The 57,671-nt window shown below is 53.2% G+C and carries 45 protein-coding genes, 5 tRNA genes, 3 rRNA genes, 1 pseudogene and 1 riboswitch (2 of these 55 cut by a window edge); of the genes and pseudogenes, 10 read left to right on the top strand and 44 right to left on the bottom strand.

Annotated features, from left to right (window positions below; all coding sequences use genetic code 11):
- On the top strand, positions 1–103 hold the 3' portion of the coding sequence (purD, locus tag AC6I8L_RS01295; RefSeq protein WP_058962181.1) for a phosphoribosylamine--glycine ligase. 1,178 nt of this gene lie to the left of the window's left edge; only the last 103 of its 1,281 coding nucleotides appear in the window; its start codon lies off the left edge, out of view; it ends in the stop codon at positions 101–103.
- Positions 104–144: 41 nt separating this feature from the next.
- Here the strand turns inward: purD and AC6I8L_RS01290 are convergent, their stop codons facing one another.
- From AC6I8L_RS01290 to nudC, 6 genes are all read right to left on the bottom strand, one after another.
- Positions 145–810 carry a DUF1481 domain-containing protein gene (locus AC6I8L_RS01290; RefSeq protein ID WP_058962182.1) on the bottom strand — a complete coding sequence of 222 codons (666 nt, stop codon included), beginning with the start codon at positions 808–810 and terminating at the stop codon, positions 145–147.
- Positions 811–878: 68 nt separating this feature from the next.
- Entirely contained in the window at positions 879–1,151 is a 273-nt protein-coding gene (hupA, locus tag AC6I8L_RS01285; RefSeq protein ID WP_006121511.1) for a nucleoid-associated protein HU-alpha, read from the bottom strand.
- Positions 1,152–1,339: 188 nt separating this feature from the next.
- Positions 1,340–1,930 (bottom strand): YjaG family protein, encoded by a 591-nt coding sequence (locus AC6I8L_RS01280; RefSeq protein ID WP_034828920.1) that lies wholly within the window; start codon positions 1,928–1,930, stop codon positions 1,340–1,342.
- A gap of 62 nt (positions 1,931–1,992) precedes the next feature.
- Positions 1,993–2,661, bottom strand: coding sequence for a deoxyribonuclease V (gene nfi / locus AC6I8L_RS01275; RefSeq protein WP_058962183.1), 669 nt, complete (start codon positions 2,659–2,661; stop codon positions 1,993–1,995).
- A gap of 2 nt (positions 2,662–2,663) precedes the next feature.
- Positions 2,664–3,731: a uroporphyrinogen decarboxylase gene (gene hemE, locus AC6I8L_RS01270; protein ID WP_097119774.1), complete on the bottom strand. Its 1,068-nt coding sequence runs from the start codon at positions 3,729–3,731 to the stop codon at positions 2,664–2,666.
- A gap of 39 nt (positions 3,732–3,770) precedes the next feature.
- On the bottom strand, positions 3,771–4,544 hold the full coding sequence (nudC, locus tag AC6I8L_RS01265; protein ID WP_058962184.1) for an NAD(+) diphosphatase: 774 nt from the start codon (positions 4,542–4,544) through the stop codon (positions 3,771–3,773).
- Between the two features lie 88 nt (positions 4,545–4,632).
- Here nudC and AC6I8L_RS01260 point away from each other — a divergent pair, with 88 nt between their 5' ends.
- The 3 genes from AC6I8L_RS01260 (at position 4,633) to thiE (ending at position 8,156) form a co-directional block, all read left to right on the top strand.
- Positions 4,633–5,139, top strand: a complete 507-nt coding sequence (locus AC6I8L_RS01260; RefSeq protein WP_058962185.1) for an Rsd/AlgQ family anti-sigma factor — start codon at positions 4,633–4,635, stop codon at positions 5,137–5,139.
- Positions 5,140–5,395: 256 nt separating this feature from the next.
- A riboswitch (TPP riboswitch) is annotated at positions 5,396–5,496 on the top strand.
- Between the two features lie 90 nt (positions 5,497–5,586).
- Positions 5,587–7,512, top strand: a complete 1,926-nt coding sequence (gene thiC, locus AC6I8L_RS01255) for a phosphomethylpyrimidine synthase ThiC (protein WP_058962186.1) — start codon at positions 5,587–5,589, stop codon at positions 7,510–7,512.
- Positions 7,509–8,156, top strand: a complete 648-nt coding sequence (gene thiE / locus AC6I8L_RS01250) for a thiamine phosphate synthase (protein WP_058962187.1) — start codon at positions 7,509–7,511, stop codon at positions 8,154–8,156. Before thiC ends, thiE begins: the two co-directional genes overlap by 4 nt.
- A gap of 156 nt (positions 8,157–8,312) precedes the next feature.
- Here the strand turns inward: thiE and AC6I8L_RS01245 are convergent, their stop codons facing one another.
- Positions 8,313–9,767: an aminotransferase-like domain-containing protein gene (locus tag AC6I8L_RS01245; protein WP_058962188.1), complete on the bottom strand. Its 1,455-nt coding sequence runs from the start codon at positions 9,765–9,767 to the stop codon at positions 8,313–8,315.
- A gap of 174 nt (positions 9,768–9,941) precedes the next feature.
- On the opposite strand from AC6I8L_RS01245, the gene AC6I8L_RS01240 reads away from it, so the two are divergent.
- The gene (locus tag AC6I8L_RS01240) at positions 9,942–10,130 is read left to right on the top strand and encodes a DUF1127 domain-containing protein (RefSeq protein WP_058962189.1); all 189 of its coding nucleotides are present in this window, start codon (positions 9,942–9,944) and stop codon (positions 10,128–10,130) included.
- Between the two features lie 61 nt (positions 10,131–10,191).
- On the opposite strand, the gene rpoC is transcribed toward AC6I8L_RS01240, so the two are convergent.
- From rpoC to AC6I8L_RS01175, 13 genes are all read right to left on the bottom strand, one after another.
- Positions 10,192–14,415: a DNA-directed RNA polymerase subunit beta' gene (gene rpoC / locus AC6I8L_RS01235; protein WP_058962190.1), complete on the bottom strand. Its 4,224-nt coding sequence runs from the start codon at positions 14,413–14,415 to the stop codon at positions 10,192–10,194.
- 77 nt (positions 14,416–14,492) lie between these two features.
- Entirely contained in the window at positions 14,493–18,521 is a 4,029-nt protein-coding gene (rpoB, locus tag AC6I8L_RS01230) for a DNA-directed RNA polymerase subunit beta (RefSeq protein WP_034828907.1), read from the bottom strand.
- Positions 18,522–18,849: 328 nt separating this feature from the next.
- On the bottom strand, positions 18,850–19,212 hold the full coding sequence (gene rplL / locus AC6I8L_RS01225) for a 50S ribosomal protein L7/L12 (RefSeq protein ID WP_034828906.1): 363 nt from the start codon (positions 19,210–19,212) through the stop codon (positions 18,850–18,852).
- A 66-nt stretch (positions 19,213–19,278) separates the two neighbouring features.
- Positions 19,279–19,776: a 50S ribosomal protein L10 gene (rplJ, locus tag AC6I8L_RS01220; RefSeq protein WP_034828904.1), complete on the bottom strand. Its 498-nt coding sequence runs from the start codon at positions 19,774–19,776 to the stop codon at positions 19,279–19,281.
- 351 nt (positions 19,777–20,127) lie between these two features.
- Positions 20,128–20,832 (bottom strand): 50S ribosomal protein L1, encoded by a 705-nt coding sequence (gene rplA / locus AC6I8L_RS01215; RefSeq protein ID WP_058962191.1) that lies wholly within the window; start codon positions 20,830–20,832, stop codon positions 20,128–20,130.
- A gap of 3 nt (positions 20,833–20,835) precedes the next feature.
- Entirely contained in the window at positions 20,836–21,264 is a 429-nt protein-coding gene (gene rplK, locus AC6I8L_RS01210; RefSeq protein WP_034828899.1) for a 50S ribosomal protein L11, read from the bottom strand.
- Between the two features lie 147 nt (positions 21,265–21,411).
- On the bottom strand, positions 21,412–21,957 hold the full coding sequence (gene nusG / locus AC6I8L_RS01205) for a transcription termination/antitermination protein NusG (RefSeq protein ID WP_010616908.1): 546 nt from the start codon (positions 21,955–21,957) through the stop codon (positions 21,412–21,414).
- Position 21,958: 1 nt separating this feature from the next.
- Positions 21,959–22,342: a preprotein translocase subunit SecE gene (gene secE, locus AC6I8L_RS01200; RefSeq protein WP_039381824.1), complete on the bottom strand. Its 384-nt coding sequence runs from the start codon at positions 22,340–22,342 to the stop codon at positions 21,959–21,961.
- 227 nt (positions 22,343–22,569) lie between these two features.
- On the bottom strand, positions 22,570–23,754 hold the full coding sequence (gene tuf / locus AC6I8L_RS01195) for an elongation factor Tu (protein WP_058962192.1): 1,185 nt from the start codon (positions 23,752–23,754) through the stop codon (positions 22,570–22,572).
- A gap of 107 nt (positions 23,755–23,861) precedes the next feature.
- Positions 23,862–23,937: transfer RNA gene (locus tag AC6I8L_RS01190), tRNA-Thr, on the bottom strand.
- A gap of 5 nt (positions 23,938–23,942) precedes the next feature.
- Positions 23,943–24,017: transfer RNA gene (locus AC6I8L_RS01185), tRNA-Gly, on the bottom strand.
- Between the two features lie 190 nt (positions 24,018–24,207).
- Positions 24,208–24,292: transfer RNA gene (locus AC6I8L_RS01180), tRNA-Tyr, on the bottom strand.
- An 8-nt stretch (positions 24,293–24,300) separates the two neighbouring features.
- Positions 24,301–24,376, bottom strand: a tRNA-Thr gene (locus AC6I8L_RS01175).
- 645 nt (positions 24,377–25,021) lie between these two features.
- On the opposite strand from AC6I8L_RS01175, the gene coaA reads away from it, so the two are divergent.
- The gene (gene coaA, locus AC6I8L_RS01170) at positions 25,022–25,972 is read left to right on the top strand and encodes a type I pantothenate kinase (RefSeq protein WP_034828892.1); all 951 of its coding nucleotides are present in this window, start codon (positions 25,022–25,024) and stop codon (positions 25,970–25,972) included.
- Between the two features lie 60 nt (positions 25,973–26,032).
- On the opposite strand, the gene birA is transcribed toward coaA, so the two are convergent.
- The 10 genes from birA to pepQ form a co-directional block, all read right to left on the bottom strand.
- On the bottom strand, positions 26,033–26,995 hold the full coding sequence (gene birA, locus AC6I8L_RS01165) for a bifunctional biotin--[acetyl-CoA-carboxylase] ligase/biotin operon repressor BirA (RefSeq protein WP_034828891.1): 963 nt from the start codon (positions 26,993–26,995) through the stop codon (positions 26,033–26,035).
- The gene (gene murB / locus AC6I8L_RS01160) at positions 26,992–28,029 is read right to left on the bottom strand and encodes a UDP-N-acetylmuramate dehydrogenase (RefSeq protein WP_058962193.1); all 1,038 of its coding nucleotides are present in this window, start codon (positions 28,027–28,029) and stop codon (positions 26,992–26,994) included. The genes birA and murB overlap by 4 nt, the downstream gene beginning before the upstream one ends.
- 150 nt (positions 28,030–28,179) lie before the next feature.
- A 5S ribosomal RNA gene (rrf, locus tag AC6I8L_RS01155) occupies positions 28,180–28,295 on the bottom strand.
- Positions 28,296–28,521: 226 nt separating this feature from the next.
- Positions 28,522–31,426: ribosomal RNA gene (locus AC6I8L_RS01150) — 23S ribosomal RNA — on the bottom strand.
- 214 nt (positions 31,427–31,640) lie between these two features.
- Positions 31,641–31,715, bottom strand: a tRNA-Glu gene (locus AC6I8L_RS01145).
- An 89-nt stretch (positions 31,716–31,804) separates the two neighbouring features.
- Positions 31,805–33,344: ribosomal RNA gene (locus tag AC6I8L_RS01140) — 16S ribosomal RNA — on the bottom strand.
- The 16S, 23S and 5S rRNA genes sit together here with 1 tRNA gene alongside, the layout of an rRNA operon.
- A 408-nt stretch (positions 33,345–33,752) precedes the next feature.
- Positions 33,753–34,289, bottom strand: a complete 537-nt coding sequence (hemG, locus tag AC6I8L_RS01135) for a menaquinone-dependent protoporphyrinogen IX dehydrogenase (RefSeq protein WP_058960341.1) — start codon at positions 34,287–34,289, stop codon at positions 33,753–33,755.
- 18 nt (positions 34,290–34,307) lie between these two features.
- Positions 34,308–35,759, bottom strand: a complete 1,452-nt coding sequence (gene trkH / locus AC6I8L_RS01130) for a Trk system potassium transporter TrkH (protein ID WP_034827948.1) — start codon at positions 35,757–35,759, stop codon at positions 34,308–34,310.
- A 26-nt stretch (positions 35,760–35,785) separates the two neighbouring features.
- Positions 35,786–36,403: an IMPACT family protein gene (locus AC6I8L_RS01125; RefSeq protein WP_034827946.1), complete on the bottom strand. Its 618-nt coding sequence runs from the start codon at positions 36,401–36,403 to the stop codon at positions 35,786–35,788.
- Positions 36,403–37,734 carry a Xaa-Pro dipeptidase gene (gene pepQ, locus AC6I8L_RS01120; RefSeq protein WP_058960342.1) on the bottom strand — a complete coding sequence of 444 codons (1,332 nt, stop codon included), beginning with the start codon at positions 37,732–37,734 and terminating at the stop codon, positions 36,403–36,405. The genes AC6I8L_RS01125 and pepQ overlap by 1 nt, the downstream gene beginning before the upstream one ends.
- A gap of 186 nt (positions 37,735–37,920) precedes the next feature.
- Between pepQ and fadB the strand changes: the two genes are divergently transcribed.
- Both fadB and fadA read left to right on the top strand, forming a co-directional pair.
- Positions 37,921–40,104 carry a fatty acid oxidation complex subunit alpha FadB gene (gene fadB, locus AC6I8L_RS01115; RefSeq protein ID WP_058960343.1) on the top strand — a complete coding sequence of 728 codons (2,184 nt, stop codon included), beginning with the start codon at positions 37,921–37,923 and terminating at the stop codon, positions 40,102–40,104.
- 10 nt (positions 40,105–40,114) lie between these two features.
- Positions 40,115–41,278: an acetyl-CoA C-acyltransferase FadA gene (gene fadA / locus AC6I8L_RS01110; RefSeq protein ID WP_058960344.1), complete on the top strand. Its 1,164-nt coding sequence runs from the start codon at positions 40,115–40,117 to the stop codon at positions 41,276–41,278.
- Positions 41,279–41,323: 45 nt separating this feature from the next.
- Here fadA and fre read toward each other — a convergent pair whose 3' ends face one another.
- The 3 genes and pseudogenes from fre to pepE all read right to left on the bottom strand — a co-directional run bounded on the left by fre (position 41,324) and on the right by pepE (position 44,345).
- The gene (gene fre / locus AC6I8L_RS01105; RefSeq protein WP_058960345.1) at positions 41,324–42,025 is read right to left on the bottom strand and encodes an NAD(P)H-flavin reductase; all 702 of its coding nucleotides are present in this window, start codon (positions 42,023–42,025) and stop codon (positions 41,324–41,326) included.
- Between the two features lie 31 nt (positions 42,026–42,056).
- A complete protein-coding gene (gene ubiD / locus AC6I8L_RS01100) occupies positions 42,057–43,541 on the bottom strand; it encodes a 4-hydroxy-3-polyprenylbenzoate decarboxylase (RefSeq protein WP_058960346.1) in 1,485 nt (494 codons plus the stop codon).
- A 74-nt stretch (positions 43,542–43,615) separates the two neighbouring features.
- A pseudogene (pepE, locus tag AC6I8L_RS01095) lies at positions 43,616–44,345 on the bottom strand (dipeptidase PepE).
- 216 nt (positions 44,346–44,561) lie between these two features.
- Between pepE and rfaH the strand changes: the two are divergent.
- On the top strand, positions 44,562–45,050 hold the full coding sequence (rfaH, locus tag AC6I8L_RS01090) for a transcription/translation regulatory transformer protein RfaH (protein ID WP_038643771.1): 489 nt from the start codon (positions 44,562–44,564) through the stop codon (positions 45,048–45,050).
- On the opposite strand, the gene tatD is transcribed toward rfaH, so the two are convergent.
- From tatD to udp, 10 genes are all read right to left on the bottom strand, one after another.
- A complete protein-coding gene (gene tatD / locus AC6I8L_RS01085; protein WP_058960347.1) occupies positions 45,047–45,829 on the bottom strand; it encodes a 3'-5' ssDNA/RNA exonuclease TatD in 783 nt (260 codons plus the stop codon). The genes rfaH and tatD overlap by 4 nt on opposite strands.
- An 83-nt stretch (positions 45,830–45,912) precedes the next feature.
- Positions 45,913–46,680: a Sec-independent protein translocase subunit TatC gene (gene tatC / locus AC6I8L_RS01080; RefSeq protein WP_038643773.1), complete on the bottom strand. Its 768-nt coding sequence runs from the start codon at positions 46,678–46,680 to the stop codon at positions 45,913–45,915.
- A 2-nt stretch (positions 46,681–46,682) separates the two neighbouring features.
- Positions 46,683–47,300, bottom strand: a complete 618-nt coding sequence (tatB, locus tag AC6I8L_RS01075) for a Sec-independent protein translocase protein TatB (protein WP_058960348.1) — start codon at positions 47,298–47,300, stop codon at positions 46,683–46,685.
- 9 nt (positions 47,301–47,309) lie between these two features.
- Complete coding sequence (tatA, locus tag AC6I8L_RS01070; RefSeq protein WP_038643775.1) at positions 47,310–47,555, bottom strand: Sec-independent protein translocase subunit TatA; 246 nt, start codon at positions 47,553–47,555, stop codon at positions 47,310–47,312.
- Between the two features lie 110 nt (positions 47,556–47,665).
- The gene (gene ubiB, locus AC6I8L_RS01065) at positions 47,666–49,303 is read right to left on the bottom strand and encodes a ubiquinone biosynthesis regulatory protein kinase UbiB (RefSeq protein ID WP_058960349.1); all 1,638 of its coding nucleotides are present in this window, start codon (positions 49,301–49,303) and stop codon (positions 47,666–47,668) included.
- On the bottom strand, positions 49,300–49,905 hold the full coding sequence (gene ubiJ / locus AC6I8L_RS01060) for a ubiquinone biosynthesis protein UbiJ (RefSeq protein WP_058960350.1): 606 nt from the start codon (positions 49,903–49,905) through the stop codon (positions 49,300–49,302). Before ubiJ ends, ubiB begins: the two co-directional genes overlap by 4 nt.
- Positions 49,906–49,911: 6 nt before the next feature.
- The gene (gene ubiE / locus AC6I8L_RS01055) at positions 49,912–50,670 is read right to left on the bottom strand and encodes a bifunctional demethylmenaquinone methyltransferase/2-methoxy-6-polyprenyl-1,4-benzoquinol methylase UbiE (RefSeq protein WP_058960351.1); all 759 of its coding nucleotides are present in this window, start codon (positions 50,668–50,670) and stop codon (positions 49,912–49,914) included.
- 75 nt (positions 50,671–50,745) lie between these two features.
- Positions 50,746–52,257 (bottom strand): DNA recombination protein RmuC, encoded by a 1,512-nt coding sequence (rmuC, locus tag AC6I8L_RS01050; RefSeq protein WP_058960352.1) that lies wholly within the window; start codon positions 52,255–52,257, stop codon positions 50,746–50,748.
- Positions 52,258–52,342: 85 nt separating this feature from the next.
- Positions 52,343–53,611 (bottom strand): tetratricopeptide repeat protein, encoded by a 1,269-nt coding sequence (locus AC6I8L_RS01045; RefSeq protein ID WP_058960353.1) that lies wholly within the window; start codon positions 53,609–53,611, stop codon positions 52,343–52,345.
- Between the two features lie 87 nt (positions 53,612–53,698).
- Complete coding sequence (udp, locus tag AC6I8L_RS01040) at positions 53,699–54,460, bottom strand: uridine phosphorylase (protein WP_038643781.1); 762 nt, start codon at positions 54,458–54,460, stop codon at positions 53,699–53,701.
- A gap of 300 nt (positions 54,461–54,760) precedes the next feature.
- On the opposite strand from udp, the gene AC6I8L_RS01035 reads away from it, so the two are divergent.
- Positions 54,761–55,597, top strand: a complete 837-nt coding sequence (locus tag AC6I8L_RS01035) for a dienelactone hydrolase family protein (protein ID WP_058960354.1) — start codon at positions 54,761–54,763, stop codon at positions 55,595–55,597.
- A 38-nt stretch (positions 55,598–55,635) separates the two neighbouring features.
- Here AC6I8L_RS01035 and metE read toward each other — a convergent pair whose 3' ends face one another.
- Positions 55,636–57,671 carry the 3' portion of a 5-methyltetrahydropteroyltriglutamate--homocysteine S-methyltransferase gene (metE, locus tag AC6I8L_RS01030; RefSeq protein ID WP_058960355.1) on the bottom strand. The gene runs 235 nt beyond the window's last position, so 2,036 of the gene's 2,271 nt are visible here — the last part of the coding sequence; its start codon lies beyond the right edge, outside the window; its stop codon occupies positions 55,636–55,638.

Genomic DNA, 57,671 nt, shown 5'->3' with positions numbered 1-57,671 from the left:
GGCTGCCGCGCAGAAGAATGCCTATGCGCTGGCGAAACATATTTCCTGGGAAGGCAGCTTCTGCCGTAAAGATATTGGTTACCGCGCGATTAATCGCAAGTAATCATCAAGGGGCGCGCTCAGCGCCCCTTGTTTTTTCCCAACTCAGAAATCACTCTCTTTCGGCTGCCAGCTACACTCATCCTCTGGCGTCGCCCGCAACAACTGCACGCCTTCAGGTGCCTCCAACCATGACACCATCAACGACTGTGGCTGGTTTTGCTGCTGCTGAGATAGCGTGGCAATGATTCCGCTATCAAAGGGTGCATTCACCACTTTGCCATCACAATCGCGCACCTGCGTAGCGCCCAGCCAATGCCCCTGCTTCAGTAATACACGGCCACTCAGCAACGCATTACTTTGCTCCAGCATACGTTGCGCGTCGAAACGATAGAGCTCAACCGTATCACCACTTACCGCTTCACGACGGCCGGCCAGCTGACGCTGCATAAAATTAAGATTGCCCAGATGGTCAAAACGCAGCGTCACGTCATCGGGTTGCTCACCCGCCACAATGCGCTCAACGCTGATCAGGTGGTTCTGTTGCCAGTTGTAGTCAGTGGTTTCCATGGCATCGCCATTGAAAGGGGTATAAACAGTGCGAAGATGGACAGTCTGATGGTCACTGTTCTTGCGCCAGATGCGCACAGTGCCACGATCGGCCAGATAGCCACTTGCCGTAAAGGCAGGGAGATCAGAGGTGGAACTACAGCCCGCGAGCAGCGCACCGAGTAACAGGGCGCAGACGCGCTGAGTAATCGTGTTCAGCATGACAGGCCCCAATAACAAAAAGGGGCGTGTCGCCCCTCTTTTAAAGCTTAAACCGCGATGCGGAAAACTTACTTAACAGCGTCTTTCAGAGCTTTACCAGAGACGAACGCTGGCACGTTAGCTGCCGCGATTTTGATCTCTTTACCAGTCTGTGGGTTGCGACCGGTACGCTCAGCGCGGTGGTTCACTTTAAAAGTACCAAAACCAACCAGTTGTACAGCATCACCTTCTTTCAGAGACTCAGTGATCGCAGCCAGGGTAGATTCCAGCGCAGCTTTAGCCTGGGTTTTTGACAGGTCAGCTTTCTCTGCGATCACATCAATCAGTTGAGTCTTGTTCATAAGTTATCCTTAAAGTGTATTTATCGCTTGCTAAGCAACGAGTGCGAGGGAAAAGCCATATTCTGGCACTCTTCAACCTGCACGCAAAGATAGCCACAATTTTCAGCCCCCCAAATGTAGACCAGACAGGGGGCTGATGTGAAGCCTCCAGGCGCGGTAATTCAGGCCTGAAGTCACGTTTTATCGCCTTATTGCTGAAAAAGTATACCGATGTTACTGATTCCCGCTTCGCGCAGGTCAGAACGTAACCCCTTAATCAGCTCAAGGTCGCGTTCTTCGCAGTCTGCCAGCAGACGGAAAATCTCCCACTGCAGATCCCATTCATCAATCACCGCCTGATTTTCGCGCAGCTCTTCATCGGTCATTTCACGACCGGCCTGCGTCATTTCAAGGATAGCGACGGTGGTGATCGAGGTGCGACTGACTTCGATTGCGTGCTCCAGAGTTTCGCCGCTGAGTTGTGCATGCACAACTTCGCTCAACGCAACACAGGCATCGATCGCTGGGTGGACACCATAGATATCAAAATCATCGCCATTCGGAATCGCAGACTCCAGCTTCTCCAGTTGGCTATCGAAGTTAATTTTGGCGTCTTTAACCGTCAGGCTCTCCCAGACAAGGTCAAGGATGCGACGATAGAGTTGCGGATCGGCGAATTCAGTCTGCTGACAGAAGGCCCAATAATTGGGGAACATCCGCTCGCACAGACAGGCCATAAAGGTCATATGTTGCCAGCTTTCCAGCTTCGCCAGACGCAAATGGACGGGGTTCTGTAACATCAAACTTACTCTCAATAGGTTAGCTGGCGGCAGTGTACCGCAAAAGCCGCGCGCAAACAGCGTTAACGCGCATTTTGCCAACGCAGAAACGCAGGACGCCCTGAAGCAACCGCATCGGCCCAGCGTGTAGGCTCGGGCAAACGATAGCCCGCGGTACATTTCTCCACCCAATTCAGTGCGCTGTCCATACTGACACGATGCCCGGTTGAGACGAACAAAGGGTTGCAGCGCGCTTTACTGCGCCACACCCAGCCAATTTGTTCGCCTTTATCCATCAGTGGCTGGCGGCTCCCCGGTTCAGCATCCAATTCGGTAAAACGCCCGCAGAGCCGTTTTTTCGCCACGCCAATGGTTGGAACATCCACCAGCGAGCCAAAATGCGCAGCCACGCCTAGGCGACGGGGATGGGCAATACCATGACCATCAACAAATAAAAGATCGGGTTGGTGTGTGAGCTGCTGCCAGGCTGCAAGCAGTGCGGGGACTTCACGAAACGATAAGAAACCCGGGATGTAAGGCATGGTGGTCGCGATGCGTGCTATACGGTGCTCCACGAGTTGCAATGAGGGATATTCTAATACCACCAGTGCCGCACGCGTGACGGCACCTTCCTGCTCGAAACCGACGTCCGCACCGGCGATAAAACGAGGCGGCAGGACGTCGAAATCATCCTGCCGCACCACGTTAGCAGCACGTTGTAACTGTTCAGCCCGCAGCGCGGCTAAATCCATGCTTAGCCCTGATGGTATGGGCGTGACAGTCGATGCACGGCTTCCACGAAGGCACCGGCGTGCTCTGGCGGCACATCCTGATGAATGCCATGACCCAGGTTGAAGACATGCCCTTCTCCCGTGCCAAAGCCTTCAAGGATAGTGGCCACTTCCTGCTCGATACGTGCCGGAGGCGCATACAGCATGGAAGGATCCATGTTGCCCTGCAACGCAACTTTGTCACCCACGCGACGACGCGCATCGGCAATATCGGTGCTCCAGTCCAGTCCCAGCGCATCACATCCGGTCGCTGCGATAGCTTCCAGCCACTGACCACCACCTTTGGTGAACAGCGTAATCGGCACACGGCGACCTTCGTTCTCGTGCAGCACGCTATCGACGATTTTGTGCATATAGTAGAGTGAAAACTCACGGTAATCGCGGCCGGTCAGCACGCCGCCCCAGGTGTCGAAGACCATAATCGACTGTGCACCGGCTTTGATCTGGGCGTTCAGGTAATGGATGACACTGTCAGCCAGCTTATCCAGCAGCTTGTGCAGGGTTTGCGGCTCGGCATACATCATCTTTTTAATTTTGGTGAACGCTTTGCTGCTGCCGCCTTCAACCATGTAGGTTGCCAACGTCCACGGGCTGCCGGAGAAGCCGATCAAAGGCACTTCGCCTTTCAGGTTATGGCGAATGGTACGCACCGCATTCATCACATAACCCAGCTCATCTTCAGGATCCGGAATCGGCAGTTTGTCTACATCTGCACGGCAGGTAATAGGATTTGAGAAGCGCGGACCTTCGCCCGTTTCGAAATAGAGCCCCAGCCCCATCGCATCAGGAATCGTCAGGATATCGCTGAAGAGGATCGCGGCATCCAGCGCATAACGACGCAGCGGCTGCAGGGTGACTTCGCACGCCAGCTCCGCATTCTTACACAGCGACATAAAATCACCGGCTTCAGCACGCGTGGCTTTGTACTCCGGCAAATAACGCCCGGCTTGTCGCATCATCCATACAGGGGTGACATCCACCGGCTGACGTAACAGGGCACGCAGATAACGATCGTTCTTCAGTTCACTCATAATGGGCTCTCTCATGCTAAGGCCGCCAGTGTAGCATTTTCACGGCGCGCTGGCGCGACACAGGGCAACGGTATCTTCAATCAACCGCCGTGCCACCGTGCCCGGTGGCGGTAACAAGGGCAAATCGTCATAGCGATACCAGCCGGCATCCAGCAACTCTTTGCCATCATGCTGCAACTCACCGCCCTCATATTCGGCCATAAACGCCATCATTAATGAATGCGGGAACGGCCAGGGCTGCGAGGTGACGTAGCGGACATTTTTAACCCGGACGTTGCTCTCTTCCATCACTTCACGCGCGACGGCCTGCTCCAGCGTCTCCCCGACCTCAACAAAGCCAGCTAATACTGTGTAAATGCTGTTGCGATGACGCGCATGGTTGGCCAGCAGAATCTCCTCCCCCCGGCGAATCGCCACGATAATGCACGGCGCGATTTGCGGGTAATAGCGTTCGCGACAGTGGTGACACAGACAGGCAAACTCGCGCTTACTGAGGTGCATTTCGTGGCCGCAGTAGCCACACCAGCGGTGTGAGCGGTAGAATTCGGCGAGTTGAACTCCACGCCCAACCATCTGAAAAAGCCCAACATCTTCGTCGATAAGCTGGCGAACAGAGCCCATATTGTCAGGTCGTGATTCACGTATCAGCCAGACATTCTCCGCCTGCCATTCGCCAATCAAAATCGCGGTTTTTCCAGTCAGGCCAAAATCGCCGGATAAGCCATGCGGCAGTTCACCTTGCGGTAACCAAAGTTTTTGTTCATGGCTGACAATCCACCAGCCAGCGTCTACGCTTGAGATCTCACGTTGCATCTTATTCGTTGTCCTTAGCGTCAAATGGCACGCTGAAATCCTGATGTTAAGTGTGGAATGGATAACTATAACTCACCCGGAGCCCCATATGCTTACCCAGTTAGATGACCTGGCCAGGCGTGTAAGTGGCGGTAATGAACTTGTTGATGCGTGGCTGCGCGCGCGCCGACAGTTGCTTGTCAGCTATTACGCATTAATTGGCATCAAGCCAAACAAAGAGGCGCTCAGTGCCCTGGATGAACAGGCGCTGGATGCGTTTTGTCACGGCCTGGTAGATTACCTCTCAACCGGTCATTTCAGTATTTATGAACGCATTATCAGTGAGATGGAAGGCGATAGCCCACTCATTGCGGCAGCCCAACTCTATCCCGCTCTGGAAGCGAATACCGATCGCATGATGCAACTGTATGACAGCCATCTGCAGCAGGCCATCAACGACGATAACTGCGTAGAATTCCAGAAGGCGTTATCCGAAGTGGGTGAAGTGCTGGAGTCACGCTTCACGCTGGAAGATAAGCTGGTGCAACTCGCCTGGGATAACCAGCTGGCGCGCCCACCGGTCGCCAATGAAAGCAGCATGGCTCGCCCCGCTTAACTTCGGCCCCATGTAAAAAACTTGTTATTCCGAAAAAGCCCTCTTATGCTGAATGGGCTTTTTTATTGAGGCCTATTCACGTTTTTATGCGTCTCTTTAAAGCAATCTAGAGTCAAATTTTGCGATATAAGCGTAGCGTGCGCAGCCAGTTCACGCTCGGACAGCGCGCAGTGGCCGGAGCGTACACGTAGTACGTGACGGACACGAGCACTGCCCAAACGTGAAATGGCAAGCAAAGTAGCTTATATCGTAAAATTCAACCTTGTCGGAGTGCCCTAAGGGGCTGAGACCGTTTATTCGGGATCCGCGGAACCTGATCAGGTTAGTACCTGCGAAGGGAACAAGAGTAGACATTCACAGAGCGATGCGTGTTGGCGCCCGGCATCGTCCCTGTTACTCCTTCCGAACTCTGGACAAGCAACTTCCCCTTAATTCAGGAAATTTGCTATGTCTGTTGCTAAAACTTCTCGTCGTGAACAACGTGCACAAGCGCAGGAATTTATCGATTCGCTGCAAGGCACCGCTTTCCCCAATTCAAAACGTATCTGGATTACCGGCAGCCGAGCGGATATCCGTGTGCCGATGCGCGAAATCCAGCTTAGCCCTACACACATCGGGGGCACAAAAGAGAATCCACAGTATGAGCACAACGAACCAGTGCCGGTATATGACACGGCAGGTGCTTATGGCGACCCCGCGGCCACCATTGATGTGCATCGGGGATTAGACCGATTGCGTGAAAACTGGATCGCTGAACGCGATGACAGCGAAGCGATCCACCAGTTGAGTTCGCAATACACTCAGCAACGCTTAGCCGATGAAGGGCTGGATCACCTGCGCTTCGAGCAGTTACCGCAGCCGCGTCGTGCCAAAGCTGGCCGCTGCGTCACACAGCTGCATTACGCACGTCAGGGCATGATTACACCCGAGATGGAATTTATTGCGGTGCGAGAAAACATGGGCCGCGAACGTATTCGTGGTGAAGTGCTACTGCAACAGCACCCGGGCCACAGTTTTGGTGCCAATCTGCCGGAAAACATCACCGCCGAATTTGTGCGCCAGGAAGTTGCCAGCGGCCGCGCTATCATACCCTCCAATATTAATCACCCCGAATCCGAGCCGATGATCATTGGCCGTAACTTTCTGGTGAAGGTGAACGCCAATATAGGCAACTCAGCGGTGAGCTCATCGATCGAAGAGGAAGTGGAGAAACTGGTGTGGTCAACACGCTGGGGGGCGGATACCGTGATGGACCTCTCCACAGGCCGCTATATCCATGAAACGCGCGAGTGGATTTTGCGAAACAGCCCGGTGCCGATTGGTACTGTGCCCATTTATCAGTCACTGGAGAAAGTGAATGGCGTGGCGGAAGACCTTAACTGGGAGATTTTCCGCGATACCCTGCTCGAGCAAGCAGAACAGGGGGTGGATTACTTCACTATTCACGCTGGTGTGCTGCTGCGCTATGTGCCGATGACGGCTAATCGTCTGACCGGTATTGTCTCGCGTGGTGGTTCGATCATGGCGAAATGGTGCCTGTCACATCATCAAGAGAGTTTCCTCTATCTGCATTTCCGCGAGATCTGTGAAATCTGCGCCGCCTATGATGTCGCGCTCTCACTCGGTGATGGCCTGCGTCCGGGATCGATTCAGGACGCCAACGATGAAGCCCAGTTTGCCGAGTTGCATACCTTAGGTGAGTTGACCAAGATCGCCTGGGAATACGATGTGCAGGTAATGATTGAAGGTCCAGGCCATGTGCCAATGCAGATGATCCGCCGCAACATGACCGAACAGTTAGAGCACTGTCACGAAGCGCCGTTTTACACGCTTGGCCCACTGACCACCGATATCGCCCCCGGGTACGATCATTTTACCTCCGGCATTGGTGCCGCGATGATTGGTTGGTTTGGCTGCGCCATGCTGTGCTACGTCACACCGAAAGAGCACCTCGGTTTGCCGAATAAAGAAGATGTTAAGCAGGGGCTGATTACCTACAAGATCGCCGCGCATGCAGCCGATCTGGCTAAGGGCCATCCCGGCGCTCAGATCCGTGATAACGCCATGTCGAAAGCACGCTTTGAATTCCGTTGGGAGGATCAGTTCAATCTGGCGCTCGATCCGCATACGGCACGCGCTTATCACGATGAGACATTGCCGCAGGAATCGGGCAAAGTGGCTCACTTCTGCTCAATGTGCGGTCCAAAATTCTGTTCGATGAAAATTACCCAGGAAGTGCGCGAATATGCTGCTCGCCAGCAGGCAGAAGCCCAGCCCATTGAAATTGGCATGGCGCAGATGTCGGATGCCTTCCGCAGCCGTGGTGGCGAGCTTTATCACGCCGCCGATGCCCTTAAAGAGGAAAAAGTATGACCGATGCCTTTCCAGCCACGGCCCCGAAACTGGGGCTGTACCCTGTTGTTGATAGCGTAGAGTGGATTGCACGCTTACTGGAGGCTGGCGTTCGCACCATCCAGTTGCGCATCAAAGATTGCCAGGATCATGAAGTAGAAGACGCAGTGCGCGAGGCAATTGCGCTGGGCAAGCAGTATCGTGCACGCCTGTTTATCAACGATTACTGGCGATTAGCGATTAAATATAACGCCTATGGCGTGCATCTTGGTCAGGAAGATTTGGACGTGGCTAATCTGGACGCTATCCGCCAGGCAGGTTTGCGTCTTGGGTTATCGACTCATGATGATGCCGAGTTGGACCGCGCGCTGGCGCTGCGTCCTTCCTACATTGCACTGGGACACATTTACCCTACGCAAACCAAAGATATGCCTTCCGAACCACAGGGTGTTATAGAACTGAAACGCCACATGGCACGGTTGCAGGATATACCGACTGTGGCGATTGGCGGTATATCCCTTGCGCGCGTACCTGAAGTTTTGGCCACTGGCGTTGGAAGCGTTGCCGTGGTGAGCGCCATTACTCAGGCGGGAGACTGGCGTCAGGCGACACAGGAGCTGCTGGCACTGGTTGAAGCTGGAACCCAGCCTGCAGAAGCGCTGTAACGTCATGCAAACTTGGTGGATTGGCTGGAAGCTCACGCGCAGCCGGCTTTTTGCGGGCTGGCGTGAATTTCCGTTCAGGATAAAGTGTGCCTGCCCGCTGTCGCTGGCAGTGGGCCAGGGCTGGTCTACCTCTCTCTCCAGCCCTGCCTTTCTACTCTAATCAGTCAGGGAAGGAGCCTGTTCCGTTTCGATATGACAGGCGTGCATGGCCTGCTCCACCGCAGCGCCAAGCTGGGCGATGGCCTGTTCAGTTTGCTCATTGATGGGCAAACCATAATTGAGGCGCAAGCAGTTGCGATATTTTCCCGAGGCAGAAAACAGTGATCCGACAGCGACCTGAATGTTCAACGTGCGCAATTCGCCGTTTAGCCGAACCGCATCAAACGCTTCAGGTAATTCAATCCACATCAGGAAGCTGCCCTGCGGACGCGAGACACAGATTCCGCACGGGAAATAGTGGCGTACCCAGCAGCTAAAAGTCTCGTAGTTACGTTGATAAACCTGGCGCATCCGGCGTAAATGCGGCCCATAGTGACCAAGACGAATAAATTCGGCCACCGCATGTTGCGGCTGTGTGGCTGTTGAACCCGTGCCGATATATTTCATATGCAAGACGCGATCGCGATAGCGTCCAGGTGCCACCCAGCCAACACGTAACCCGGGAGCCAGCGTCTTAGAGAATGAACTACACAACAACACCCTGCCATCCATATCCAAAGATTTAATGGTAATGGGACGTGGATACTCCCATGCCAATTCACCGTAGACATCGTCTTCAATAATCGCGGCATCAAAGCGCTGTGCCAGTGCCAGCAACGCACGCTTGCGCGCCTCGGGCATGATAAATCCGAGTGGATTATTGCAATTTGGCACTACTACCACGGCTTTAATGGGCCACTGCTCGAATGCCAACTCCAGAGCTTCGAGGCTAATGCCCGTCACCGAATCGGTAGGGATTTCAATGGCACGGATACCAAGCCCGCGCAGAGTCTGCATCGTGCCATGAAATGTCGGAGATTCAACGGCGATAATATCACCCGGTTCACACACCGCACGGATCGACACGGACAGCGCTTCATGGCAGCCCGTGGTGATCACAATATCCTCTGCGGTGAGCTGACAACCGCTATCGATAGTTAAGCGTGCGACCTGCTCACGCAAGGCCGCAACGCCTAACAGACTGTCATAATTGAGCTGGTCAAGATCCTGCTTCTGCGCCATTCGGCTCTGAATTTTCCATAATGGCTTCAATGTCGGCTGGGTAAGGTCTGGCATGCCGCTACCTAATTGCAGCACGTTACCGCTGTTGCGGCTGCTTAATAATTCCAGCACCGATTCCCACTGGGTGATCTCGACGGGGCGTTGTACGGGGCGGGTTAACGCAGGAACAGGAGGCGTGGCTTTGCGCGTCGCAACGAAATAGCCAGAGCGCGGCTGCGGCACAATAAGCTGTTTCTCTTCTAGCAGGTGATACGCCTGCTGCACGGTACTGATGCTCACACCGTGTTCAATACTCAGTGTGCGCACTGAGGGTAAGCGCTCGCCGCTACGGTAGAGTCCCTGCTCAATCCTGTCCGAGAGCAAGCAAGCCAGATGTTGGTAACGCGTCATCGTATGATTCCCCTCGAGTTCACTGAATCTAAATCAGTACAGATCATCCCTTTTTTTACCATTCAGATCCTATCATGCGCAATCTGTATGTTAATAATAAGTGATTTTTGAATCTGTATTGAAATGCAAAAGAACTGGACAATACCTCACAGACAACTGATGAGGGCATTCATAATGGAATTCGATCAAAACCGCGCAGCAAAACCATTTGATGTAACGTTACTGGACATGGTTCGCGGTGCAGGGCGCGCCATCAAGAGATGGCACGCGCGCCGTGAGACACAAAAAATTCTGTCTCACTTAAGCGATGCACAACTGCGCGACATTGGCCTGACCCGCCACGATATCTGCCGTAAGGGCTGATTAAAGACGAAAAAAAACCCTGCCGAGGCAGGGTTTTTTATGGGTCAGCTTTCGCAGACGATTATTCGTCGTCGCTACCGCCAAGACCGGCGTTCAGCAGTTCAGCCAGGCTCGCAGAGGCTTCATCCGCAGTAACCTGCGGTGCAACCGGTGTTTCACCTACAGAACGGCGACGCATACGATCCTGATGGTAAGCATAACCGGTACCGGCTGGGATCAGACGACCCACGATCACGTTCTCTTTCAGGCCGCGCAGTTCATCACGCTTGCCTGCTACTGCTGCTTCGGTCAGGACACGCGTGGTCTCCTGGAACGATGCTGCAGAGATGAACGATTCGGTAGCCAGTGACGCTTTGGTGATACCCAGCAGATCGCGCATAAAGGTTGCGCCGATTTTGCCGTTCGCTTCGAGGTCGCGGTTAGCGATCTTGATGCGAGAGTATTCAGCCTGCTCACCTTCCAGGAACTCGGTGCTGCCCGCGCTGGCGATGGTTGCTTTACGCAGCATCTGACGCACGATGACTTCGATGTGTTTATCGTTAATCTTAACGCCTTGCAGACGGTAAACTTCCTGCACTTCGTTAGTGATGTAACGTGTAACCGCATGGACGCCACGCAGACGCAGGATGTCGTGTGGAGACTCTGGGCCGTCAGAAACAACGTCACCACGTTCTACACGCTCACCTTCGAATACGTTCAGCTGACGCCATTTCGGAATCATCTCTTCGTACGGATCGCTACCATCAACCGGTGTAATGACCAGACGACGCTTGCCTTTGGTCTCTTTACCGAACGAGATAATACCGCTGATCTCGGCCAGAATTGCTGGCTCTTTCGGACGACGCGCTTCGAACAGGTCAGCAACGCGTGGCAGACCACCGGTGATGTCCTTGGTACCGCCAGATTCCTGAGGTACACGCGACAGGGTGTCACCCGCGCTGATCTTAACGCCATCTTCCAGCTGAACAATCGCTTTGCCCGGCAGGAAGTACTGAGCTGGCATGTCGGTACCTGGAATCAGAACATCATTTCCGTTGGCATCAACAATTTTCAGCGCAGGACGCAGATCTTTACCGCCCGCAGTACGTTCCGCAGAATCCAGAACCACCAGCGATGACAGACCAGTCAGGTCATCAGTCTGACGAGTAATCGTCTGACCATCGATCATGTCAGTGAAGCGAATGAAACCGCCCACTTCGGTGATAACAGGCATGGTGTGCGGATCCCAGTTTGCTACGGTCTCGCCCGCTGCAACCTGCTCACCATCACCTTTAGCCATCATCGCACCGTAAGGAACTTTATAGCTCTCTTTGGTACGACCGAATTCATCGATCATTTTCAGCTCAACGTTACGAGAGACGATAACCAGTTTCCCGGAGGAGTTGGTTACAGACTTCGCGTTGGTCAGCTTGATGGTACCTTTGTTCTTCACCTGGATGCTGGATTCAGCAGCCGCACGAGATGCCGCACCACCGATGTGGAACGTACGCATCGTCAGCTGTGTACCCGGCTCACCGATGGACTGTGCTGCGATAACGCCGATGGCCTCACCTTTGTTGATGATGTGACCACGTGCCAGGTCGCGACCGTAGCAGTGTGCACACACACCAAAGTCGGTTTCACAACCAACAACAGAACGCACTTTGATCGCATCAACTGAGTTCAGTTCGATCACATCACACCAGTGCTCATCGATCAGCGTATTACGCGGGATCAGGATGTCAGCAGTACCTGGCTTCAGTACGTCTTCAGCAGTCACACGACCCAGTACACGCTCACGCAGTGGTTCTTTAACGTCGCCACCTTCGATGACCGGAGTCATCATGATGCCTTCGAAAGTACCACAGTCGTCTTCGGTAACCACCAGATCCTGTGCAACGTCTACCAGACGACGCGTCAGATAACCGGAGTTAGCGGTTTTCAGTGCGGTATCCGCAAGACCTTTACGCGCACCGTGCGTCGAGATGAAGTACTGGAGTACGTTCAGACCTTCGCGGAAGTTCGCGGTGATTGGCGTTTCGATGATTGAGCCATCTGGCTTAGCCATCAGACCACGCATACCGGCCAGCTGACGAATCTGTGCAGCAGAACCACGCGCACCGGAGTCGGCCATCATGTAGATGCTGTTGAACGAGACTTGCTGCTCTTCTTCGCCGTGACGGTTGATCACGGTTTCGGTTTGCAGGTTGTCCATCATCGCCTTGGAAACGCGTTCGTTTGCTGCGGCCCAGATATCGATGACTTTGTTGTAACGTTCGCCAGCAGTAACCAGACCAGACTGGAACTGTTCCTGAATCTCAGCAACTTCCGCTTCTGCTTCTGCCACGATTTCCGCTTTCTTAGCCGGGATCACCATGTCGTCGATACCTACAGAGGCACCTGAACGGGCTGCGTAAGCAAAGCCGGTATACATGGTCTGGTCAGCGAAGATAACGGTCGGCTTCAGGCCCAGGATGCGGTAACAGGTGTTCAGCATCTTAGAGATAGCTTTCTTACCCAGCGCCTGGTTGACGATGGAGTAAGGCAGACCTTTCGGCACGATCATCCACAGAATCGCACGACCAATGGTGGTGTCGATTAAGCTGGTTTTCGCGACGAACTCTTCTTGTTCGTTTTTGCTGTACTCGGTGATACGCACTTTAACGCGAGCATGCAACTCGGCCAGGCCAGCGCGATAAACACGCTCAGCTTCTTTCGGGCCAGTCAGCACCATGCCTTCGCCGCGCGCATTCACTTTGTCACGGGTCATGTAGTACAGACCCAGTACAACGTCCTGAGAAGGAACGATGATTGGCTCGCCGTTCGCAGGTGACAGGATGTTGTTGGTAGACATCATAAGCGCACGTGCTTCCAGCTGAGCTTCCAGCGTCAGCGGTACGTGAACTGCCATCTGGTCACCATCGAAGTCGGCGTTATATGCCGCACAAACCAGCGGGTGCAGCTGGATTGCTTTACCTTCGATCAGAACAGGTTCGAATGCCTGGATACCCAAACGGTGCAGGGTTGGTGCACGGTTCAGCAGTACTGGGTGTTCGCGGATAACTTCGTCCAGGATATCCCAAACGACAGCTTCTTCACGCTCAACCATCTTCTTAGCAGCTTTGATGGTGGTCGCGAGGCCACGCAGCTCCAGCTTGCCGTAGATGAACGGTTTGAACAGCTCCAGTGCCATTTTCTTCGGCAGACCACACTGATGCAGACGCAGGTATGGACCTACGGTGATTACAGAACGGCCAGAGTAGTCAACACGTTTACCCAACAGGTTCTGACGGAAACGACCCTGCTTACCTTTGATCATGTCGGCCAAAGATTTCAGAGGACGTTTGTTAGAGCCAGTGATGGCACGACCGCGACGGCCGTTATCCAGCAAGGCATCTACCGCTTCCTGCAGCATACGTTTTTCGTTACGTACGATGATATCTGGCGCAGCCAGATCCAGCAGACGCTTCAGACGGTTGTTACGGTTGATAACGCGACGATACAGATCGTTCAGATCCGACGTAGCGAAACGACCACCATCCAGCGGTACCAGCGGACGCAGATCTGGCGGCAGAACCGGCAGAACGGTCAGGATCATCCACTCTGGCTTGTTACCAGACTGTACGAACGCTTCCAGCAGCTTGATACGCTTGGTCAGCTTTTTACGTTTGGTCTCGGAGTTGGTTTCGTTCAGCTCTTCACGCAGCTGCTCGCACTCTTGCTCCAGATCCATATTTTTCAGCAGCGCCTGGATAGCTTCCGCACCCATCTTCGCGTCGAATTCGTCACCGAACTCTTCCAGCGCATCAAGGTACTGCTCTTCGGTCAGAATCTGACGTTTTTCCAGGTTGGTCATACCGCCTTCGATCACAACATAAGATTCGAAGTACAGTACGCGCTCGATATCACGCAGAGGCATATCCAGCAGTAAGCCGATACGCGAAGGCAGTGATTTCAGGAACCAAATGTGCGCAGTTGGTGAAGCCAGTTCAATGTGGCCCATGCGCTCACGACGAACCTTGGTCTGTGTAACTTCAACGCCACACTTCTCACAGATCACGCCACGATGTTTTAAACGCTTGTACTTACCGCACAGGCATTCGTAATCTTTTACCGGCCCAAAGATACGGGCGCAGAAAAGACCGTCACGCTCCGGCTTGAAGGTACGGTAGTTAATGGTTTCTGGCTTTTTAACTTCACCAAAAGACCATGAACGGATCATGTCTGGCGAAGCCAGAGCGATCTTGATCGCATCAAACTCTTCGGTCTTAGTTTGCGCTTTCAGAAACTTAAGTAAGTCTTTCACGGATTAGCTCCCGTCGGAGTGGAACTCTCAGGGACGCACACCGAAGTGCGCGTCCCGTAACCAGTACTTACGAGTGCTTACTCGTCTTCCAGCTCGATGTTGATACCCAGCGAGCGGATCTCTTTCAACAGTACGTTGAAGGATTCCGGCATGCCCGGTTCCATCTGATGGTTGCCATCGACGATGTTTTTATACATCTTCGTACGGCCATTCACGTCATCAGACTTAACGGTCAGCATTTCCTGCAGGGTATAAGCAGCACCGTATGCTTCCAGTGCCCACACTTCCATCTCACCGAAGCGCTGACCACCGAACTGCGCTTTACCACCCAGCGGCTGCTGAGTAACAAGGCTGTACGAGCCAGTTGAACGGGCGTGCATCTTGTCGTCGACCAGGTGGTTCAGTTTCAGCATGTACATGTAACCTACGGTTACCTGACGCTCAAACTGCTCACCGGTACGGCCGTCGAACAGAGTGATCTGACCGGAAGAAGGCAGGCCGCCGAGCTGCAGCAGCTCTTTGATCTCGCTCTCTTTCGCACCATCAAACACTGGCGTTGCGATTGGCATACCTTTTTTCAGGTTCTCAGCCAGACGCAGAACTTCGTCGTCAGTGAAGGTGTTCAGATCGACTTTCTGACGCACATCGGTGCCCAGATCGTAAGCACGCTGGATGAACTCACGCAGTTTGGCGACTTCTTCCTGCTTCTTCAGCATCGCATTGATTTTCTCACCAATGCCTTTAGCCGCCATACCCAGGTGGGTTTCCAGGATCTGACCGATGTTCATACGTGACGGTACGCCCAGCGGGTTCAGTACGATATCGACCGGCGTGCCGTTCTCATCGTAAGGCATATCTTCGATCGGGTTGATCTTAGAGATAACACCTTTGTTACCGTGACGACCTGCCATCTTGTCACCAGGCTGGATCTGACGTTTAACCGCCAGGTACACTTTCACGATTTTCAGCACGCCTGGTGCCAGGTCATCGCCCTGAGTGATTTTGCGGCGTTTAGCTTCGAGTTTCTTCTCAAACTCGTGCTTCAGCTCGTCATACTGCTCAGCCAGCTGCTCGAGAGAGTTTTGCTTCTCTTCATCAGTCAGGCCCAGTTCCAACCAGCGCTCACGTGGCAGTTTGTCCAGCTTCTCAGCTTCAACACCACCCGAGATCAGTACAGCCTGAATACGGCTGAACAAGCCCGCTTCGAGGATCTGCAGTTCTTCCGACAGGTCTTTCTTAGCCTGCTTCAGCTGCATCTCTTCGATTTCCAGCGCACGTTTGTCTTTTTCTACGCCATCGCGAGTAAAGACTTGAACGTCGATAACCGTACCGGAAACACCGTTAGGAACACGCAGAGAAGAGTCTTTAACGTCAGACGCTTTCTCACCGAAGATCGCACGCAGCAGTTTCTCTTCTGGCGTCAGCTGGGTTTCGCCTTTTGGCGTCACTTTACCGACCAGAATGTCACCACCGGTCACTTCCGCACCGATATACACGATACCGGATTCATCCAGTTTGGAGAGTGCAGCTTCACCCACGTTCGGGATGTCAGCGGTGATCTCTTCTGGCCCCAGCTTAGTGTCACGAGACACACACGCCAGTTCCTGGATGTGGATAGTGGTGAAACGGTCTTCCTGGACAACACGCTCAGAAACGAGGATGGAGTCTTCGAAGTTGTAACCGTTCCATGGCATGAACGCCACGCGCATGTTCTGACCCAGCGCCAGTTCACCGAGATCGGTAGACGGGCCATCTGCCAGCACGTCGCCACGTTCGATTGGCTCACCCAGGGACACACATGGCATCTGGTTGATGCAGGTGTTCTGGTTAGAACGGGTGTACTTGGTCAGGTTGTAGATGTCGATACCCGCTTCGCCCGGATACATCTCATCTTCGTTAACTTTGATAACGATACGAGAAGCATCAACGTACTGAACGGAACCGCCACGTTTCGCTACGGCAGTTACACCGGAGTCAACCGCTACTGCGCGTTCCATACCCGTACCGACCAGCGGCTTATCAGCGCGCAGAGTTGGTACTGCCTGACGTTGCATGTTCGCACCCATCAAGGCGCGGTTAGCATCATCGTGCTCCAGGAATGGAATCAGTGACGCACCGACTGAAACGACCTGTTGGGTCGAAACGTCCATGTAGTCAACTTGATCACGACTGAACAGGCTTGATTCACCTTTGCTACGGCAAGTGACGAGATCGTCAACAAAGCTACCGTCTTCAGCAAGGTTGGTGTTCGCCTGAGCGATAACGTAGTTACCCTCTTCGATTGCAGAGAGGTAATGAATTTCATCACTCACTTTGCCATCTACCACGCGACGATACGGAGTCTCAAGGAAGCCGTATTCGTTAGTCTGCGCATAAACAGAAAGGGAGTTGATCAGACCGATGTTCGGACCTTCTGGCGTTTCGATTGGGCATACACGACCGTAGTGGGTTGGGTGTACGTCACGCACTTCGAAGCCTGCACGCTCACGCGTCAGACCGCCTGGGCCCAGGGCAGAGATACGACGCTTATGCGTGATCTCAGACAACGGGTTGTTCTGATCCATAAACTGGGACAGCTGGCTTGAACCGAAGAACTCTTTCACCGCCGCCGAAATAGGCTTGGCGTTGATCATGTCCTGAGGCATCAGGGTATCGAGGTCGCCCAGAGACAGACGCTCTTTAACAGCACGCTCAACACGCACCAGACCCACACGGAACTGGTTCTCAGCCATCTCACCGACTGAACGGATACGACGGTTGCCGAGGTGGTCGATATCATCGACTTCGCCAATACCGTTACGGATGCCGATCAGTTTCTTCATCACTTCGATGATGTCGTCTTTGCTCAGGATACCTGAACCTTCGATTTCATCACGCAGCAGTGAACGGTTGAACTTCATACGGCCAACTGCAGACAGATCGTAACGATCTTCTGAGAAGAACAGGTTCTCGAACAGGTTCTCTGCAGCTTCGCGCGTTGGCGGCTCACCAGGACGCATCATACGGTAGATCTCAACCAGCGCGCTCAGGCGATCGTTGGTTGGGTCAACACGCAGGGTCTCTGAAATGTATGGGCCGTGATCCAGGTCGTTGGTGAACAGCGTTTCAATGCGTTTGTGGCCTGACTGGCTCAGTTTAGCCAGCAGATCCAGTGAAAGTTCCATGTTCGCAGGAACGATCAGTTCACCGGTGTTCAGATCGACGTAGTCTTTAGCGACCACTTTGCCAGCGATATATTCGACTGGCACTTCAATGTGCTGAATACCGTCTTTTTCCAGCTGACGAATATGACGCGCAGTGATGCGACGACCTTTCTCAACGTAGACCGTGCCATTGGCTTCGATATCGAAGCTGGCGGTTTCACCACGCAGGCGCTCAGGCACCAGTTCCATCTGCAGTTTGTTATCGCGGATTTCATACACCACTTTATCAAAGAACAGATCGAGGATTTGTTCAGTGGTGTAGTGCAGCGCGCGCAGAATGATACTGGCCGGCAGCTTACGGCGACGGTCAATACGGACGAAGAGGTTGTCTTTCGGGTCGAATTCGAAGTCGAGCCATGAACCGCGGTAAGGGATGATACGTGCGTTATACAGCACTTTACCAGACGAGTGCGTCTTACCCTTATCGCTGTCAAAGAACACGCCAGGACTACGATGCAGCTGAGAAACAATAACACGCTCGGTACCGTTGATAACAAAGGTACCGTTGTCGGTCATGAGTGGAATTTCACCCATGTACACTTCTTGTTCTTTGATGTCTTTTACGGTGCCTTCCGGCGCTTCACGCTCGTAGATCACCAGACGCAGTTTCACGCGCAGCGGTGCCGAATAGGTCACGCCACGGATCTGACATTCAGTTACGTCAAAGACCGGCTCGCCCAAACGGTAGCTGACATACTGCAACTCAGAGTTGCCGCTGTAGCTTGAGATTGGGAATACGGAGCGGAAGGCAGCTTCCAGACCGTATTGGCCTTCTGGATCTTGCTCGATAAACTTCTGGAACGAGTCAAGCTGGATAGAAAGGAGATAAGGTATGTCCAGAACTTGTGGACGTTTACCAAAATCCTTACGAATACGTTTTTTCTCGGTATAGGAGTAAACCATAGGGTTCCTCAGCTAGCTGACATGTCGAACCACGCTGTCCGTCCTGAAGGGACAGTTCATGCAACACTATTTTGTTTTTCATGCGATGCGGTGCACCCCATGCAATACATCTTTCTATCACTCTTAAATCATTTCATCGCCGTTGTGCAGGCAGGGAACCCTCACAGGAAAGCGATATATTAAGTCGTCGATAGAAAAAGATATTGAAGAGAAACAATGGACAAACAGTGCGAAACGCCATCGTTCCCCTGTAGCGCAAAAAGGCTGGTGACCAAAAAGTCACCAGCCATCAGCCTGATGTTACTCAGGCTGCAACCCGAAGGTTTTCTTACTTAACTTCAACTTCAGCGCCAGCTTCTTTCAGCAGTGCTTCCAGAGCAGCTGCGTCATCTTTGCTGATGCCTTCTTTGATAACACCGGTAGCTTCAACCAGGTCTTTAGCTTCTTTCAGGCCCAGACCAGTTGCAGTACGAACTGCTTTGATTACGGCAACTTTGTTAGCGCCAGCAGCTTTCAGAATTACGTCGAATTCAGTTTTCTCTTCAGCAGCTTCAGCTGGGCCAGCAGCAACAGCTACAGCAGCAGCAGCAGAAACGCCGAATTTTTCTTCCATAGCAGAAACCAGCTCAACTACTTCCATTACGGACATAGCTGCTACTGCTTCCAGAATTTGATCTTTGGTGATAGACATATCGATTGTTCCTAAAAAACAGAAAAAGTTTATACGTTAGCAAGTACGAAGGAAAAGAAGATGGCCTTAAGCCGCTTCTTTTGCATCGCGTACAGCAGCCAGAGTGCGAACCAGTTTGCCAGCAGCGGCTTCTTTCATGGTCGACATCAGACGTGCCAGTGCTTCTTCGTAAGTCGGCAGAGTTGCCAGACGGTCAATATTGGCCGCCGTGATCAGCTCACCTTCAAAGGCTGCAGCTTTGACCTCAAATTTTGCATTCGCTTTCGCGAACTCTTTGAACAGACGAGCAGCAGCGCCCGGGTGTTCCAAAGAGTATGCAATCAGGGTCGGACCAACAAACGTGTCTTTCAGGATCTCAAACTGAGTTCCTTCAACGACGCGGCGCAGCAAGGTGTTGCGAACAACACGCATGTAAACGCCAGCTTCACGACCTGCTTTACGCAGTTCGGTCATTTTATCAACGGTAACGCCACGGGAATCCGCAACAACCGCTGAAAGCGCGCCTTTGGCTACTTCGCTAACTTCAGCAACAATCGCTTGTTTGCCTTGAAGATTTAATGCCATTAGCTTTTGCTCCTGGATTTGACCGGGAAAGATTTCCCGGAACTCACTTCACTCAGCTACCCGAAGGCACTGAGCGCTATTACACGGTGAGCAGAATCCAGCGAAGAAAAAATTCTTTTTGGTTCTGTCACCGTCTACGCAGGGTATTAAGCAAGCTATCCGAAGATAATCCCGCTCCTGCGGTCTTGGACGGAGGCCAGGATAAGGCCTGGCTCCAACCTAAGCCATTGATGAATTAGGCAATTACGCTTTGTTAATCAGTGGCTTTGAATCTGGGTTCTGAATTGAATGACCAATCAGAACAACGGGCGTAAGATTCTAGATGAATTTTTCGCCCGTTTCAAGCAGCAATTAGTTTGCTGCTGCGCTCAGACCAGCCTGGTCAACGGCAACGCCGGCGCCCATGGTGGTAGAGATGCTAACTTTCTTGATGTACACGCCTTTAGCCTGTGAAGGTTTCGCTTTTTTCAGCGCAACCAGCAGAGATTCCAGGTTTTCTTTCAGTTTGTCAGCGTCGAAGTCCACTTTACCGATGGTAGTGTGGATGATGCCGTTTTTGTCGTTGCGATAACGAACCTGACCTGCTTTAGCGTTTTTCACTGCTTCAGCAACGTTAGGGGTTACAGTACCCACTTTCGGGTTTGGCATCAGGCCGCGTGGACCCAGAACCTGGCCCAACTGGCCAACAACGCGCATTGCATCTGGAGATGCGATAACAACGTCAAAGTTCATTTCGCCTTTTTTGATCTGGTCAGCCAGATCTTCCATACCTACCAGCTCAGCGCCAGCTGCTTTAGCAGCTTCTGCGTTTGCGCCTTGGCTAAATACAGCAACACGTACTGAACGACCAGTACCGTGTGGCAGAACAGTCGCGCCGCGAACGTTCTGATCTGATTTACGTGCATCGATGCCGAGGTTAACAGCAACGTCAACGCTTTCAACGAACTTAGCAGTTGCCAGTTCTTTCAGCAGAGCAATAGCTTCAGCGATGTCGTACTGCTTGGTCGCGTCAACTTTGTCACGGATTACGCTCATGCGCTTGGTCAGCTTAGCCATTTCTTAATCCTCTACTACCAGGCCCATGGAACGTGCAGTACCTTCGATAGAGCGAGTCATCGCTTCTACGTCAGCACCAGTCATGTCCGCAGCTTTAGTTTCTGCGATTTCACGTACCTGAGCACGAGAAACTTTACCGACTTTGTCTTTGTTCGGCTTACCAGAACCAGACTTGATGCCTGCTGCTTTTTTCAGCAGTACAGCAGCCGGAGGGGTTTTGGTAACGAAGGTGAAAGAACGGTCGCTGTATACAGTGATAACAACTGGAGTAGGCAGGCCTTTCTCCAGAGATTCTGTTTTGGCGTTGAACGCTTTACAGAATTCCATGATGTTAACACCCTGCTGACCCAGTGCTGGACCAACAGGTGGACTTGGGTTCGCCATACCAGCTGCAACCTGCAGCTTGACGTAGGCTTGTACTTTCTTAGCCATGATAATTCCTCAAATGGGTTATAGCGCCTGAACACAGGCTCCCCGTGATTACGATTCACACGCTGTCACCAGCGCATAAAAACAAAAGGCGCGAAATTATAGGTAAATTTCGCGCCTTCTGCAAGAGCTAAAAAGTGAACAAAAGGGTTAACCTTTCTCCACCTGAGCAAAGTCGAGTTCGACTGGTGTTGCACGGCCAAAGATGGAAACAGAGACCTTCAAGCGGCTCTTTTCGTAATCCACCTCTTCGACCACACCGTTGAAGTCGGCAAATGGACCGTCGTTGACGCGCACCATCTCGCCTGGCTCGAACAGCGTTTTTGGACGCGGCTTATCACCCACCTGCTGCAGGCGGTTCATAATCGCATCGACTTCTTTATCACTAATCGGCGCAGGACGGTCAGAAGTACCGCCAATGAAGCCCATGACACGTGGTACGCTACGCACTAAGTGCCAGCTGGCGTCATTCATCACCATCTGGACCAGCACATAGCCAGGGAAGAACTTACGTTCGCTTTTACGGCGCTGGCCACCACGGATTTCAACGACTTCTTCAGTCGGCACCATGACTTCACCAAACAGCTCTTCCATGTTGTGCAGTTTGATATGCTCTTGCAGCGACTTCGCTACGCGGGCTTCAAAACCGGAGAACGCCTGAACGACGTACCAGCGTTTTTTTGGAGCTTCAGACATCTCAGAACCTCAGGCCAGTGATAAACGATACCAGACGGACCAGAATTCCATCCAGCCCCCACAAAATCAGTGACATCACGGCAGTGACCGCGGCAACGATTAACGTGGTGTGCAATGTTTCCTGGCGAGTCGGCCAAATGACCTTACGCATTTCGGTTCTTGCTTCACGAGCAAAAGCCACAGTCGCTTTGCCTTTGATAGTCAGCAACGCTATGCCACCTGCCGCAGCAATCAGTACTACGACAGCCAGCGCGCGCAGAGGCAGCGTAATGTCGCGATAGAGATAGTTGCCAACGATAGCGACTAACAGCAACGCGATGACAGCAACCCACTTTATCGCTTCCAGGCCGCGCCCGCTCCCTTGAGCTTCGGTATTCGCACTCATAAACCAACCTGCCACAATAATTCAGAAACAATTCTGCCCCGCAGAGCGAGGCATCCAAACCGAATGAGCTTTTGGGCGTAACTCGGTATCCGACGCCGTAAACCAGAGCCTGTCTCAGCAATGATTATGATCGAAAATCACTGATGAGCCAGGTTCTATGTAACAGCGTGCAAAAAGGGCATCAAATGATGCCCTTTCCATATGCATTGCGTCAAATGTTATCGCAATTAAGCGATAATTTCAGCAACAACACCCGCACCAACAGTACGGCCGCCTTCACGGATTGCGAAACGCAGACCCTGATCCATAGCGATTGGCTTGATCAAGGTAACGGTCATTTTTACGTTATCGCCTGGCATTACCATCTCAACACCTTCTGGCAGTTGAACGTCACCGGTCACGTCAGTAGTACGGAAGTAGAACTGAGGACGGTAGCCTTTGAAGAACGGAGTATGACGGCCGCCTTCATCTTTAGACAGTACGTAAACTTCTGAAGTGAACTGGGTATGTGGCTTGATGGTGCCCGGCTTAGCCAGAACCTGACCACGCTCGATATCTTCACGCTTAATACCGCGCAGCAGAATACCACAGTTCTCGCCTGCCTGACCCTGGTCCAGCAGTTTGCGGAACATTTCAACGCCGGTACAGGTAGACTTAACGGTGTCTTTCAGACCAACAACTTCAACTTCGTCGCCTACTTTCACGATACCGCGCTCAACACGACCGGTAACAACAGTACCACGGCCAGAGATTGAGAATACGTCTTCAATTGGCAGCAGGAACGGCAGGTCGATTGCACGTACTGGTTCTGGGATGTAGTTATCCAGGTGACCAGCCAGTTCAATGATCTTCTCTTCCCACTCAGCAACACCGTTCAGTGCCTGAAGAGCAGAACCGCGTACGATTGGAGTATCGTCGCCTGGGAAGTCGTATGCTGACAGCAGATCGCGAACTTCCATCTCTACCAGTTCCAGCAGCTCTTCGTCATCAACCATGTCGCACTTGTTCAGGAACACAATGATGTAAGGAACGCCAACCTGACGACCCAGCAGGATGTGCTCACGGGTCTGTGGCATTGGGCCATCAGTCGCAGCAACAACCAGGATCGCACCGTCCATCTGCGCAGCACCGGTGATCATGTTTTTCACATAGTCGGCGTGGCCTGGGCAGTCAACGTGCGCATAGTGGCGAGTCGGGGTTTCATATTCAACGTGAGAAGTGTTGATGGTGATACCACGTGCTTTCTCTTCTGGCGCCTTATCGATCTCATCGAATTTGCTTGCTTTACCGCCGTAGGTTTTAGCCAGAACGGTGGTGATCGCTGCAGTCAGAGTGGTTTTACCATGGTCAACGTGACCGATGGTGCCGACGTTTACGTGCAGTTTGTTACGCTGAAATTGCTCTTTAGCCATCGCTAGTCCCTCTAAGACACGGATATATCGAAGATATCATCATATCAACCAGGCAGGGCCTGACTGTTTGGTTTACAGAGAGAGAATCAGGAGAGAGATAAAGGAAGTGGTGCTGATACCCAGAGTCGAACTGGGGACCTCACCCTTACCAAGGGTGCGCTCTACCAACTGAGCCATATCAGCACATCTGGAGCGGGCAGCGGGAATCGAACCCGCATCATCAGCTTGGAAGGCTGAGGTAATAGCCATTATACGATGCCCGCGTCCTGGAACTCGGCTACCTGTTCTTTCTGTAGCTTATGAATAATAAAAGAAGACCTTCTATTATTCGAGCCTGCCAGAGTTTCTGGCTGACTTTGATTACGAAAATCCGCAATCTGAATTCGAAGGTGAGAGAGATGAACTCACCCGCCAGATAAAGATTTTATCTGACGCTCAACCAAGTGGTTGAGATGGTGGTGGGAGAAGGATTCGAACCTTCGAAGTCTGTGACGGCAGATTTACAGTCTGCTCCCTTTGGCCGCTCGGGAATCCCACCTACTTGATTGGTGCCGGCTACCGGAATCGAACTGGTGACCTACTGATTACAAGTCAGTTGCTCTACCAACTGAGCTAAGCCGGCATCAAGTGGAGCGCATTATGGGAAGACCGAGCCCAGGATGCAACAAAAAAATTGCCAAAACTGTTCTATCGCTTACTATTTGTGCAAAACATCGCAAACCGCTCATCATTTGCAGTATTTTCGTCCAAATGCAGTGTGTTTTTACGCCGCTGCACTAAGTGATTTACAGATGCTTATCGTGGTTTGGTCGTCGCACGCCAGAAGCACAACGCCATTTTTCATTTAAAAGTGCGTAACTTTTTTTATTGGTTCGGGTTTGATTGAACATTTTTTCAACTAACACAATGCAAGACGGGATTGTTCGTTAAGGGATGCCACTGTCGGCGTGTTAAAGAGGGAGGCATTATTGATTGTCTGAAGACGGCTCAACGTTGTCAGCGAGGGAAAATCTGAAAAGATTTTACGCGGCGCTACAGCAAAATCGATTGTAATAAGCGACTAAGCAATAATAAAAATGCGGGCACGCTTACGAAAGCGTGCTCAGGTTTATCAATTTGCTTCTTTTTAAAGTGACACTGGTGTTACCCTCCAGCCCATTGTTCTCGTTACTTACCCCCTATGACGTGCAACTGAGCTCGACGCATCATTGTATGCCAGACGCTACAAGATGTTGATGAGCCGGGATTTGCGGTCAGATGCATACTTATGAGTAAAAAAACGACACCACTCACTACACCCTATTTGCAGTTTGACCGTCAGCAATGGGCCGCCCTGCGCGACTCAGTGCCAATGACGCTCGCTGAAGGCGAAATTGAACGACTACGCGGTATCAATGAAGATCTCTCCTTAGAAGAGGTTGCTGAAATCTATTTGCCGCTCTCACGTCTGCTTAACTTCTATATCAGTTCTAATCTGCGCCGTCAGGCCGTGCTGGAGCAGTTCCTTGGCACTAATGGGCAAAAGATTCCCTATATCATCAGTATTGCCGGCAGTGTTGCTGTAGGTAAAAGTACAACTGCGCGTGTGTTGCAGGCGCTGCTTAGTCGCTGGCCAGAACATCGTAAAGTCGAGCTGATTACAACTGACGGCTTTTTACACCCCAATGCAGTGTTGAAAGAACGGGGGCTAATGAAGAAGAAAGGCTTCCCGCAATCTTACGATATGCATCGTCTGGTGAATTTTGTATCCGATTTGAAATCAGGTGCTAGTCAGGTCACTGCGCCAGTTTATTCACACCTTATTTATGATGTGATCCCGGATGGCGATAAGGTGGTACAACAGCCTGATATTTTGATTTTGGAAGGCTTAAATGTGCTTCAAAGCGGGATGGATTATCCCCACGATCCGCATCATGTATTTGTTTCTGATTTTGTCGACTTCTCAATTTATGTCGATGCACCTGAAGCATTATTAGAACGTTGGTATGTTAATCGTTTCTTAAAATTCCGCGAAGGCGCCTTCAGCGATCCAGATTCTTATTTCCACCATTATTCTCAGCTACCCAAAGATGAGGCGGAAAATATTGCTCGCGGGTTATGGAAAGAGATTAACTGGCTGAATCTCAATGAAAATATTCTTCCAACCCGAGAGCGCGCCAGCCTGATTATGACCAAATCTGCAGATCATGCCGTGCAAAGTGTTCGCTTGAGAAAATAATTTTTGATATTTAAACGCCCTTCTTTCCGAGGGCGTTTGATTTTTTTAGGTCAATTCAAATTAATTACCAGGACGCAGCGAAATCTCACCACCAACCCAGGATTTCACTTCACCTTCTTGCTCCAGTAATAAACCACCCTGCTTATCAATACCACGTGCAATACCATGGACTTCTCTGTCGCCAATCAGCAACTTAACCGGGCGATTGATAAAGTTGTCCAGTGCATCCCAGCGCTCTACAAACGGTGCCAATCCATCTCGCTCGAAAATCGGCAGTGCTTCACGCAGACGGTTAATGATTTTTGCAGCCAGCTCATTGCGATTAATTTCTACACCGGCTTCCTGCAAATTAATCCATCCCTGATTAATTTCAGAGGCTCCTTCTGAGCGCATAACCAGATTGACGCCTGCACCCATGACAATTTGCGCCGCATCGCCTGTTTTGCCGGTTAATTCAACCAGAATCCCAGCCAATTTACGATCGTTCAGGTAAAGATCATTGGGCCATTTGACACGCACATCAGGTGCACCCAGTGACTGAATCACCTCGGCCATCACGATACCAATCACCAGGCTGAGTCCCATTGCTGCAGCGGGACCTTGCTCAAGTCGCCAGTACATCGACAGATAGAGATTAGAACCAAAAGGAGAAAACCACTTTCTGCCACGGCGGCCACGGCCAGCTTGCTGATATTCTGCAATACAGGCATGACCAGAAGGCAACTGATCCATCCTATCCAGCAGATACTGGTTGGTAGAATCAATCACAGGGATGACATCTAAATCTGGTTGATGCAGATGCGAAAGAATATCGGCTTCATTCAGCAATTGAATGGGGGCAGGCAAGCTATATCCTTTTCCTGTGACGGTATAGACATCCAGACCCCAGCTCTTCAGGGTTTGGATATGCTTATTAATGGCTGCACGGCTCATACCCAATGCTTCACCCAACTGCTCCCCTGAATGGAATTCTCCATCAGCCAGCAGCGCGACCAATTTCAGCGGAACACTATTATCTTTCATGAAATGACCTCAACGGCGTTACGTTCGCCTTGAGCACCAATGAAGCGAACCTCTGGCTCGAGCCAAACATTGAATTTTTCACCCACGTGGTTTCGCACCTCGTGCGCTAAAGCAACGATATCCTTTGGCGTTGCCTGGTTTTCATTGATTAACACCAGTGCCTGGTGACGGTGTACCGCAGCGCCACCTACCTGATATCCCTTTAGATGACATTGATCGATCAACCAACCTGCCGCTAATTTCACGTCACCATTTGCCTGCGGATAATGCGGCATCCCCGGCCATGCTTTTAATAACTCATTAGCCAACTTGAGTGTGATAAGCGGGTTTTTGAAAAAACTGCCTACATTTCCCGTTACGCGCGGGTCGGGCAATTTGCTCTGGCGCATTTGGCAGACGGCATTGAACACATCCCATGCGCATACAGTGGCCGGGTTCAGTTTCGCTAAATCGCCGTAATTCAGTACCGGCTTCCATTGCTTTGCCAAACGAAGTCCGACAGCAACTATAACGTGATTATCCTTCATCTCGTGCTTAAAGATACTGTCACGATAACCAAACTGACACGCTTCTCGATCCAGGCGACTGATTTTTTGTGTGGGTAGATGCAGCACATCGACGTAGTGGCAAATATCCTTAAATTCAATACCATAAGCGCCAATATTCTGGATAGGCGCTGAACCAGCCTTGCCGGGAATTAACGCAAGATTTTCCAGGCCGGTAATACCTTTCTTTAAAGTATGCTCAACCAGCTCGTGCCAGTTCTCACCTGCACCGATATGCAAATGCCATGATTCATCCTCTTCCTCAAGTGAAATACCTTTGATGGCGTTAATAATCACGCCACCATCAAAGTCTTCCAGGAATAGCACATTGCTGCCCTCACCTAATACGATGAAAGGTTGATTCGCCTGTTGAGTTGCTTGCCATGCGCTCATGATGGCTTCGGATGTGTCTGCGATATACAGCGCTTGTGCACTGACTTCGAGACCCAGTGTGTTGAAAACTTTTAGAGAAGTGTGGGGGCTGGACATTTCACGGCCTTTACTGATTTATCTGGCCGTAGTTTACCCGATCAGTTAGTCACGGGTGGGATGTTTTCGTGGCTTTTAGCCCTGATTTCGCCAATTTGCAGACGTAAAAAAACCCTGAACGTGCGTTCAGGGTTTCTTCACTTATTTAATGCCTGGCAGTTCCCTACTCTCGCATGGGGAGACCCCACACTACCATCGGCGCTACGGCGTTTCACTTCTGAGTTCGGCATGGGGTCAGGTGGGACCACCGCGCTACAGCCGCCAGGCAAATTCCTGTGCTCTGTCCTGTGTCTTTTGTGCTGATGCTGCGTTGCTCTTCCTCGCGTAACTCAGTCACATACATCAGTATGCTCCTTCGTTCCGTCTCGGTCGGCGCCTTGCCTCAGCGCAAAATCCTTCGGACTTAACTCCGCAGGACATCGCTAAATCTTTTATCCGGATGAACAAAGCTGAAAATCTACTCGCGTCTCTCAAAAACGCCTCTGGCGTTGTAAGGTTAAGCCTCACGGGTCATTAGTACCGGTTAGCTCAATGCATCGCTGCACTTACACATCCGGCCTATCAACGTCGTCGTCTTCAACGTCCCTTCAGGACTCTCAGAGAGTCAGGGAGAACTCATCTCGGGGCAAGTTTCGTGCTTAGATGCTTTCAGCACTTATCTTTTCCGCACTTAGCTACCGGGCAATGCCATTGGCATGACAACCCGAACACCAGTGGTGCGTTCACTCCGGTCCTCTCGTACTAGGAGCAACCCCCCTCAATTCTCCAGCGCCCACGGCAGATAGGGACCGAACTGTCTCACGACGTTCTAAACCCAGCTCGCGTACCACTTTAAACGGCGAACAGCCGTACCCTTGGGACCTACTTCAGCCCCAGGATGTGATGAGCCGACATCGAGGTGCCAAACACCGCCGTCGATATGAACTCTTGGGCGGTATCAGCCTGTTATCCCCGGAGTACCTTTTATCCGTTGAGCGATGGCCCTTCCATTCAGAACCACCGGATCACTATGACCTGCTTTCGCACCTGCTCGAGCCGTCACTCTCGCAGTCAAGCTGGCTTATGCCATTGCACTAACCTCCTGATGTCCGACCAGGATTAGCCAACCTTCGTGCTCCTCCGTTACTCTTTGGGAGGAGACCGCCCCAGTCAAACTACCCACCAGACACTGTCCGCAACCCGGATTACGGGTCTACGTTAGAACATCAAACATTAAAGGGTGGTATTTCAAGGTTGGCTCCACGCAGACTGGCGTCCACGCTTCAAAGCCTCCCACCTATCCTACACATCAAGGCTCAATGTTCAGTGTCAAGCTATAGTAAAGGTTCACGGGGTCTTTCCGTCTTGCCGCGGGTACACTGCATCTTCACAGCGATTTCAATTTCACTGAGTCTCGGGTGGAGACAGCCTGGCCATCATTACGCCATTCGTGCAGGTCGGAACTTACCCGACAAGGAATTTCGCTACCTTAGGACCGTTATAGTTACGGCCGCCGTTTACCGGGGCTTCGATCAAGAGCTTCTCCTTACGGATAACCCCATCAATTAACCTTCCGGCACCGGGCAGGCGTCACACCGTATACGTCCACTTTCGTGTTTGCACAGTGCTGTGTTTTTAATAAACAGTTGCAGCCAGCTGGTATCTTCGACTGCCTTCAGCTCCGTCCGCGAGGGACTTCACCTGATGACAGCGTGCCTTCTCCCGAAGTTACGGCACCATTTTGCCTAGTTCCTTCACCCGAGTTCTCTCAAGCGCCTTGGTATTCTCTACCTGACCACCTGTGTCGGTTTGGGGTACGATTTCGTGTTACCTGGAGCTTAGAGGCTTTTCCTGGAAGCAGGGCATCAGTTACTTCACCACCGTAGTGGCTCGTCATCACACCTCAGCGTTAAAAAGAGTCCGGATTTACCTAAACTCTCCGCCTACATGCTTAAACCGGGACAACCGTCGCCCGGATAACCTAGCCTTCTCCGTCCCCCCTTCGCAGTAACACCAAGTGCAGGAATATTAACCTGCTTCCCATCGACTACGCTTTTCAGCCTCGCCTTAGGGGTCGACTCACCCTGCTCCGATTAACGTTGAACAGGAACCCTTGGTCTTCCGGCGAGCGGGCTTTTCACCCGCTTTATCGTTACTTATGTCAGCATTCGCACTTCTGATACCTCCAGCAAACCTCACAGTTCACCTTCAACGGCTTACAGAACGCTCCCCTACCCAACAACACATAGTGTCGCTGCCGCAGCTTCGGTGCATGGTTTAGCCCCGTTACATCTTCCGCGCAGGCCGACTCGACCAGTGAGCTATTACGCTTTCTTTAAATGATGGCTGCTTCTAAGCCAACATCCTGGCTGTCTGTGCCTTCCCACATCGTTTCCCACTTAACCATGACTTTGGGACCTTAGCTGGCGGTCTGGGTTGTTTCCCTCTTCACGACGGACGTTAGCACCCGCCGTGTGTCTCCCGTGATAACATTCTTCGGTATTCGCAGTTTGCATCGGGTTGGTAAGCCGGGATGGCCCCCTAGCCGAAACAGTGCTCTACCCCCGAAGATGAGTTCACGAGGCGCTACCTAAATAGCTTTCGGGGAGAACCAGCTATCTCCCGGTTTGATTGGCCTTTCACCCCCAGCCACAAGTCATCCGCTAATTTTTCAACATTAGTCGGTTCGGTCCTCCAGTTAGTGTTACCCAACCTTCAACCTGCCCATGGCTAGATCACCGGGTTTCGGGTCTATACCCTGCAACTTAACGCCCAGTTAAGACTCGGTTTCCCTGCGGCTCCCCTATACGGTTAACCTTGCTACAGAATATAAGTCGCTGACCCATTATACAAAAGGTACGCAGTCACCAAACAAGTTGGCTCCCACTGCTTGTACGTACACGGTTTCAGGTTCTGTTTCACTCCCCTCGCCGGGGTTCTTTTCGCCTTTCCCTCACGGTACTGGTTCACTATCGGTCAGTCAGGAGTATTTAGCCTTGGAGGATGGTCCCCCCATATTCAGACAGGATACCACGTGTCCCGCCCTACTCTTCGAACTCACAGTAAATGCACTTTTGTGTACGGGAGTATCACCCTGTACCCTGCGACTTTCCAGACGCTTCCACTAATGCACAAACTGATTCAGGTTCTGGGCTGCTCCCCGTTCGCTCGCCGCTACTGGGGGAATCTCGGTTGATTTCTTTTCCTCTGGGTACTTAGATGTTTCAGTTCCCCAGGTTCGCCTCGCAACACTATGTATTCATGTTGCGATGATGCACAGAGTGCACCGGGTTTCCCCATTCGGACATCGTCGGCTGTAGCGGTTCATATCACCTTACCGACGCTTTACGCAGATTAGCACGTCCTTCATCGCCTCTGACTGCCAGGGCATCCACCGTGTACGCTTAGTCGCTTAACCTCACAACCCACAGGCGTTTTACAACGCTGCAGACTGCAAGCATTTGAGAGACTCGAACACATCGTTTATTCATTCTTATTACGGAGAATGAACACGACGTGTCGTTTCAATTTTCAGCTTGTTCCGGATTGTTAAAGAGCAATATCTCAAACTCGACGTTACCGTCAGTTTTGAGATATTTCGTGGAGACACCTTTCACCTGTCACCAAGCAAGTGGCGTCCCCTAGGGGATTCGAACCCCTGTTGCCGCCGTGAAAGGGCGGAGTCCTAACCGCTAGACGAAGGGGACACATACATGTCACGACTTCGCAGCCGTCTTGCTCATTACTTTTCTATCAGACAATCTGTGTGAGCACTTCGAAGGAAGGTATCTTCAGGTAAGGAGGTGATCCAACCGCAGGTTCCCCTACGGTTACCTTGTTACGACTTCACCCCAGTCATGAATCACAAAGTGGTAAGCGCCCTCCCGAAGGTTAAGCTACCTACTTCTTTTGCAACCCACTCCCATGGTGTGACGGGCGGTGTGTACAAGGCCCGGGAACGTATTCACCGTAGCATTCTGATCTACGATTACTAGCGATTCCGACTTCATGGAGTCGAGTTGCAGACTCCAATCCGGACTACGACGCACTTTATGAGGTCCGCTTGCTCTCGCGAGGTCGCTTCTCTTTGTATGCGCCATTGTAGCACGTGTGTAGCCCTACTCGTAAGGGCCATGATGACTTGACGTCATCCCCACCTTCCTCCAGTTTATCACTGGCAGTCTCCTTTGAGTTCCCGGCCGGACCGCTGGCAACAAAGGATAAGGGTTGCGCTCGTTGCGGGACTTAACCCAACATTTCACAACACGAGCTGACGACAGCCATGCAGCACCTGTCTCAGAGTTCCCGAAGGCACCAAAGCATCTCTGCTAAGTTCTCTGGATGTCAAGAGTAGGTAAGGTTCTTCGCGTTGCATCGAATTAAACCACATGCTCCACCGCTTGTGCGGGCCCCCGTCAATTCATTTGAGTTTTAACCTTGCGGCCGTACTCCCCAGGCGGTCGACTTAACGCGTTAGCTCCGGAAGCCACGCCTCAAGGGCACAACCTCCAAGTCGACATCGTTTACGGCGTGGACTACCAGGGTATCTAATCCTGTTTGCTCCCCACGCTTTCGCACCTGAGCGTCAGTCTTTGTCCAGGGGGCCGCCTTCGCCACCGGTATTCCTCCAGATCTCTACGCATTTCACCGCTACACCTGGAATTCTACCCCCCTCTACAAGACTCTAGCCTGCCAGTTTCGAATGCAGTTCCCAGGTTAAGCCCGGGGATTTCACATCCGACTTGACAGACCGCCTGCGTGCGCTTTACGCCCAGTAATTCCGATTAACGCTTGCACCCTCCGTATTACCGCGGCTGCTGGCACGGAGTTAGCCGGTGCTTCTTCTGCGGGTAACGTCAATCGATGAAGCTATTAACTCCATCGCCTTCCTCCCCGCTGAAAGTACTTTACAACCCGAAGGCCTTCTTCATACACGCGGCATGGCTGCATCAGGCTTGCGCCCATTGTGCAATATTCCCCACTGCTGCCTCCCGTAGGAGTCTGGACCGTGTCTCAGTTCCAGTGTGGCTGGTCATCCTCTCAGACCAGCTAGGGATCGTCGCCTAGGTGAGCCATTACCCCACCTACTAGCTAATCCCATCTGGGCACATCCGATGGTGTGAGGCCCGAAGGTCCCCCACTTTGGTCCGAAGACGTTATGCGGTATTAGCTACCGTTTCCAGTAGTTATCCCCCTCCATCGGGCAGTTTCCCAGACATTACTCACCCGTCCGCCACTCGTCACCCGAGAGCAAGCTCTCTGTGCTACCGTTCGACTTGCATGTGTTAGGCCTGCCGCCAGCGTTCAATCTGAGCCATGATCAAACTCTTCAATTTAAAGTTTGATTTGCTGCAACAAGTGCAGCGATGCTCATCTGTAAAACGTCATAATGAATTTCATTATGTGTTCACTCGTGAGACTTGATATTTTTTACGTCCGGAGACGTTGATATCAATCCTGCGAGTGCCCACACAGATTGTCTGATAAATTGTTAAAGAGCGGTGCAATGAGCGCCTTAAGCTGCTGTTGCGAGGTGGCGTATATTACGCTTTCCTCCTTCAGAGTCAAACGCTTTTTTCAGTGTTTTTCTCCGGCGGGATGAATTTCTTCACTCCCTGCTGAGCCGTCTGCGTTGCCGCTTTGCCGTCTCAGTGGTGGCGCATTATAGGGAGTTATTCGGAGCTGACAAGGGTTTATTGCAAAAAAATGATCGTTCGACCTAAATTTAGCCACAACGCTTTATTTCACAACGATTTGCCTGGTAACTGCACAAAATCCTGGGCAAAAACCGCCACTTTATTCCAATCGGTGTATTCCACTTCTTTAGAGGTATCGGTCTCACCGCCCGTCATACGCATAATCAGTTGAATCATGACACGGTCAAACCAGCGATAGTGGGGATAACGCAACGCGCCGGCAAACACCGCACAGTAATCTGGCTGCCAGGGTGACTGCTCCAGGAACTTATGCGTATAGGCGTTGGTTGCTGGCGTGCACTTATCCGCTTTACGTGCCGTAAGATTGACGCTGAAGAAGCCACTGACGCGCTGATGCAGCTCAGTCTTATGCTGAGTAACAAACTTCATTAATGCCGGATGGAAATGTCCGTAACGGATTGAAGCGCCAATCAGCACGCGATCATACTGCGACCACTCAACCTGCTGTACTTCCAGTAAATCAATCACGTCACACAGCTGCTGCGGCGCTAGCGTCTGTGCAATACGCGCCGCGATCTCACGGGTTTGCCCATCACGGCTGGAATATAGAATCAATGCTTTCATTAGATAATCCTGTTTCTCTTATTCACGCCAGAAGGTCGGGGTGAACAGGACCAGCAGTGTGAACACCTCAAGGCGTCCAAACAGCATGGTTAAAATCAAAATCCACTTAGCGACGTCATTCATAGACGTGAAGTTATCCGCTACAACACCTAAGCCTGGGCCGAGGTTATTCAGCGTCGCGGCAACCGCAGCGAAAGCGGAGAAGTCATCGACGCCCGTCGCGATAATCGCCAGCATGCTGAGTAAGAACACCAGCGCATAAGCAGAGAAGAATCCCCATACCGCTTCAAGGATACGCTCCGGCAGTGCGCGATTACCCAACTTGATGGTGTAGACCGCGTTCGGATGCACCAAACGCTTAAGCTCACGCGACCCCTGCTTAAACAGCAGCAGAATACGAATCACCTTCAAGCCACCGCCAGTCGATCCCGCCATACCGCCGATAAAAGCCGAACAGAGCAACAGTACAGGCAGGAATAATGGCCAGCGCGCAATACTATCGGTGGTAAAGCCAGCAGTCGTTGCCATCGACACCACCTGGAAAAAGGCCTGGTTCAATGTTTGCCAGCCGCTGGCATAGACGTTGTGGAACCACAGCACTACCGTACAGATCAGCACTAACGTCAGCTGTACGCCAATAAACATGCGAAATTCGGGATCGCGCCAGTAAACTTTGAGGCTGCGGCCGCTCAATAAAGAGAAGTGCAAGCCATAGTTACAGCCCGAGATCAGCAGGAACACCGCCACGATGGTATTGATGGTAGGACTGTTGAAGTAGCCGATACTCGCATCATGTGTAGAAAAGCCACCAATCGCGATGGTCGAGAAGCTGTGACCGATGGCATCAAACACCGGCATGCCCGCCAGCCACAGCGCCACCGCACAGGCCACGGTAAGTAAGACATAGATTAGCCACAGCGTTTTAGCCGTTTCCGCAATACGCGGACGCATCTTGTTATCTTTTAACGGGCCCGGCATCTCAGCACGATAAAGCTGCATGCCACCCACGCCCAGAATCGGCAAGATGGCCACCGCCAATACAATGATCCCCATACCGCCCAGCCATTGCAGCATCTGACGATAGAACAAAATCGCTTTCGGTAAGGTATCAAGGCCCACCAACGTAGTGGCGCCCGTGGTGGTCAGCCCAGAGAAGGATTCGAAGAAAGCATCGGTAACCGAAAGGTGCGGCTGTTCAGCAAAAATGAAAGGCATCGCACCCACACTACCCAGCACCGTCCAGAACAGCACGACGATCAGAAACCCTTCGCGCGGTTTAAGTTCGGTTTTCTTTTTGCGATTAGGCCACCACAGCAGCGAACCAATCACAATCGCCATCATAAAGGTCTGGCTAAACGCGCGTCCGGCGCCATCGCGATAAATTAAGGCCACCAGCCCCGGTAGGATCATCGTCACCGAGAATAAAATTACCAACAGTCCCACGATGCGGGTAATGGCGCGAAAATGCATTCAGCTGTTCCTTTAAACAGATGCTTTTAGTTGTCCAGCGGGATGAGCGTCAGCGCGCCCCGGCTGTAATCAGAAAGGTTTTGCCGAAAGCCATCAATTTGCGGATGCGGCAACGCCAGACGTAGCGCGATACGATCCTGATAATGGCTCTCTTCAATGATGCCGTCAAAGCGTTGCAACAGACGCTCGATATCACTCAACTGGGCATAATCACATTGCAAGGTAAAAGATTGCATCGGCACTTTACGCGCTCGCATCAGTTGCTTCAGCCCCTGCTGCACGCCGCCGCCATACGCTTTCACTAATCCACCGGTACCCAGCATGATGCCGCCATAATAGCGCACTACCACTGCGGTAATTTCACCGACGCCGCTACCCATTAGCTGTGCCAGCATCGGTTTTCCCGCCGTGCCAGAAGGCTCACCATCATCGGAGAAACCCAGCTGCTGCGAATCATCCGGCGCACCGGCAACCCACGCCCAGCAGTGATGGCGCGCCGCAGGATGTTCCAACTTCACCTGCTGGACAAAAGCACGCGCCGCCTCAACGCCAACGGTATGCGCCAGATAAGTCATAAAGCGGCTTTTCTTAATGGTTTCCTCACTGAGGCTCACAGCCTCAGCGGGAATATCGTACGCATCCATCAGGCCAGATGCAGATCGCGCGTCATGTTTTCAACGCGATTGGCATGGATCACCACATTGTCTTCGATACGAATACCCCCGTACGGTTTCAATGCGTCGATCGCCTGCCAGTCAAAGTACTGGCTGTATTTACCGCCACGCAGTTTTGCCAGTAGTGAATCGATAATGTAGAAGCCTGGCTCGATGGTCAGCACCATGCCCGGCTCGAGCACGCGGGTACAACGCAGATAAGGATACTGTGATGGTGCCGCCAGGTGCGCGCCATTGTCATCCTGCATAAAGCCTGCGACGTCATGCACCTGCAAGCCCAGCGGATGGCCCAAACCGTGCGGCATAAACGGACCGGTCAGGTCTTCCGCCACCAGCGTCTCTTCGGTCAGACCTTTCACCAAATCGAACTTCAACAATAGACGGGCAATACGCTGATGCATTTGCAAATGGTAATCGGTGTAACGCACGCCCGCTTTCAACGTCGCAATCAGCGCCAGCTCTTCTTTATTCATCGCCTCTACCATTTCGGCATAACGCGATTTGCTTTGGGCTGCATAGCTGCGCGTCAGGTCGGCGGCGTAACCAAGGTATTCCGCACCCGCATCAATCAGGAAACTGTGGCGCTTCGTCGGTGGCTGATGGTCGAGCCTGGTGTAGTGCAGCACCGCAGCATGTTCGTTAAGCGCGATAATATTGCCGTAGGGCACATCCGTATCACGATGGCCAGTCGCCGTCAGATACGCCTGGTTGATATCGAACTCACTCATACCTGAGAAGAAGGCTTCTTTTGCCGCACGATGTCCTGCTACCGCCAGCTTCTGCGCTTCGCGCATACAGGCCAGTTCGTAATCCGTTTTGATACTGCGATGGTAATGAAGGAAGTCGATCACGCCTTTTGGATTCACGCGATCGCTATTGATGCCGAGTTGTGTGGCGCGGGAGGGCACAGGTCCGATATAAGCCACATTGTCGCGCTGAGCCGGCAGCAGTTGCCCAATCTCATCGGCATCTTTCAGGCCCACCACCTCAACATCCTGAGTCCAGAAGCTGTTGGGCAATGGCTCGACGTTATGCCAGTAATCCACAGGCGAGTAGAACCACAACTTTGGCTTATTAACGCCATCGATCCATAACCAGCAGTTAGGCACTTGCGTGACAGGAACCCAAGCCTTGAATTGCGGATTCACCTTAAACGGGTAGTCGTGATCGTCGAGAAAAACGGTTAACAGCTCGCCAGAGTGAATCAACATCGCATCAAGTTTAAAGCGTGCCAGCACCTGTTGCGCTCGCTGTTGCAGCGTATTGATATGCGCGTGATACAGGGTTTTCAGTGAATCCATGGACTTGTCTCCGATATCGCGAAATTGGCCGCAGTGTAGCACAGCCTCAAGTCTGTTGCCGTGCTGCACTCGCTGTGATCGGCGTATCAAATAAGCAAAGACTCGTTTGCAAAAAATTAACATGCCGCCCACACTCCAACTCATCTGGTATGACCAGATCACCTTTCGCGGTTTCAGGAGACGGACATGCTCTACCAAGGCGATACCCTTTCAGTTCACTGGCTTGATGACGGCATTGCCGAGCTGATTTTCGATGCCCCCGGTTCAGTGAACAAACTCGACACCAAAACAGTTGCCTCATTGGGCGATGCACTCAGCGTGCTGGAGCAACAGCCCGAGTTGCGTGGCCTGCTGCTCACCTCGGCCAAACCGGCATTCATTGTCGGTGCCGATATCACCGAATTCCTGTCGCTATTTGATGCGCCAGAAGAGAAGCTGAGCCAATGGCTGGCGTTTGCCAACAGCATCTTCAATCGCCTGGAAGATTTGCCGGTGCCGACTGTCGCTGCGATTGACGGCTACGCGCTGGGCGGCGGCTGCGAGTGTGTGCTGGCGACAGATTTCCGCGTCGCGACACCTGCTGCACGCATCGGCTTACCGGAAACCAAACTGGGCATCATGCCGGGGTTTGGCGGCAGCGTGCGCTTGCCACGTTTACTCGGCGCTGATAGCGCACTGGAAATCATTGCCGCAGGAAAAGATGTTGATGGCACCAGCGCCCTGCAACTCGGCCTGGTCGATGCGGTCGTGAGCAGCGAAAATCTACGCGCTGCAGCACTCACAATGTTGCAGGATGCCGTTGCGCAAGGCAGCTGGCAGGCGCGTCGGGCACCTAAGCTGGCCCCACTGAAATTAAGCCCGATTGAAGCGGCGATGAGCTTCACCATTGCCAAAAGCATGGTGATGCAAACAGCAGGCAAGCATTATCCCGCGCCTATCACCGCGGTGAAAACCATTGAAGCGGCAGCCGGTTTACGTCGTGACGATGCATTGAAACTGGAAACCGCTGCATTCGTGCCGCTGGCACAAAGCGATGTGGCGCGCGCGCTGGTCGGTATCTTCCTGAACGATCAGTATGTCAAAGGCCTGGCGAAGAAACACAGCAGTGCAGCCGGTGCACCGCAGCAAGCGGCCGTGCTGGGCGCAGGTATTATGGGGGGTGGGATTGCTTATCAGTCGGCATGGAAAGGCGTGCCGGTGAAAATGAAAGATATCAATCCGCAGGCGTTAACACTGGGGATGACAGAAGCCAGTAACTTGCTGAACAAGCAGTTGGAACGCGGCAAGATCAACGGGGCCAAACTGGCGAGCGTCCTCACGACGATTCAACCTACGCTGGATTACGCCGGTTTCGAACGTGCCGATGTGGTGGTCGAGGCCGTGGTCGAGAACCCGCAAATCAAGGCCAAAGTGCTGGCAGAAACCGAGCAACATCTGCGCGATGATGCCGTACTCGCCTCCAACACATCGACCATTCCGATTAGCCAGCTGGCGCAATCGCTGCAGCGTCCAGAAAACTTCTGCGGCATGCACTTCTTTAATCCCGTACCACGCATGCCACTGGTTGAGGTAATCCGTGGCGAGCAGACCTCAGAAGCCACCATCAGTAAAGTGGTGGCCTGGGCCAGCAAGATGGGCAAAACACCGATCGTGGTGAATGACTGCCCGGGTTTCTTTGTGAACCGTGTGCTGTTCCCCTACTTTGCCGCTTTCAGCCTGCTGCTACGCGATGGCGCTGATTTCCGTCAGATCGATAAGGTGATGGAGAAACAGTTCGGCTGGCCTATGGGCCCGGCCTGGTTGCTGGATGTGGTGGGCATTGATACCGCCCATCACGCACAACAGGTGATGGCGCAAGGCTTCCCTTCCCGCATGCAGAAGGATTACCGCGACGCGATTGATGTGCTGTTTGAAGCCAAACGCTACGGCCAGAAAAACGGCCTGGGCTTTTACAGCTGGGAGCAAGATAAAAAAGGCAAAACCCAGAAGAAAACCGATCCGGCTGTTGATGCGCTGCTGGAACCGATTTGCGAGCCGAAACGCGTGTTCAGCGATGAGGACATTGCTAACCGCATGATGCTGCCAATGCTCAATGAAGTGGTGCGCTGCCTCGAAGAGAAGATTATCGCCTCACCGGCTGAAGCCGATATGGCGCTGGTGTACGGCCTCGGTTTCCCTCCGTTCCGAGGGGGTGCCTTCCGCTATATGGATACGCTCGGCCTTAGCAATCTGGTTGATCAAGCCAAACGCTACACCCCACTCGGCCCGTTGTATGCGGTACCTGAACTGTTAGTGCACAAAGCGCATCAGCATCAAAGCTGGTATCCCGCAGCCCAACCGATTGACGAAGCGACACTGCAAAGTGCCTGAGGTAAAGAATATGGAAAAGGTAGTCATAGTTGATGCGGTACGTACACCGATGGGCCGTTCAAAAGGCGGCGCTTTTCGTCAGGTCCGCGCGGAAGATCTCTCGGCGCATCTGATGCGCGAATTGCTGAGCCGCAACCCCGGCGTTGATCCGGCCTCTCTGGATGACATCATCTGGGGATGCGTGCAGCAGACGCTGGAACAGGGCTTCAACATTGCGCGTAACGCAGCACTGCTGGCCGAAATTCCGCACCGCGTGCCAGCCAGCACGGTGAATCGCTTGTGCGGTTCGTCAATGCAGGCGCTGCACGATGCGGCACGCGCCATTATGGTGGGCGATGCGCACAGCTGTTTGATTGGCGGCGTCGAACATATGGGCCATGTGCCCATGAGCCACGGCGTTGATTTCCATCCGGGTTTGGGCCGCACCGTGGCAAAAGCTGCAGGCATGATGGGATTAACCGCTGAAATGCTGGCGCGCATGCATCACATCACCCGTGAGCAGCAGGATGCATTTGCGCTGCGTTCACATCAGCGCGCCTGGGCTGCGACTCAACGCGGCGATTTCAAACGCGAAATCGTGCCGACCTATGGCCACGATGCCGACGGCGTGTTGAAACGCTATGAAACGGATGAAGTGATTCGCGAAGATACCACGCTGGAAGGGTTGGCTGCGCTGCGTCCCGCGTTTGATCCGGTCAACGGCACCGTTACGGCGGGTACATCATCGGCACTATCCGATGGCGCGGCTGCCATGTTGATCATGAGTGAAAGCCGCGCGCGCGAACTCGGCCTGACCCCGCGTGCGCGTATTCGCAGCATGGCAGTGGTCGGCTGTGATCCTTCCATTATGGGTTACGGTCCGGTGCCAGCCAGCAAACTGGCACTGAAGCGCGCCGGATTAAGCGTGCAGGATATCGATCTGTTTGAGCTTAACGAAGCCTTTGCCGCGCAGACACTGCCGTGCCTTAAGGATTTGGGATTGCTGGATCAGCTTGATGAAAAAGTGAATTTGAATGGCGGCGCGATTGCGCTGGGGCACCCACTCGGATGCTCAGGGGCGCGTATCAGCACGACGCTGCTCAATCTGATGGAACGTCGTGATGCGCAATTTGGTCTGGCGACCATGTGTATTGGCTTAGGTCAGGGCATCGCGACGGTATTCGAACGCGTTTAATACGTTGATGCACGTGTTCCCGCCCTTTCGGGCGGGCTTTTTTACTCAGATAAAGGCAAACGCATCGCCAAACATCTGCGCTTCAACCGCACCACGTTCCGCGCAGAAACGCTCGCGCGCTATCTTCGCCATCTCGAAACGACCCGCAATATAGATATCGTGCTCGCTGAGAGTTTCATAGTCCTGCATCACGGCGGTCAACACCGTGCCACTACGTCCATCCCAACCCTCTGCGGGTTGCTCCACCACCGGAATCACCTTGAGATGAGGATGCTTGACCGCCAACGCGTTCAACTCATCCAGATCGTACAAATGCATCAATTCCCGGCCGCCCCAGTAGATGGCGATATCGCGGTCTGGCTGCTGCGCCAGTGCCGTCAGCAGAATCGAACGTGCATAGGAGAAACCGGTGCCGCCCGCGATCAGAATAATGGGGCGATCGCTGTCTTCACGCAGCCAGGCATCGCCATGCGGCATATCCACCGTGATTTGACGATCGTTTTTGATGCGATCCATCACCGCCATCGCGTAGAGATTGAGGTCAGATGCGCCAATGTGCAGCTCAATGATGTCTTTTTCCATCGGGGTTGAAGCCAGTGAGAAGGGGCGCTTATCACGCTCATCCATCACCACCATCAGATATTGCCCCGCGCGAAAAGTAAAATCCGCCGCCGGAATCAAACGAACGCGGTAAACGGTATCCGTAATCGCTTCGACCGAAGTCACCCTGCAGTTTAACGTCGTCATACGTGCCCTTTTTTATGGTTTTCTGCCGCCTTTAGCGCTGCGGCGGCTCGGCAAAGATAGCTAACTCATCCCAAATGGCGTCAATACGCGCGGTCACCGCCGGATCTTTCACAATCGGTGTGCCCCATTCGCGAGTGGTTTCGCCCGGCCACTTATTGGTGGCATCAAGTCCCATCTTCGAGCCCAGGCCGGAAACCGGAGAGGCGAAGTCGAGATAGTCAATTGGCGTATTCTCCACCATCACGGTATCGCGCGCCGGATCCATACGCGTGGTGATCGCCCAAATCACATCGTTCCAGTCTCGTGCGTTGACGTCGTCATCGCATACGATCACAAACTTGGTATACATAAACTGGCGCAGGAAAGACCAGACGCCAAACATTACGCGCTTGGCATGCCCGGCATATTGCTTCTTGATCGTCACCACCGCGAGGCGATAAGAACAGCCTTCCGGCGGCAAGTAAAAATCGACAATTTCCGGGAACTGCTTGATCAGAATCGGCACCAGCACTTCATTCAGCGCCACACCCAATACCGCAGGTTCATCCGGTGGACGACCGGTATAGGTTGAATGATAAATCGGGTTACGGCGTTGCGTTACGTGCGTCACGGTAAACACCGGGAAGCTATCTACTTCATTGTAGTAGCCCGTGTGATCGCCGTAAGGACCCTCTGGTGCCATATCGCCCGGCTCGATATAACCTTCCAGCACGATTTCTGCACTGGCGGGTACTTCAAGCTCGTTCGACAGGCACTTCACCACTTCGGTTTTGTTACCACGCAGCAAACCGGCAAAGGCATACTCCGACAGCGTATCCGGCACTGGCGTCACGGCGCCCAGAATCGTGGCCGGATCGGCACCCAGCGCCACGGACACCGGGAAGCGTTCGCCCGGATGGGCTTTGCACCACTCCTGGAAATCCAGCGCGCCGCCGCGATGCGACAGCCAGCGCATGATCACGCGGTTTTTGCCGATCACCTGCTGGCGATAAATACCCAGATTCTGACGTTCTTTATGCGGACCACGCGTGACGGTTAAGCCCCAGGTAATCAACGGCGCGGCATCGCCCGGCCAGCACTTCATCACCGGAATGCGCGACAGGTCGACATCATCACCGCTGAACACTTCTTCCTGACACGGCGCATTGCGCAGGCGCTTAGTCGGCATGTTCAGCACTTGTTTGAACTGCGGCATCTTATCGAACAGATCGCGGAAGCCTTTTGGCGGCTCGGGTTCTTTCAGAAACGCCAGCAGCTTGCCCACTTCGCGCAGGGCACTGACTTCTTCCTGTCCCATGCCCATTGCCACGCGCTTGGGAGTACCGAACAGGTTGCACAATACGGGCATGTCGTACCCTTTCGGGTTCTCAAACAGCAGCGCCGGACCGCCGGCACGCAGAGTGCGATCGGCAATTTCGGTCATCTCCAGCTCAGGATCGATCTCCTGAGTGATGCGCTTTAACTCGCCGCGCTGCTCTAGCAACGCGAGGAAGTCTCGTAAATCCTGATATTTCATGCGGCGTTAGCTTCCAGCCAGAGTGAATTGGCCATTATAGGTCTGATTCACGCTGGCGTGTTGTGGTTTGTGGTTCAAGCTGGCTGACAGGAGAAAGGCACCAGCGATTGAATGGCCAGCACATCGTGATGTGCGGCGATTGGCTCACCATGACGGAACACTTTAAAGTCTTCGCCGCGCGCTGTAGTAACGCAGGCGGTTTTCACTGACGTGCAGGAAACTGGCTTCTCGCAGGGCGATCACCGACTCATGTGGGTTGACCGCACAAAACTCCGCCAGACGCTCATCCCGCGTCTCCCCCATATGCCCGCTGACGTGAGCATCCAGATAGTGCGGATTGATCTGCACCGGGAACAGACCTAATGCAGGCAAGACCACGCTGCTGCGCACCGGCATATCGTTGGTGGTACGGATCGATGGCGTAGCCACATTGCAACCGGCGCTCCAGCCGACGTAAGGCACATCTCGCTCACGCACGGCACGCTGAATCGCCACGATCAGTCCGTGCTCATGCAGCATCTGATTGAGGAACCAGGTGTTGCCGCCGCTCACCAGGATCAACTCCGCCTGTTCAATCGCTGCCACCGGGGAGTCAAACTCATGCACGGTGCGCACCTGAATACCCAATGAGTCAGACAGGTCTTGTGCACGCTGCGCATGGTCGCCACGAATAATGGCATAAGGCACCAGCACCGCCGACGTAATGCCGCGCTGCGCAATCATCGCGTGCAGTTGGGGGTGAGCGTAGCTCAACAGTGGCGCGTCTTCGGCCACTTTGCCATTACTTAATAAGAACAGTTCCATCAGCCAGTCCTTTTTCAAATGAGAGCGAAAGATGGGGAAGGAGTCTGATACAGATGGTCATCAGCCGTCAATTTTCTTGCAAGAAAGCGTTAATAAGCCGCACCAATCGGAAAATTCGTAGTGATTTTTATTTCACAGCCGCGTTTCCACTGGCCGATGCGCTATAACTCTGACAGCAGGTTTGTTATTCTTAGCGTCCAATATTTGGGAGCAGTTATGGAATCCTGGTACTTACTCTATTGCAAACGTGGACAGCTGTTGCGCGCGAAAGAGCATCTTGAGCGGCAGGAGGTAAATTGCCTCAGCCCGATGATCGCTCTGGAAAAGATTGTGCGCGGTAAACGCACCACGGTGAGTGAGCCGCTGTTTCCCAACTATCTGTTTATCGAATTCGATCCGGAAGCGATTCACACCACCACCATCAGTAGCACGCGCGGCGTCAGCCACTTTGTGCGCTTTGGCGCGCAACCGGCGACGGTCTCCAGCGAAGTGATTGAAGCGCTGCAAACCGATGTGCCGCAAATTATGCTGGATCCAGAAACGCCACAAAGCGGTGATGAAGTGATCATCACCGAAGGGACTTTTGAGGGGCTGCGCGCTATTTTTGCCGAGCCTGATGGCGAAACCCGCTCGGTGTTATTGCTAAACCTGCTCAACAAACAAGTGATGCGCAGCGTCGACAACAAACAGTTCCGTAAGCTTTAAACCAGTTTAAACAGCTGACGTGCGTTGTGATTGACCTGCGCACCCAGCGCTTCAGCCTCCTCCCCACGCCAGTTCGCCACCTGCTGCACAATATGCGGCAGGAAACAGGGCTCGTTTCGACGCGAAGGCGGCCGTGGATGCATATCACGCGGGAGCAGATAAGGCGCATCGGTTTCCAGCAGCAGACGCTCTGCTGGAATCAGCGGCAGCATTTCCCGCAGCTCCAGTCCACGCCGCTCATCGCACACCCAGCCGGTAATGCCCACCGATAAGCCCAAGGCCAGGCACGATTCCAGTTCATCACGCGTGCCGGTAAAACAGTGTGCCACCGCGCCCGTCAATTTCGGCAGCCACGGCTCCAGCACTGCCACAAAACGATCGTGTGCTTCGCGGCAGTGGAGGAACACCGGCAGTTGTAACTCTGCTGCCAGCGCCAGCTGTGCATCAAAGGCGTATTCCTGCTGGTCGTGCGCCGCGAGATTGCGGTTAAAATCGAGGCCGCATTCACCGATGGCCACCACTTGCTCACTCTCAGCCAGACGGCGCAGCGTGTTCGCCGTGTCTGCCGACCATTCACTGGCGTGATGCGGATGCACGCCGGCTGTAGACCAGCAGTAGCCTGGATGCCTTGCCGCGAGCTGACGCGCCTGCTGGCTCTCCAGCGCATTGGTGCCGGTAATCAGCAGGCCGGTGACGCCTGCTTCGCGCGCGCGTTTAACCACCTGATCGCGATCTTTTGCGAATTGCGTGCTGGTCAGGTTTACACCGATATCAAACATGTCTTCTCCCAAATAAAAACCGCCCAATGTGTGGGCGGTTTAGATTCTTAACGCTCATCCCGCTCGCTTGCGGGAATGCCTTGTCAGGATTCGGTATTTTGTTCCTCATCCTCTGAATCTGACGCCTTGCGCCCTTTACCCACATAGTAACGGGAGAAGAATACGCCGACTTCAAACAGGCAGTACATCGGAATAGCGAGCAAAGTTTGCGAGAAAACATCCGGCGGTGTGAGCAGCATCCCAACAACGAACGCGCCCACCAGCATGTAAGGACGTTTCTTTTTCAAATCTTCTGGTGAGGTAATGCCGGTCCAGCACAGCAGCACAATCGCAATCGGCACCTCAAACGCCACACCAAATGCCATGAAGATAGTCATGACGAAGTCGAGGTAGTTGGTGATATCGGTAGCGATGGTGACACCCTGCGGCGCGGTTTTGGCAAAGAAGCCAAATGCCAGCGGGAACACGATGAAGTACGCGAAGGCCACGCCAACGTAGAACAGCAGCGTGCTGGAGAACAGTAACGGCATCACCAGCTTACGCTCATGGCGATACAGCGCAGGCGCCACAAAAGCCCACACCTGATACAAGATCACCGGCACCGCAAGGAACACCGAAACAATGATGGTGAGCTTAATGGGGGTGAAGAACGGTGAAGCCACGTCAGTGGCGATCATGCTGGCACCGGCCGGCATCTGGCTAATCAGCGGCGAAGCCACTAAGTGATAGATGTCGTTGGCGAAATAAACCAGGCACAAAAAGATAGCAAACACCGCAATAATGCAGTTCAGCAAACGCTTACGCAGCTCAATCAGGTGGCTGATGAGCGGTTGGGTATCTTCAACGGCCATGTTTATCTTTCATCTTTTACGGTGGGGGTGGGCGTCGCATTCTGCGCGGTATTAACAGGTGCCGCAGCCTCTGCTGTTACCGATTGAGGTTTCTGAGCCGGTGCGCTGGCCTTGTGCTCTGCCGCCACTGCCTGAGGTGCCTGAGCCGGTGCGCTGGCCTTGTGCTCTGCCGTCACCGCCTGAGGTGCCTGGGCCGGTGCGCTGGCCTGATGCTCTGCCGCCGCGGGAGTGACCGGAGGCTGGCTTACCGGTGCAGAAGAGGTGCCTGCAGACGGCGGTTGATGAATGGTGTTCGCTTCATCTTCCGCTTTCTCGATATCGATGCTCTGCTGTACAGAACGCTTCATCGAATCGGCGGTTTTACGCAACTCTTCCATCGACTCTTTCAGTTCCGGTGACAGTGAGCCACGGCCCGCTTCCTCGACCTTTTTCAGGCTGTCCTGCAATTCCTGCAGTTTCAGCTCCTGCGCCAGTTCGTTTTGCACGTTAGCAGCCAGGGAGCGAATCGCCCGAATCCAGCCCACGACGGTTTTCACCGCAACCGGTAATCGTTGCGGGCCTAGAACGATCAGCCCGATAACGAACACCAATACCAGTTCACTAAAACCAATATCGAACACAGTTAACCCTTACTTGTCCCGGGCGTCGTCTTTACTCGCCGAGGTTTGCTGTTTGTCTGCCAGAGTCTTGGCGTTGAAGTCAGCGTCCTGCTCTTTCGGCTGATCCTTTTTATCGTCTTCATCGCCCATGGCTTTTTTGAAGCCACGAATAGAAGAACCTAAATCCGAACCCAGGTTACGAAGTTTATTGGTACCGAACAGAAGAACAACAATGACGGCAATGATTAACAATTGCCAAATACTGATACCGCCCATGAGATATGCCTCTAATATTCTGTGAAAAACTTTGAGTTGAAACGCACAGAAAGCCCGTATGAATTCGGGCTTTAGCCTGCGACATTACGCGATTTGCACCAGGCAAACAATCAGTTTGTCTTGCGCCAGCCTATCAGCCAGGTGACGATGCCAGCGGCCATTAATAAGGCGGGGAAGAAATCCCAGTCGGGTCGACTTAACAGCACCGCGGTGCCACTTAATAACAGTGTAGCCCCTACACCAAACAGATAACGTGCCTTGTGATGGCGCGTGCGTTGCGCATTCATATCGTTGACCAGTTTATCGACGCTGTGCTGCAATAATTTATGCTGACGCATGCTGTCGTAGAACAGTTCAGGCAACTCCGGCAGTTTTTCAGCCCAGAATGGCGCCTTCTCTTTCACTGCGCGCAGAATCGCAGGAATACCGATCTGATCTTTGATCCAGTCTTCGAGGAACGGCTTCGCGGTTTTCCACAGATCGAGCTGCGGATAAAGCTGACGGCCAATCCCTTCGATGTAGAGCAATGTTTTCTGTAACAGCACCAGCTGCGGCTGCACTTCCATATTGAAGCGACGCGCGGTGTTAAACAGGTTCAGCAGCACGTGGCCAAATGAAATCTCAGCCAGTGGCTTCTCAAAAATCGGCTCACAGACGGTACGAATGGCGAATTCAAAATCTTCCACATTGGTATCCGGCGGCACCCAGCCCGAATCCACGTGCAGTTCCGCCACTTTGCGGTAATCACGGTTAAAGAAGGCAATGAAGTTTTCCGCCAGATAGCGCTTATCTTCTTTATTCAGCGAGCCGACAATGCCGCAGTCAATCGCGATGTACTGCGGATCTTCTGGATGGTCATAACTGACGAAGATGTTGCCGGGGTGCATGTCAGCATGGAAGAAGCTATCGCGGAACACCTGGGTGAAGAACACCTGCACGCCGCGTTCTGCCAGCAGCTTCATGTTGACACCATGCTTCTCCAGCGTCGCCACATCAGAAATGGGAATGCCGTAAATACGCTCCATCACCATCATCGATTCGCTGCAGTAATCCGAGAACACTTCCGGCACATACAGCATCGGGCTCTGCTCAAAGTTACGACGCAGCTGAATGGCGTTCGCCGATTCGCGCAGCAGATTGAGTTCATCAATCAGGGTCTTTTCGTAATCGCGCACCACTTCAACCGGGCGCAGACGACGACCATCCGGCAACAGACGAGGAACCCAATGCGCCATGCGGTAAATCAGCTTCATATCCGCTTTGATCACCGGCAGGATGTCCGGACGAATCACTTTGATCACTACGTCACGGCCGTTAGACTTAAGCGTGGCAGTGTGAACCTGCGCAATCGAAGCAGAAGCCAGCGGCTTAATATCAAAATCGTCAAACCAGGTGTCGACAGGACCGCCAATGGATTGTTCAATCTGCTGCTGGGCTTTCAGCCCATCAAAAGGCGCCACGCGGTCCTGCAACACCGCCAGTTCATCGGCGATGGCCGGTGGGAAGAGATCACGGCGCGTCGAAAGCATCTGACCAAATTTGATCCACACTGGACCAAGTTGCTCCATTGCCAGACGAATGCGCACGCCCGTCGATTCATTTTTGTGCTTGTTAGGGATCCAGAAAATACAACGTCGCCAGATACGAAGCGGCAACGTGATGCGCATGTGAGGGATCAGTTCATCAAGCCCGTAAGTCAGAAAGACCTTGATGATGAAGTATAAGCGCCGAATTTCTCCCAGCGTCATTTCGCCTCCAGCTGTGCTAAACGCGCTTCGAGCGCATTAAGCGAACGTTCCATCGCTTCAACCTCTTCACAGAACCACGCCAGCTCCAGTGCACCGGGCGCAACCCGCCACTCTTCCGTCAGCACCTGACCGAGATAATCCTGCCGACGTGTCACCTGTTGCTGCACAAATTTCAGCGCCTGCTGAGCAGCCTGACTGACACCCTGCGCAGCAATGTCGCCGATCCACGGCGCCAGATACTCGGCTGGATCGAGCTCAGCAAGATCCATTAGCGCGGAGAATTGCTGAACCACTTGCAGATCGCCTTCCACGTCCAGCTCACCGCTACGGATCAAACTGGTCAGCTGCTGGCGATCGCGCAGTTTCGGCAAGGTGCTAAGGCGCAGACTCACGCTACAGTCGCTGCTGTCCTGCCAGTCACTCAGCACATCCAGCTGCGATTCGCTAAACACCAGCACCAGAGGGAAATCCAGCTCCTGCAGGCGCAGCATCAGCACTTTACCTGCCAGACGTTGACGCGCGGCTTTCAGGCTACGATCACGATACAGAACACGATTGAGGGCGGTTTCAAGGCCGCCCGTGATTAGCGGGGTAAAAGTCATGATCAATCAGAACTTAAAGCCGCGATGCAACGCCACAATACCGCCGGTCATGTTGAAGTAAGTGGTATTTTCAAAACCCACATCGTTCATCATCGCCTTCAGGGTTTCCTGATCGGGATGCATACGAATCGATTCTGCCAGATAGCGATAGCTATCGGCATCCTGCGCCACCAGCTGCCCAATACGCGGCAGGATGTGGAAGGAATAGGTATCGTAGGCTTTGCTCAGCGGTTCCAGCAGCGGTTTGGAAAACTCCAGCACCAGCAAGCGTCCGCCTGGTTTCAGCACCCGGAACATCGAGGCCAGTGCCTTCTCTTTTTCGGTGACGTTACGCAAACCGAAAGAGATGGTGATGCAATCGAAATAGTTATCCGGGAACGGCAGCGCTTCGGCGTTGGCCTGCACATAGCTGACGTTGCCTGACACGCCCATATTGCGCAGCTTCTCGCGGCCCATCTTCAGCATCGAGCTGTTGATATCCGCCAAAACGACCTGACCCGTCTCGCCCACCAGGCGAGAGAATTTTGCTGTCAAATCACCGGTGCCGCCGGCCAGATCCAGCACACGCTGACCACGACGCACGCCGCTGCTGTCGATGGTAAAACGCTTCCAGACACGATGGATGCCAAACGACATCAAATCGTTCATCAGGTCATATTTTGCCGCTACGGAATGAAACACGTCCGCGACTTTATCGGCCTTTTCGCTTTTCGCGACGGTCTGAAAGCCAAAATGAGTAGTTTCCTGCTGTGATTCATTTGCCATCGGGTTTACCTGTTCCACAAACAATTCTTGCCGAAGTGTATCAGAGTCGCGCTACGCGAGCACGCGACCACCGTGCTATTCGTTGATGCGGCGCAGTGAAGCGGTGGAAGAATCTGCCACATTTTCATCAGGCTTGGGATCGTCCGCCCAATCTTCATCCGCCTCTTCCGGCTGCGCTTGCTCCACCAGTTGGGGATTGATCGGCCGTTTGATTTCCACACCTAACGCGCGGAAGGATTCGCTTTGCGCAATCAAATTGCCGCGCCCTTCTGACAGCTTTTTCATCGCCTGATGATAACTCTGCTGCGCTTTATCGAGGCTGTGACCGATACCGCTCATATCATCCACAAACAGCCGCATTTTATCGTACAACCGCGTAGCTCGGTCGGCGATGCGTTGCGCATTGCGACTCTGATGCTCATAACGCCACAGGTTGTTGATGGTGCGCAGCGCCACTAGTAATGTCGTAGGGCTTACCAGCATGATGTTCTGCTGCAGCGCTTCGCTGATCAGCTCTGGCTGCCGATCAATCGCCAACAAGAACGCGGGCTCGACCGGAATAAACATCAACACATAATCCAGAGAGCGTAAACCGGGCAATTGTTGATAATCTTTTCGCCCCAGCAGCCGAATATGGCCGCGCATGGCGTTAACGTGCTCCTGGATCGCCTGCTCGCGCGTGGCTTCATCTTCCGCGTTGAAATAGCGTTCGTAAGCCACCAGCGTCATTTTTGCGTCAATCACCACATCCTTGCCCTGCGGCAACCGCACGATCACATCCGGTTGCATCCTGCCCTGCTGTTCCAGCTGCACGCTGACCTGCGTCTGATATTCATAACCTTCGCGCAGGCCGGAAGCCTCCAGCACGCGCGCCAGCACCACTTCACCCCAGTTGCCCTGAATTTTGTTGTCGCCTTTCAACGCTTTGGTGAGATTGACCGCTTCCTGTGCCATCTGTGCGTTAAGCTGTTGCAGCTGGCGAATTTCATGAGCCAGCGTATGGCGTTCGCGGGCTTCCTGGCCAAAGCTATCCGTCACCTGGCGACGGAAACCATCCAGCTGTTCACGCAGCGGACCAATCAACCCGTTGAGGCTTTGCCGATTCTGCTCATCCACCCGACGTCCGCTGTTTTCAAAGATGCGGTTGGCCAGATTCTCAAACTGTGCGCTGAGACGCTGTTCGCTGTTAGTGAGCAGGCGCTGCTTCTCTTCTGCGCCAAAACGCGTCTCTTCTAAACGGATGGTGACTTCACGCAGTTCAGCTTCTTGCGCACTGTTCACTTCCAGCTGATTGCGCAATTCCCGGCTAAGCTGCTCGCTTTCGCCACGCCAGTAATCGAGCTGTTGCAGCCGTTCCTGTGCACCGCTAAGCGTGCCATGAAGCTGCCGCAGTTCTTGCTCGCGCTGCAGAATTTGTTGTTGTAACTGTTCGAGCTGCTGCTGCTGACGGTGTTGCGCCTCTTCCAGCAGTCGGCGTTCTGTGGTGAAGCTGGCGTGCTGGTGCCCGGCACGCAACTGGGCCAAAATCCAGCCGAGGCCCAGTCCGGCCAGCGCCAGCGCACCGCTAATGATAAGTTGCTGATCCATAATCCCCCCGCGGATCGTTTCGCTGAGGGAAAAGGTAAGTCGCTACTGTATGAATGTCCAGACAGTTGTGTAGCTGGCAGATGATTTACAGCGCTTTCACCGTCAAATCACCCGCCTTCCACGCATCAATCAGGAAAAACGGCATCGGCAACAGCCATTCACTGCCCTTCACTTTGGCGGGATAGCACCAGCTTTGTCCGTTGTGAGTGAGTTCAACCTGCTGCCAGCCGTTATCAACATTCTCCACCTTGCCCGCCATGCTGGAATACCCTGCGTTGCTGCCGACGTGAAAACGCTCGGTTTGCCAGCGAATTGGCGGATGTGCGGGCCACGCCTGGGCATGATGGAATCGGAAGATGTCATCATGATTCAGCAGGCTTTCGCGCACCGTCGGCCACAACGCCACTTTGAGGAAGTATTGATCGGTGAAGCGTTCACTGCCGCTGTACTGGGCGATAAAGTCGCGTATCTGCTGTTCAACGTTGTGGAATACGCCATGACAGCCGCCCCACATGCCTGCCAGCAGCAGTTCGGTATGCGTAAAGTAGTCACGCATGTGATGGAACCAGCAGGGCGATTGCAGCCAGGCTTCTACCGCCGCCACTTCACGCTCCGACAGCAGGGAGTCCGCATCTCGCACGATATAACGCTTGACGCATGGATCATCCATCACCAGAAAGCGCCACAGCGTCGGGAATATGGTCTTCTCATGTGACATATCCACTAACTGGACATTTGACTGCTTCAGACGCTGCCAGACGTGTTGCGGCACGCTGTCGTCAAGATAGATGCGACACATCCAACCGGGATAGAACTCGCGCGCAACGTCGATATTTTTGATCAGCGTTTCACAGTAGCGCGGTTGGCCGCCATACAGACTGAAAGAGATGATATTTTCAGTTGGATTGGTGGGATTGAAACACGGCGGCGCTTCTGCGGGATACGCCACTGTGTGGCCCTGACGAAAGATCGCGTCAGACTTCTCCAGCGACTCACGGCCGTAACGTGCCACTTCATCGTGCTTTTCCAGCCAGCCACACACTTCGGTTAAGCCATCGAGCCAGGTGTCGGAAGCCTGCGCACGCTGCGCTGCCGATGCCTGATAGATCTTTTGATAAGTTTTGTAGGATTTTTTGTACTCCCCCACGCGCATTAGCGTCAGCGCATAGTCACTCAGTACCTGCATGTTTTGCGGCATGACGCGCAAAACCTCTTCACAGCACTGACGTGCCACGGGGAAATCAGAGGCCGCCATCGCCTGGCGGAAACGCGCTGCCACGCTCTCAATGCGAGACTGAGCAGCCGTGGAAGGATGATTAAAGGCAGGACGCGGAGCAGAAACCGTTTTGCGCATAGTTGTTTTCTCAGTATCAGCTGAAAAACGTGCGCAATGTGATGGCAGCAGGGAATTCCTTATCCGTAATACCTGCTGCCTTGCGCACTAAATTAAGCGACGCGCGGCTTCTACAACAATTTTCACCGCATCGCTTTCGGTCTGTTTCATGGTCGCGGCATCCGGGATCTCTTTCTGCGTACGGTTAACGATAACACCCGCCACCATGCCCGCTCGCAGCCCCTGACTGGCGCACATGGTTAACAGTGTAGCGGATTCCATCTCATAGTTAAGAACCCCCATTTGCTGCCACTCTTGCATTGAGCCCTGGAAGCGATTCACCACACGTCCTGAGAACGTGTCGTAACGCTCCTGCCCCGGATAGAAGGTGTCAGATGAAGCGGTGATACCAATGTGCGTTTTGGCACCGCAGGCTTCTGCTGCGGCCACCAGCGCGGTGGTGCAGGTGAAATCGGCCACTGCCGGGAACTCCATCGGCGCAAAGTGCAGGCTGGCACCGTCAAGACGCACCGAAGCAGTAGTCACCAGCACGTCGCCTACATTGATATTCGGCTGGATCGCCCCGGTCGTGCCCACACGCAGGAAAGTGCGCACGCCGAGCTGCGCCAGTTCTTCCACGGCAATAGAGGTCGATGGACCGCCGATCCCGGTAGAACAGACCACCACCGGCTTGCCATCCACTTCCGCCAGGTAAGTGGTGAATTCACGGTGCGAAGCCAGATGCTGCGGATTATCCATCAGCGCAGCGATTTTTTTCACACGCTCCGGATCGCCGGGAACGATAGCCAGTGTGGCTCCTTTCAGATCGGCTTTAGTGATACCAAGGTGGAAAACGTCAGACTGGGCCATAACAGACTCCTGATAGATAAGGGATATGCGTGTCACTCTACGCCAGAGCGCCATATATATATGTGATTTATTTCACCATCGACAATGAAACTTACATTATCAGAAAATTATTATGTGATTCACATCACACATTGCAGCTCGGCAATTCTGAATTGCTACAAGCGGTGCTGTGTAAGTTCGGGTGGCAGTGTTAATAGAGAAGAAGAACATAAGTACACATCCCTCTGAACCCTACGTCAGCCTTGCTCCTGAAGCAGGCTATAGTTACGTGATTGCGCATTTGCTAGCACGGAGAGAACCATGAAAACCGAAGACAATATGGCACAAAAATCAGTAGCCGGTGGCTTTGCCCCTGCCGTTCAGCCCATCGCCAGCAGCACCATTACCACCGTCAGTGACGCTATTCACACCGGTGAAACTTCTGTTCCCAGCCAGGGAGAAAACCTTCCGGCTTATTATGCTCGCCCCAAATCCTATGAAGGCAAACTACCGGTGATTCTGGTGGTGCAGGAGATTTTTGGCGTTCATGAACATATTAAAGATATCTGCCGTCGTCTGGCGCTGGAAGGCTATCTGGCGGTCGCACCTGAACTCTACTTCCGTGAAGGCGATCCCGGTGACTACAGTGATATCCCGACACTGTTCAAAGAACTGGTCAGCAAGGTGCCCGATTCTCAGGTGCTGTCCGATCTCGATCACGTTGCCAACTGGGCCGCACGCCACGATGGCGATATTCGTCGCATGGCCATCACGGGCTTCTGCTGGGGCGGACGCATCAGTTGGCTGTTCGCCGCGCACAATCCGCAGGTGCGGGCGGCAGCGGCCTGGTATGGTCGGTTAGAGGGTGAGAAAACCCTCAAACAACAAAAACATCCTATCGATGTAGCCGTCGAGCTTAACGCACCGGTGCTCGGATTGTACGGCGGTCAGGATGAGAGCATCCCGTTAGAGAGCATTGATAAGATGCGTCAGGCACTGCATGCCGCCAATGCCAAAGCGGAAATCGTGGTGTATCCGGAAGCGGGACACGCGTTTAATGCCGATTATCGCCCAAGCTACCATGCTGACTCAGCCGCTGATGGCTGGGCACGCATGCTGGCCTGGTTTAAACAGTATGGCGTTGCACCCAACGCGTAATAACAAGGGGCGCTGCAAGGCGCCCCTGTTTCTCACGATTAAGCCGATTCTGCGCGCAGCTTTTTCGCGGCGGTCACCATGTTCGCCAGCGCCTGCCGGGTTTCACTCCAGCCACGGGTTTTCAGACCGCAGTCCGGGTTGACCCACAAACGCGCGGGCGGAATACTTTGCGCCGCTTTACGCAGCAGCTCTTCCATCCATTCAACGCTGGGTACGTTCGGGGAGTGTATGTCATACACACCTGGCCCAATTTCGTTCGGGTATTCGAACGCTTTAAACGCATCCAGCAATTCCATATCCGAGCGTGAGGTTTCGATGGTAATCACGTCCGCGTCCAGTGCCGCTATCGATTCCATGATGTCATTGAACTCGCAATAACACATGTGCGTGTGGATCTGCGTTTCATCCTGCGCCACAGCCGCGTTGAGGCGGAAGGCATCCACTGCCCAGGTCAGGTACGCCGCCCAATCCGACTGGTGCAAGGGTAAGCCTTCGCGCAGCGCGGGTTCATCAATCTGGATGATCCCGATCCCGGCTTTTTCCAGATCTTCCACTTCATCACGCAGCGCCAGTGCAATCTGTTTAGCAAGGGTTTCCCGCGTCACGTCTTCACGCGGGAATGACCAGCACAGAATCGTGACCGGGCCGGTGAGCATGCCTTTCACTGGCTTTTCAGTCAGCGATTGCGCGTACTTCGCCCACTCAACGGTAATCGGCTGCGGACGACTGACATCACCGATGATCACCGGCGGCTTCACACAGCGAGAGCCATAGCTTTGCACCCAGCCATTTTGCGTAAACACGAAGCCATCGAGGTTTTCGCCGAAGTATTCCACCATGTCATTACGCTCTGCTTCGCCGTGCACCAGCACATCCAGCCCGAGCCGTTCCTGTTCGGCAATCGCCTGCTTGATGTGCTCCGCGATGCCGGTGCGATAGTGGCCTCCATCGATATTGCCTTTTTTGAAGTCGAGTCGCAGGCCGCGAATTTCGGTGGTTTGCGGGAAGGATCCAATCGTGGTGGTCGGCCAGGCAGGCAGATTAAAGCGATGGCGCTGCGCTTTGGCGCGTTCGTCATAGTGGCTGGCGCGCTCAACGTCTTTGGCCTGAATATTCGCCAGACGTGCGCCCACTGCGGCATTGTGCACGCGCGAAGAATGAGAACGGGCGCGAATCGGCGCGCTCCACTCCGTCAGCGATGCCGCATCGTTTTTATTGAGCGCCTGGCTCAACAACCTCAGCTCAGCACACTTCTGTAAGGCGAAGGCGAACCAGCTTTTCACTTCCGCATCGAGCCGGGTTTCAACGCTGAGATCTATCGGGCTGTGCAGCAGCGAGCAGGAGGATCCAATCCACAGATTTTCACGCTGCCCAACCAGCGGTTGCAGGCGATCGAACCAGCGACTGAGCTCGGCACGCCAGACATTGCGGCCGTTGATCACCCCGACTGAGAGCAGCCAGTCGGCGGGGAGCTGTTGGTGGATATGCTGGATGTCATCTTTGCCATGCACCAGGTCAACGTGTAAACCTTGAACCGGTAGCGTCTTAATCACATCGAGATTTTGACCAATGCTGTCAAAGTAGGTCGTCAGTAGCAGTTTTACATGACCTTGCAGCGCATCGTAGGCAGGCTTGAACGCATCACGCCATTCCTGTGGCAGCTCCAGCACCAGCGCGGGTTCATCGATCTGCACCCATTCAATACCGCGCTGATGCAGTTCAGCCAGCACTTGCTGATAGACCGGCAGAATCGCTTTCAGCAACGACAGGCGGTCAAACGGCTCACCTTTGACTTTGCCCAACCACAGGTAAGTGACCGGTCCCAGCAGCACCGGTTTGATCGCGTGACCCAGCGCCAATGCTTCGTCCACTTCTTCAAGGAGCTGTGTCCAGCTTAGTGAGAACTGCTGGCCCTGAGTGAATTCCGGCACCATATAGTGATAGTTGGTGTTGAACCATTTGGTCATTTCAGCGGCGGCGGCAGGATTGCCGCTGGGGGCGCGGCCACGTCCCAGACGGAACAGCGTATCGAGATCGACCGATCCATCCTGGTTCTGATGGCGCGCCGGCACAT

This window comes from Type-E symbiont of Plautia stali (assembly GCF_059731115.1).
This window is presented reverse-complemented; position numbering and strand designations above follow the sequence as displayed.

Bases quoted from the DNA above. Each gene is read 5' to 3' on its own strand.
- AC6I8L_RS01290 (WP_058962182.1), bottom strand. From the start codon at position 810: ATGCTGAACACGATTACTCAGCGCGTCTGCGCCCTGTTACTCGGTGCG.
- hupA (WP_006121511.1), bottom strand. From the start codon at position 1,151: ATGAACAAGACTCAACTGATTGATGTGATCGCAGAGAAAGCTGACCTG.
- AC6I8L_RS01280 (WP_034828920.1), bottom strand. From the start codon at position 1,930: ATGTTACAGAACCCCGTCCATTTGCGTCTGGCGAAGCTGGAAAGCTGG.
- nfi (WP_058962183.1), bottom strand. From the start codon at position 2,661: ATGGATTTAGCCGCGCTGCGGGCTGAACAGTTACAACGTGCTGCTAAC.
- hemE (WP_097119774.1), bottom strand. From the start codon at position 3,731: ATGAGTGAACTGAAGAACGATCGTTATCTGCGTGCCCTGTTACGTCAG.
- nudC (WP_058962184.1), bottom strand. From the start codon at position 4,544: ATGCAACGTGAGATCTCAAGCGTAGACGCTGGCTGGTGGATTGTCAGC.
- AC6I8L_RS01260 (WP_058962185.1), top strand. From the start codon at position 4,633: ATGCTTACCCAGTTAGATGACCTGGCCAGGCGTGTAAGTGGCGGTAAT.
- thiC (WP_058962186.1), top strand. From the start codon at position 5,587: ATGTCTGTTGCTAAAACTTCTCGTCGTGAACAACGTGCACAAGCGCAG.
- thiE (WP_058962187.1), top strand. From the start codon at position 7,509: ATGACCGATGCCTTTCCAGCCACGGCCCCGAAACTGGGGCTGTACCCT.
- AC6I8L_RS01245 (WP_058962188.1), bottom strand. From the start codon at position 9,767: ATGACGCGTTACCAACATCTGGCTTGCTTGCTCTCGGACAGGATTGAG.
- AC6I8L_RS01240 (WP_058962189.1), top strand. From the start codon at position 9,942: ATGGAATTCGATCAAAACCGCGCAGCAAAACCATTTGATGTAACGTTA.
- rpoB (WP_034828907.1), bottom strand. From the start codon at position 18,521: ATGGTTTACTCCTATACCGAGAAAAAACGTATTCGTAAGGATTTTGGT.
- rplL (WP_034828906.1), bottom strand. From the start codon at position 19,212: ATGTCTATCACCAAAGATCAAATTCTGGAAGCAGTAGCAGCTATGTCC.
- rplJ (WP_034828904.1), bottom strand. From the start codon at position 19,776: ATGGCATTAAATCTTCAAGGCAAACAAGCGATTGTTGCTGAAGTTAGC.
- rplA (WP_058962191.1), bottom strand. From the start codon at position 20,832: ATGGCTAAGCTGACCAAGCGCATGAGCGTAATCCGTGACAAAGTTGAC.
- rplK (WP_034828899.1), bottom strand. From the start codon at position 21,264: ATGGCTAAGAAAGTACAAGCCTACGTCAAGCTGCAGGTTGCAGCTGGT.
- nusG (WP_010616908.1), bottom strand. From the start codon at position 21,957: ATGTCTGAAGCTCCAAAAAAACGCTGGTACGTCGTTCAGGCGTTCTCC.
- secE (WP_039381824.1), bottom strand. From the start codon at position 22,342: ATGAGTGCGAATACCGAAGCTCAAGGGAGCGGGCGCGGCCTGGAAGCG.
- tuf (WP_058962192.1), bottom strand. From the start codon at position 23,754: ATGGCTAAAGAGCAATTTCAGCGTAACAAACTGCACGTAAACGTCGGC.
- coaA (WP_034828892.1), top strand. From the start codon at position 25,022: ATGAGTAAAAAAACGACACCACTCACTACACCCTATTTGCAGTTTGAC.
- birA (WP_034828891.1), bottom strand. From the start codon at position 26,995: ATGAAAGATAATAGTGTTCCGCTGAAATTGGTCGCGCTGCTGGCTGAT.
- murB (WP_058962193.1), bottom strand. From the start codon at position 28,029: ATGTCCAGCCCCCACACTTCTCTAAAAGTTTTCAACACACTGGGTCTC.
- hemG (WP_058960341.1), bottom strand. From the start codon at position 34,289: ATGAAAGCATTGATTCTATATTCCAGCCGTGATGGGCAAACCCGTGAG.
- trkH (WP_034827948.1), bottom strand. From the start codon at position 35,759: ATGCATTTTCGCGCCATTACCCGCATCGTGGGACTGTTGGTAATTTTA.
- AC6I8L_RS01125 (WP_034827946.1), bottom strand. From the start codon at position 36,403: ATGGATGCGTACGATATTCCCGCTGAGGCTGTGAGCCTCAGTGAGGAA.
- pepQ (WP_058960342.1), bottom strand. From the start codon at position 37,734: ATGGATTCACTGAAAACCCTGTATCACGCGCATATCAATACGCTGCAA.
- fadB (WP_058960343.1), top strand. From the start codon at position 37,921: ATGCTCTACCAAGGCGATACCCTTTCAGTTCACTGGCTTGATGACGGC.
- fadA (WP_058960344.1), top strand. From the start codon at position 40,115: ATGGAAAAGGTAGTCATAGTTGATGCGGTACGTACACCGATGGGCCGT.
- fre (WP_058960345.1), bottom strand. From the start codon at position 42,025: ATGACGACGTTAAACTGCAGGGTGACTTCGGTCGAAGCGATTACGGAT.
- ubiD (WP_058960346.1), bottom strand. From the start codon at position 43,541: ATGAAATATCAGGATTTACGAGACTTCCTCGCGTTGCTAGAGCAGCGC.
- rfaH (WP_038643771.1), top strand. From the start codon at position 44,562: ATGGAATCCTGGTACTTACTCTATTGCAAACGTGGACAGCTGTTGCGC.
- tatD (WP_058960347.1), bottom strand. From the start codon at position 45,829: ATGTTTGATATCGGTGTAAACCTGACCAGCACGCAATTCGCAAAAGAT.
- tatC (WP_038643773.1), bottom strand. From the start codon at position 46,680: ATGGCCGTTGAAGATACCCAACCGCTCATCAGCCACCTGATTGAGCTG.
- tatA (WP_038643775.1), bottom strand. From the start codon at position 47,555: ATGGGCGGTATCAGTATTTGGCAATTGTTAATCATTGCCGTCATTGTT.
- ubiB (WP_058960349.1), bottom strand. From the start codon at position 49,303: ATGACGCTGGGAGAAATTCGGCGCTTATACTTCATCATCAAGGTCTTT.
- ubiJ (WP_058960350.1), bottom strand. From the start codon at position 49,905: ATGACTTTTACCCCGCTAATCACGGGCGGCCTTGAAACCGCCCTCAAT.
- ubiE (WP_058960351.1), bottom strand. From the start codon at position 50,670: ATGGCAAATGAATCACAGCAGGAAACTACTCATTTTGGCTTTCAGACC.
- rmuC (WP_058960352.1), bottom strand. From the start codon at position 52,257: ATGGATCAGCAACTTATCATTAGCGGTGCGCTGGCGCTGGCCGGACTG.
- AC6I8L_RS01045 (WP_058960353.1), bottom strand. From the start codon at position 53,611: ATGCGCAAAACGGTTTCTGCTCCGCGTCCTGCCTTTAATCATCCTTCC.
- udp (WP_038643781.1), bottom strand. From the start codon at position 54,460: ATGGCCCAGTCTGACGTTTTCCACCTTGGTATCACTAAAGCCGATCTG.
- AC6I8L_RS01035 (WP_058960354.1), top strand. From the start codon at position 54,761: ATGAAAACCGAAGACAATATGGCACAAAAATCAGTAGCCGGTGGCTTT.